Genomic DNA, 56,198 nt, shown 5'->3' with positions numbered 1-56,198 from the left:
CCGCCTGTGCGTGGCGGCGCGGCGCGGTTTCCTGCTCGAGCTCGGCGAGGCGTGCGGCGAGCGCGCGTAATTCGCGGTTGCGGCGGTCCGATTCGATGACGATGCCGTTGATCCGGCCGCCGAGTTCGTCGAGGCGACCCTGGGTCTCGGCGCGCGCGCCGATCGCCGCGGTCAGCCTAGTCCGCGCGGCGGGCAGTGCGGCGTCGGCGTCCGCATAGGCCTGCGCTTTCGCGGCGAGGAGTTGCGCGGACTGCAGGCCGAGCAGGCGCTGGCGCAAGCCGGTGAGCCGTTCGGCCGCTTCGGCGACGCGCGGTCGAACGGCCGCGAGTTGGCGGTCAAGGTCGCGGATGTCGGTTTCGAGCTGCTCGATGCGCGCCTGGCGCGCGAGCTCGCCGAAGTGGAATTCGTTCGGGCGGCCAAGGTGCCGGGCGCCGCGTCGCTCGCGGTGGTAGCCGTCCCGCGTGATCCATTCGACGTCGCGCGGCAAGTCCCGCGCGGCGTCGACACTGTCGATCCGTCGGATGCGGTTCAGCAGGTCGGCAAGCCAGCGCGGGGCTGGTGCGTCGAAGCGAACGATCTCTGCGAGACTGCGGCTTGCGGGCGGCGGTGCCTGCTCGCGCTCGGGCACGATGAAATGCCGGAAGCGCTCGCGCTCGCCGAGCGCCCAGGCGCGGTGGCGATCGGACTCGCGCTCGAGCAGCACGACATGGCGATACGGCCGGAGAACGGCTTCGAGCGCGGCCTGCCACGTGACGTCGGTGACTTCGACGATGTCGGCGAGGCCGCGGTGCGTGATGCCTTCCTGGTCGAGCACCGCGCGAAACCGTGCGATTTCGGGATCGGCCGGCGGACCGGAGCGCTTGTGAGCGTTGCGCAGCGCCTGCGTCTTCTCCTCGAAAGCGGCGACGAGTTCGCGCTCGCGCCGGCGCAGGTCGCTCAGCGCCGCTTCGGCCGACTCGTGCTCGCGTTCGAGCGCGACCGCGTCGGCGCCATGTTCGGCGGCGAGCTCCGCGCGCAGCGCGTCTCGTTCGGCGAGGAGTTTCTCCAAGTCACGCACCTCGTCGTGGGCACCCAGATGCGCGGCTTCGATCTCCCCCATCTCGGCGCGGAGCGCGGTGCGTTTCGCCTCGGCGGCGGTCTTCTCGGTCTCGACCTGCGCCAGCCGCTCCCGCGCCGCCCGCCGTTCCGCGTGTTTGGTGCTGCGTTCGGCGCGCTGACGTGCGAGCTCTTCGCGCTCGGCGACGACGGCGCGAGCGAGTTCCGCCGCTTCGAGTCGCGGGACGATCTCGGCGTCGAGCGCGTGCGCCTCGTCCGCGAGCTGCTTCCATTGCAGATGGTTGTCGGCTTCGAGCCGGCGGGCCTCGGCCTGCGCGCGCACGCGATCTAGATCGCACCCGAGGTCGTCGAGCTCGCGTTCGGCGCTTTTCTGTTCTTCGCGCGCGGCATCGTAGTTATCGAGCACCTCCTTGTCGCCGAACACGTCGAAGACGAGTTCCAGCAGCGCTTTGGGCGAGTATTCGCACAGCTTGTCGGTGTCGCCTTGCTCCAGTGCCAACACTTTTGCGATCGCCGGCGTCAGGCCGCCCCAAGCGAGGCGGCTCTGGTAATCGCGCAGCCCGACCCAGTCGTCGCCGTGTTCGAGCACCTCGATCGGCTGGTCGCCGTCGACGATCGTGTAGTCACGCGTCCATTCGCCGCCGGCGCGCCGGATGCGGCAGGCGAGGGTGACTTCATCGTTGAGGCACGGGAAGAACGGGCGGCGGCCGCTCGCGCCGGGCTTGTTCGCGACGACGGCGCGGATCCACGCGAAGCTGCGCTCGGCGCGGCGCACGTAGCGGCGGAAGTCGCGCTTGCCCGAGCAGCGCAGCGCGAAGAGCGTGCGCAGCGCGTCGAGCAGCGTCGTCTTGCCTGATCCGTTCGGCCCGACGATCGTGATGATCTGCGCATCGAGCGGCAGCGAGAAGCGGCGCCAATAGTCCCAGTGGACCAATTCGAGTTGCTTGATGTGGAACATCAGGACGGGTCCTCGTCGCTGGCTTCATCGGGCAACGCGTCGGCTTGCTCGAACGCGTTCGTGTCGGGCACCGCATGCCCGACGCGCGACAGCACGTCGGCGAGCGTGCCGTGGATGATCCGGTCGGCGAGCACGCGGTAATCGAGCGCGACATCGAGCAGCGGGCCTTCGAACACGACGCCGTTTCGCCGCTCGATGAAACCGAGGCGCGCGAGCTTGCCGAGCATGAAATTCCTGACCTTCGTCTTGCCCCCGAGCAGCGGTCCGAAGTCGGCGATCAGCGAGGCTTCGGACAGCCCGGCCGATACCGAATCGCCGCGGGCGACCGGCTTTTCCGCGCCGAACATGTCGCCCTGGCCGTCGTCGGCGACCTCCCGCCGCGTCACCTGGCGTTCGCGCTTCGGGAGCACGATCAGCGCCCAGACGACCACGAGCAGTGCGATTTCGTCGCGCGTCAGACCGGCATTGCTCGCCGCGTACTCGCGCTTCGCGCCGAACACCGGTTCGAGCATCTCCGGTGCGAGCGCTGCCGCAACGTGGCCGGCATAAGGGTTGTCCTGCAATTGCAGGCCGACGGCGGCGAGCCGCTGGTCGAGTTCGACGCGGAAGCTTTCATCGATGAGCGCGCGGCGCACCATCCGGTCGTTTCGCGGCAGCCATCGGTTCGCCAGCAGGCGGGCAGTGAGGGATTGAAGTTCGTGTTCCATCAGGCATCCAGGAGAGGCAATGCTGCGGCCGGGGCATTCGCTTGCGGTGTGCGGGGGGTGACGTGGCCGTCCGAAATCGCGGCGATTCCGTCTTCCTCGAGCGGCACGAGCCGGTCGCCGAACGTGACGTCGACCGCCAGACGCATGAAATCGCCGACCGGGCCGGTCGCGGGTATGGCGGTCTCGCCGTCGGCGAGCAGCGCGAGGAGTGACAGGCGGTAGGCGGCCGGCGCGAAGCCCCCGCCGGCAACGATAGCCCCGAGGGGCGCCGCATCGGCAAGGTCGTCCAGGCGACGAGTGAAATGCTCGAGAAGGGCGAGGTCGTCCTGCTCGGGCACGAGGCCGGCGTCCGGCGCGTCGGGCGGGGGGAGCGCGACGTCGATCTCGCGCTCGCGGACTTCGTCGCACAGGACCGTTTCCGCGCGGTCGATGAGTTCGTGGCCGCCGGCGAGCAAGGTCAATTCAGGCACGATGGACAGCGCGCTGTCGGCAAGGCTCGCGAGACGGGCGGCGTCGAGCCGGCGCAGCCAGGCCGAGACGTCCGACGACGAAATACCGGAGGCGCCGAGGGTCACGCGCTGGGCTTCGATCTTGTTCAGTGCGCGTTGAAAACCGGCATCGGCGCGCGCGAGCCGTGATTGTGCGAGGCCGATGCGCTGCGCGACGCGGGCGATGTCGAACGACACGTCCGGGTCGGCGAGAAGGCCGTTGAGGATTTCAGTGCCGCGGGCGAGCCAGCGCTCGTTCGCGGCGAGGCGTCGGCGTGACGCCAGAATCCTGAACTCGGAACCCGACGCGATCGCTTCCTCGAAATGCCAGGTAAGGTCGTTGAGCTTGGAGAGCAGGTGCCCGAGCGCTTCCGGGGTCACGCTGCCGACCGCTTGCAGGCCGGCAAGCTGGGCGGTCAGGAAGCCGAGTTCGGTGTCTTCGTCCGCAGAAAAACGCAGCAGCATCGCGATTGCCGCGACGGCATTGCGGCCGAGATCCGACAGGTGATAGAGGCCGTCGTCGGCGAATTCGAGCAGCGCGTTGTCGCGCAGCCGCTTGAGGACGGTTTCGAGCTTGACCGTGTCGAGGTAGGTGAAGCGCCCGCGCAGCGCGTCCGGGGACCAGCGCGGCGCATCAGCCTCCTGGCCGATTTCGCGCAACACGAGCAGGCGCATCAGGACTTCGGCTTCGGAGCCGCGGAACAACGTGATGAAGGCAGCGATCAGCGGTGCAGCGGCGGCGAGCGGTGCGAGTTCGGGCACGTCGTCCGCGGCGACGCCGGGAGCCAGGAAGTCGGCGAAGTCGATCATCGATGGAAAAGGGCGTTGCGAAGGCCGGAATCAGGAGTGCGGTGGTTGGAAGCGAGCCGTCGGCGTCGGGGCGGAAGAGGTGAAGCGATGTGGCTGGACCCACCGTGAGCCATGGGGTCGGGGCACATCCTTGGGCGCGGCGGGACTAGCGCGATCTGCGAGCGTTTACGCCGCGTCTGCACTCGGCACCGGACCGGAACTCCCGATGACGTTCGCCCCGGGGCGAAGCGAGGTCGGAGCCCGTCCGTTCGGCGGACGCGTTTCGCGCGCTTCGATTGCCGAACGTTCGGCAACGCTATCTCTCGAAGCCGAGGTCGGGAACGCGCGTCACGAGCGACTGCGTGTTACCCGCGCATGTCCGGCAATGGAGCGCAGCGTTCCCGGTCGAGGAAACGCTGCGCGCCCCGATCTCACACCCCTTGCTTCAAGCTCGCCCCGATGAAGTCGTCCAGGTCGCCGTCGAGCACCGCTTGGGTATTGCCGACTTCGTAATTCGTGCGCAGGTCCTTGATCCGAGACTGGTCGAGGACGTAGGAACGAATCTGATGTCCCCAGCCGATGTCGCTCTTGGAGTCCTCGAGCTTCTGCTGTTCGGCTTGACGCTTCCGCAGTTCGAGTTCGTACAATCGGGCCTTCAGCATCGACATCGCCTCGGCCCTGTTCTTGTGCTGCGAGCGGTCGTTCTGGCATTGCACGACGACGCCGGTCGGCTCGTGCGTGATGCGCACCGCAGAGTCGGTCTTGTTGATGTGCTGGCCGCCGGCGCCGGACGCGCGGTAGGTGTCGACGCGCAGGTCCGCCGGGTTGATGTCGATTTCGATCGAGTCATCGACTTCCGGATACACGAACACCGACGAGAAGCTCGTGTGGCGCCGCGCGTTCGAGTCGAACGGGCTCTTGCGCACGAGCCGGTGGATGCCGGTTTCGGTGCGCAGGAAACCGTAGGCGTAGTCGCCGCTCACCTTGATCGTCGCACCCTTGATGCCGGCCACTTCGCCTTCCGACTCTTCCATCACCTCGACGTTGAAGCCTTTGCGCTCGCAGTAGCGCAGGTACATGCGTTCGAGCATGCCTGCCCAGTCCTGCGCTTCGGTACCGCCGGCGCCTGCCTGGATCTCGATGAAGCAGGCGTTCGGATCCATCGGATTCGAGAACATCCGGCGGAATTCGAGTGTGTGCACCTTCTCTTCGAGCGGTGCGAGATCGGTCTCGACCGCGCCGAGCGTGTCTTCGTCGTCCTCGGCTTGCGCAAGATCGAAGAGGTCCTTCAGGTCGATCGACATCTGCTCGATGTCGCGCAGGTTATGCACGACGTCTTCGAGCTGGCGCTTTTCCTTGCCGAGTTCCTGCGCCTTCTCCGCGTTGTTCCAGACTGCGGGGTCTTCGAGGGCGCGCGTTACTTCTTCGAGCTTCGACGATTTCTCGTCGTAGTCAAAGATACCTCCGGAGTTCGCGACCGCGAGCGCGCAGGTCGTCGAGTTGCTGGGCGATGGCGTTGAGGCGTTCGGCTTCCATTCGGCACTCCGGAAAATCGGGAAAGCCGGAGAGTATACCCGGGCGGTGCAGCGACGCGGGACAGAATCTCGGGTGTGCGGACCGGCATCGCCGCGGCGCTTCGCAGCGCGCCCGCTTTGGCTGCGACTCGGGCGGAAACTGCAGCGAGCAACGCGATGGCGCGCGCACCGGGTGACGGTACGAAATGGAAAGGAACGGAAAGGAACGGGAAGGAACGGGAAGGGCGCTCGTGCTGCATTGCGATCCGAACGAGCGCCGAGATTCTCACTGCACAAATGAAAACGGCGACCGCTGGGCGGCCGCCGTGGTTTCGCAAGTGAGCCGGGACGCCGGCTGTCAGAAGCGGTAGCCGACGCCGACCATGTAGACCCAGGGGTCGATGTCGATGTCGACCTTGACCCTGCCGAGGTCGGAATGGCGCGCGGTCGCCTCGCTGTCGATATCCATCCGCCACACTGCGGCGTTCAGGATGATCTTGTCGGTCAGCATGTAGTCGAGACCGGCCTGGAGTGCGAGGCCCCACGAGCTTTTACGATTGAGGTGAGAGAAACCCGCGGCCTTGCGTGCGCTCGTCAGTTCTTCATTGAAGAAGGTCGTGTAGTTGATCCCGGCGCCGACGTAGGGCTGCCACTTCGACGAGGAATCCATCGGGAAGTATTGCAGCGAGAGTGTCGGCGGCAGTTGCTCGATCGTCGCGAGCTTGCCGTTGAGGTCGCCCAGGCCTTTCAGACCGACCTCGTGCTTGAACGGCGTCGCGGCGAGGAGTTCGATGCCGACGTGATCGCGGATCATGTACGACAGGGTCAGGCCGAGTTGCGTGTCGCTGTCCACGGTGACTTTGCCTCCGGGGATCTTGCCTGTCGCCGTGGAGGAAACGCTGGAATCCCCGACGGTGGGATCGACCATGATCGCGCCGGCACGCACGATGATGTCGCCTTGTTTGTAGGCCTGGGCGAGGGGGCTTGCCAGGGTCAGGGCCAGCATCGAGGAAAAGAGAACAGAACGATTCACGGCTTGCTCCTTTTGTAAGAATGCTTTGTTGCCGTGAAGTTTACCCATTTTTTTAACGTGGTTATATGCAGTGCACCAAAATATTCCTTTTGGCTGTATTGATAAATTTAATCGAAGTGGGATTTACGCGATGACGTGCGCGTTTTTTACGCCGGGACTCAGACGGGTTCGAAATGCTCGAGCATCAATTGCAGGCTCGTCACCCCGTTGTATTCGTTGGGCGCAAGCCGATAGGCGGCGCGGATGTTCGCGCCTGCGCCCTCTGTGCAATTGAAGCGGATCGCATCGAAGCGCGCGCCGTTCTTCGCGAGTTGCAGCTTGAGGTGCTTGTCCTTCAGCAGTCGCTGGTTTTCGACGCGGAACTGGTCGTCGAACACCGGGGCCGCGAAGCCCTGGCCCCAGATGTCCTGTTCGATCAGCCGTGCCGAGTCGAGGGTCATGTATCCGGTTTCGAGCTCGCCGTCGGTTTCGAGGGTACGCGTGAGATCGGCGGGGTTGACGAGCGATTGCACGGTTTCCTCGAACACCGACTGGAAGCGGGCGTACTCGGTCTCGCGGATCGTGAGCCCGGCGGCCATCGCGTGGCCGCCGAAACGCAAGATCAGGTCCGGGTGCTGCTTCGAGACAAGATCGAGCGCGTCGCGCAGGTGCAGGCTCGGAATCGAGCGTCCCGATCCCTTAAGCTCTCCGTCTGCACCGCGGGCGAATGCAACGACGGGCCGATGCAGCTTTTCCTTGATGCGCCCCGCGACGATGCCGATGACGCCCTGATGCCACTCGGGTTCGAAGAGGCTGACGGACGCGGTTTGTCCGGGGTCGAAACCGGCCAGGCGCATCAGCGCGTCTTCCTGCATGCCCTGTTCGATGCTGCGTCGCTCGCGGTTCAACTTGTCGAGTTCTTGCGCAATGTTCAATGCGCGGCCCATGTCGTCGGTGATCAGGCACTCGATGCCGAGGCTCATGTCCGACAGTCGGCCCGCGGCATTCAGACGCGGGCCGAGCGCGAAGCCGAGGTCGAACGTGCTGGCGCGCTCGGGCTCGCGTCCGGCTGCGGCGAACAGCGCACGAATCCCGGCATTCGTCCGCCCAGCCCGCATCCGCGCGAGCCCCTGGGCGACGAGGATGCGATTGTTGTGGTCGAGCTTGACGACGTCGGCGACGGTGCCGAGTGCGACGAGGTCGAGCAGTTCGGCGAGGTTCGGTTCCTGGCGCCCGGCGAATGCGCCGCGCTCGCGCAGCTCGGCCCGCAGCGCGAGCATCGTGTAGAACATCACGCCGACTCCGGCCAGCGATTTACTCGGGAAGTCGCAACCAGGCTGGTTCGGATTGACGATGACGTCGGCGTCAGGCAGCGCGTCGCCCGGCAGGTGATGATCGGTGATCAGCGTCGCCATGCCGTAGCTGCGCGCGGCGGCCACGCCTTCGACACTGGCGATGCCATTGTCGACGGTGATCAGCACGTCCGGCTCCATGCGCGCGGCAAGCTCGACGATCGCCGGCGTCAGGCCGTAGCCATATTCGAAGCGATTCGGCACGAGATAGCCGACGTCGGCACCGAAGGCGCGCAGGGCTCGCACGCCAACTGCGCATGCCGTCGCGCCGTCACAGTCGTAGTCGGCGACAATCACCATCCGGGCGCCGGCTTCGATCGCGTCGGCGAGGAGCTGGGCCGCCTCGTGGGTGCCGCGCAGTGCTGCGGGCGGGAGCAGGGCCTTGAGTGCGTAGTCGAGTTCGGCACGTCGCGTGACGCCGCGCGCCGCATAGATACGGGCGAGGAGAGGGTGTGTGCCGTCCTCGATCAGGCGCTGGACGGAGCGGGGCGGAGCGCTGCGGGCTTGGATGCGGGTCATCGTTCAGGGCGGAGTGCGGTGCTGTCGGAAGCGGGCGCGACGGCTGTGGCGAGGGACGCGAGGAGTGCTTCGAACGCGTGAGGCTTGCGCCAGAACTTCCAGCGGTCGCCGGAATGGGCTTGGAGTTCGAGGGTGTTGCGGTCGCCGGGAGCAGTGAGGGTCAAGCTCTGCAGGCGTCCGGCGCGAAGCGCCGTGGCGAGAGGCGCGAACCAGTCGTGTTCGATGCTCGCAAGGTTCGCACGCCATGCGTCGAGGTCGAGTTGGCGTGCAGCGGGGAGCAGGGTGTCGAGCACGACGATGGTATCCTGCTGCAGCGCGGAAGCGACGTCGGGCGGCATCGGTTCGACTGCGCCGGCCCGTGCGAGCCCGCGTGCGAGCGGTTCGAGCGATTGCACCACCGGCGGCGCCGCGATCGCGCGCCGATTCAGCGCGCCTGCGCCCCAGAACCACAGACTGTTGAGCGGGCGGCGGCCGGCCGCTTCCCGCGCCTGGTTGATCGGGTGGTTGTGCAGCAGCACCTGGGCTTCGTTCATCGTGCGCCGCCACAGGCGCGCGTCGTCGCCTTCCGGAAGGTAGTGACGAATCGGACGGCCGATGACGTCGTGCAGCGGGAACAGCTTGACCGAAGTCGGTTTTGCGAGGCGCAGATACCAGCGGGTCGACGTGCAGGCCTCGAAGCGGCCGAGATCCTGGAAGACGTCGTTGAGCGTTTCGATCAGCGCGTCGACTTCGGCGCCGGACAGTTCGTCGGCAGGGAAATCGTGCAGCAGCAGGTGTTCGCGCGCAAACGAAAGATTGACCGGGTCGGCGCACAGCCATCCGCCGTCCACGCTGCCTTCTTCAACCGCACCCGAACTTTCGCCGAGGCGCCGGAGCGCGGCCAGCGGAAGCGGAGCCTCCTCGTCGGCGCCCGGTGCGAGGCCGAGTATCCGGGCGAGCTGCCGTTCGAGCGGTTCGAAGTCGCGGACCCGTCGCTGTCCGAGGCCGAGCAGCCGCGCCAGTGCGGGAAGTTCCAGACCTTCAGCGGGGTTTGTCAGCGAAGCGCCGGGCCAGAGCAGGCCGGGAATGACGAGATGAATCTGCATGGGGCTACCGGGCGAAGAGCGTGGCGAGTCTAGCACAGCGGGTACCGGCAAACCTCGCGCGAGGCCCGTCGGGCGAGGTACCTGCGGCCGGTCCGGCATCCGGGCGGAAGCCACGCCCGAATGCCGTTGCCCGATCAGGCGGGCAACCGGATGCGTTTCGAGCCGGGCTTGGCGACGCACCGCTCGCGTGAGCGCTTGTCGAGGCTCGGCACGAGCGGCGTTGCCGCTTTCGTCATCGAATCGATGACGCCTGCCGTTCGTTAGAGCTTCTTCGCCCAGGCCACGCAATAGCCGTTCGGCGACACCTCGGTGTCACCCGGGAAAATCGTGCAGCCTCCCGGAGCGTCCCCCGTCTTGCCCGGCACGAACAGGTTGCAGTTCGCACAGCGATTGTCGCCTTCGGGCGTGTCCCGGTACTTCATCGAGGCCCGCATTCCGTCGTTCCTGGCGGCGACGGCCACGACGGGAATCATGGCAAGGGTCAGGCCGGCGGCCTTGAGCAGCGTGCGGCGGGAAGAATTCATGAGTCGGTCTCCAATAAAGGGCCCCGAAGCGGGGTATCAAAGAATACCAGGTGCATATTTAGAAGGGTATAAAATGTCGATGACATGTTTCGACGTGCCGCGGCAATCGACTTTCTCCACTCGCTGTGGCGCCAGCCGAGGCCGGTGAACGGCACGGCCCGTCACAGTTATTTTTCGCAAGTCGACGGGGCGCGCGGTCGCTTCACCGGTCGGCTTCCGGCAGAATGGCGCCTTTTCGCCGCCGCCCTCCCGATGCGATACGAATTCCTGGTCGGTCTGCGCTACACCCGCTCGCGCAAGCGTGCGCAGGGGCGCAATCGCTTCATTTCCTTCATTTCGCTGGTGTCGATGCTCGGCACCGGCCTCGGCGTCGCCGCGCTGATCGTCGTGTTGTCCGTGATGAACGGCTTCCAGGAGGAGTTGCGCACGCGGATTCTCGGCGTCGCATCCCATGTGCAGATCTCGGGTTTCGACGGCGAACTCGACGCCTGGCAGCAGGTTGCCGACCAGGCGGCGCATCATCCCGACGTTCTTGCCGCGGCGCCGTATGTCCAGGAGCAAGGGATGCTGTCGTTCGACCAGGCCGTGCGCGGCACACTCGTGCGCGGCGTGCTGCCGGCCGCCGAGGACCGCGTTGCCGACTTCGCCCGGCACATGCGCTCGGGCAGCCTCGACGCGCTGCAGCCGGGGCGCTTCGGGATCATCCTCGGACGCGACCTCGCGTTCGCGCTGCAGGTGCAACTCGGCGACAAGGTCACGCTGATCGCGCCGCAGGGACTCGTGACGCCGGCGGCGGTGCTTCCGCGGGTCAAGCAGTTCGAGGTCGTCGGCATCTTCGAGGCGGGGATGTTCGAGTACGACTCGGGACTCGCGCTGATTCATCTTCAGGATGCGCAGGCGCTCTATCGCATGGGCGAGCGCGTCAGCGGCGTGCGGCTGAAGCTCGACGATCTCTTCGCGGCGCCGCGTGTCGCACGCGAACTTCCCGGTTACATCGACGAAAACGTGGTGGTCACCGACTGGACCCGCAGCCACGCGAATTTCTTCCGCGCGGTCGCGCTCGAGAAAACGATGATGACCGTGATCCTGTTTCTGATCGTTGCGGTCGCCGCGTTCAACATCGTGTCGACGCTGGTGATGGCGGTGCAGGAGAAATATGCGGACATCGCGATCCTGCGCACCCTCGGCGCGAGCCCGCGGTCGATAATGGCGATCTTCGTGCTGCAGGGCGCGATCATCGGGCTCGTCGGACTCGCGGCGGGGGTCGCCGGAGGTCTGCTGCTCGCGAACAACCTCGATATCGTGATCCCGGCCCTCGAAGGGATCACCGGGGCGACCTTGTGGAACAAGGAGGTCTATTACATCAGCGAGTTGCCGTCGAAAGTGCTGCCCGCCGACGTCGTCACGATCGTGTCGGTTTCGTTCGTGCTGACCCTCGTCGCGACGCTGTATCCGAGTTGGCGCGCGTCTCGCGTGAACCCCGCGGAGGCGCTGCGTTATGAGTGAGCCGATGATCGAAAACGTATTGTCCTGCGATGGGCTGTCGAAGACTTTCCGCGAAGGCGTGGATGCGGTGCGGGTGCTCGACGGAGTGACGCTCGAAATTCCCCGCGGTGACCGCCTCGCGATCGTCGGTGCCTCCGGGTCGGGCAAGAGTACGTTGCTGCATCTGCTCGGCGGACTCGATGTGCCGTCCGCCGGATCGGTGCGGCTGATGGGACGCGATTTTTCCAGAATGTCGGACGCCGAGCGCGGCCGGGGGCGCAACGAGGCGCTCGGCTTCGTGTACCAGTTTCATCATCTGCTGCCCGAATTTTCCGCTGTCGAAAACGTCGCGATGCCGTTGTATATCCGGCGGATGGACCGGGGAGCGGCGGATGAGCGGGCAGTCGCGATGCTTCAGGAAGTCGGACTCGGGCACCGGCTGGATCACACGCCTGGGGAGCTTTCCGGCGGCGAACGTCAGCGCGCGGCGATCGCGCGGGCGCTGGTGACGCAGCCCGCGTGCGTGCTCGCCGACGAGCCGACCGGCAATCTTGATCGCCGCACCGCCGAGGACGTGTTCGATCTGATGCTGAGTCTCAACGAGCGTTTGGCGACGAGCTTCATCATCGTGACGCACGATGAAACGCTTGCGCGCCGCGCCCGGCGAACGCTGCGTCTCGAGGACGGCCGGCTCGCCTGAGCAGCGCCGTTCTCAGCCGCCGCTGTTGCGGCGGTTGCGGCGCCCGTTCCAGGTGCGGATCAACCAGATCCGCCACGCCGCCTTGACTCCGATATAACCGATCATCGACAGGCTTGCGGCGAGCAGGATCAGGCCGAGCGCGAGCGGTTTGCCGAGGCCGGCCATCCAATCCACGACGAGGTGGATCCATTCGTGGAGGCCCAGGTCGCCGAGTTCCGGCGGCGGGGCGAAATGCATTCCTTCGAGCCCCATCGTCCAGCCGCCCATCTTGTAGGCGACGAAGTACAGCGGGACGATTGTCAGCGGATTCGAATACAGCGTCGTGACGAGCGCGAGCGGAAGATTGACGCGGAAGATCAGGCAGCAGATCGCCGCGCCGAGCATCTGCAGCGGTCCGGGGATCAGTCCGCAGAAGAGCCCGACCGCAAAGCCGCCGGCCGCCGAGTGGCGGTTGAGGTGCCATAGCCGTGGGTGCAGCAGCGTGCCCGCGAACGGCCGGAACCAGCGGTTCGCGTAGATCGTGTCGTGATTGGGTAGAAATCGCTTGAGGATCTTGCGCATGGTGCTCCCGGCAGAGGTGCGATTCTACGGGGCCGGCCTCGGCAAACCCAAATTCGCGCGCGCCCTTGTCGCGGTTCCTTGTCGGCAGGCATCATCCGGTTTATGCGAACGTCAATTATCGCCTTCGCGCTCGGCGTGTGGCTGTGCCAGCGGCTGCCTGTCCTGCCGAGTTTCGGCTGGATGCTGTTCGCATCGGTGATTTCAGCCGTGGTCGGCGTCGTTGCGCTGCGCAGGGTTCGCACCGGCCGGCGGATGGCCGTGATCTGCCTGCTCGCGTTCGTCGTCGGCACCTTTTGGGCGGCCGTGCGGGCGCATCTCCGGTTGTCGGACGAGCTGCCGATGCAGCTCGAAGGGCGCGACGTCGTCGTCACCGGTGTCGTCGACGAACTGCCGCAGCGCCTGGACGGGGGCGTGCGGTTCGTGATGCAGGTCGAATCGTCGGCGGAGCCGGTTCCGGAGCGGATCCTCCTGTCGTGGTACGGCGCGCGCGGACGCCGGGGCGAGCAGGCGGACGACGGCGGCGAGCCGCCGGAAGTCCGTCCCGGCGAGCGATGGAAACTCGCGGTGCGCCTGAAGCGGCCGCATGGCTTCGCGAATCCGGACGGATTCGATTACGAGGCCTGGCTGCTCGAGCGCGGCGTACGCGCGACCGGATCCGTGCGCGGGAAGCGGGACAACGTCCTTCTCGATCCGCTCGTGCACGGCCCGATGGTTTTCGTCCATCGCCTGCGGGAATCGATCCGCGAGCGATTTCTCGCGACCCTCTCGGATGCGGAGTACGCCGGCGTCCTCGTTGCGCTCGCGATCGGGGATCAGAACGGAATTCCGCAGGCGCAGTGGACGGTGTTTCGCAAGACGGGTATCGCGCACCTGGTCAGCATCTCGGGGCTTCACGTCTCGCTTGCCGGCTTGATGGTCGGCGGCCTCGTCGGCTGGGGCTGGCGACGCGTGCCCCCGTTGGCGTTGCGATGCCCCGCGCGGAAGGCGGCTGCGATCGTGGGGCTCGTGGTTGCGGCAGGCTACGCGCTGCTCGCGGGCCTCGGGATTCCGACGCAGCGCTCGCTGGTGATGCTGACGGTGGTCGTAGTGGCAATGGTGCTCGGGCGCGAGACTGCCGGCAGTCGGGTGATCGCGGTCGCGTTGCTGTGCGTGCTGGTCGTCGATCCCTGGGCGGTACTGTCGGCCGGGTTCTGGTTGTCGTTCGGCGCGGTCGCGGTAATCCTCTACCTGCTCTCGGGCCGACTGCAGCGGGCTTCGGGCTGGCGCGCGGCGGCCATCACGCAGCTCGGCATCACCGTTGCGACGATTCCAGCCTTGCTGGTGCTGTTCAACGCGTTCTCGCTGGTGTCGCCGGTCGCGAATGCGTTCGCGATTCCACTCGTCAGCTTCGTCGTCACGCCGCTCGCGCTACTCGCGATCGTGCTGCCTCATGCGTGGATCCTCGAGCTCGCGCACTGGCTCACCGGGGGGATGATGCGCGCGCTCGAATGTCTCGCCGCGTTGCCGTTCGCGATGTGGCAACACGCCGCGCCGCCCGCGCTGCTCGCCGCTGCCGGCGTGATCGGAGTCGCCTGGCTGATGTTGCCGCGTGGAACGCCCGCGCGTTACGCCGGTGCGCTGGCGGTGGTGCCGATGCTGACCTGGTCGCCGCCGCGACCTGCCGAAGGCGAGTTCCGGATGACGGTGCTGGACGTCGGACACGGTCTCGCGGTGCACCTGCAGACCGCCGAGCATGATCTCGTGTATGACGCGGGACCGGCGTACGGACCGGGCGCCGACGCGGGTACCCGCGTGATCATCCCTTATCTCGCCGCCAGCGGTGTCGGGCGGATCGACCGGCTCGTCGTCTCGCACGACGACCTCGATCACACCGGCGGCATGGATGCGCTGTTCGATGGTGTGCCGGTGCTCGCGCTGGTCTCGAATCTGCCCGCCCAGCGGGTGCGGTCGCAGAGTGCGGCCGCGCTGCCCTGTCGCGCCGGGGAACGATGGCGCTGGGACGGGGTGGACTTCGAAGTGCTCCATCCGGCGCAGGAACACCCGTCCGGCCCTGACAATGACGCGTCGTGCGTACTGAGGATCGCTGGGGCGGCGGGTGCCGCGCTACTTGCGGGTGACATCGAGCGGGCTGCCGAGCGCAGTCTCGTCGCGCGCGCGGGGCCGAAGCTTGCGAGCGACGTCATCGTCGTCCCGCATCACGGCAGCCGCTCGTCCTCGAGCCCAGCGTTCGGCGACGCGGTCGGCGCGGAAGTCGCGGTCTTTTCGATCGGCTATCTGAATCCGTTTCGACATCCGCACCCGGCGGTGTGGGCACGATGGGCCGCGTCGGGGGCGCACAACTGGCGCACCGACAGCCAGGGAGCGGTGCGAATCGAGGTTACGGCTGACGGCGTGCGCACGAGCGCGCAGCGCATGCTCGACGCGCGTTACTGGCACGGGCGCTGAACTCCAGCGTTGTGCGGCGCGGCGGCGTTCGGTCGCGGTGTCACGGTGCGCGGAGCCGCCGCCGCGGGGCTTCATTCGGTCCGATTGCGACGGCGCGCGGGGCAGACCGTCGGCATTCGCGCTGCTACACTCGGGCTCCCCCGTTCGCTATCGGAGTGCCATGAGCCTGCTCGACACCCTCCGCCGCCTGTTTCCTGCGCCGCCGGCGCCCCGGCCGCCTCAGGGACTGCGCGAGAAGTCGGTCCAGTGCGTCGGGCCGCACGGACTGCACCGCATGGCGTACACGGAATGGGGGCATGCGGCTAATCGCAAAGTGCTCGTCTGCGCCCACGGCCTGACGCGCAATGGACGGGATTTCGACTTTCTCGCGCGGGCGCTGGCCGATGACTATCGCGTCGTCTGTCCCGACGTCGTCGGTCGCGGGCGCAGCGACTGGCTCGGCGTGAAGACCGATTACAGCTTCCCGCTGTACGTCTCCGACATGGTCACGCTGCTCGCGCGCCTTGATGCCGACACGGTGCATTGGGTCGGCACGTCGATGGGCGGCATCATCGGTATGCTGCTCGCTGCGCTGCCGCACACACCGGTTTCGCGGCTGGTGCTCAACGACGTCGGCCCGCTCATCACCGCGGTTTCACTGCAGCGGATCGGGGAGTACGTCGGCCGGGCGCCGAAATTCCCGACGATGGAGGCCGCGGAAGCGTGGATCCGCGAGGCGAGCGCGCCGTTCGGAGCGCTGAGCGACGCGCAGTGGCGACATCTGACGCAGTATTCCGTGCGGCCCGTCGAGGGCGGCTTCGCGATGGTCTACGACCCCGGTATCGGCGACATTTTCCGCACCACGCCGATCGTCACCGATGTCGATCTCTGGGACGCGTACAAGGCGATCCGCTGTCCGACGCTGGTGATCCGCGGGGCGGAGTCCGATCTCCTCGAGACGAAGACGGTCGAGATGATGGCGACGACCGGGCCGCGGGCTCGCACCGTCGAAATTCCCGGTGTCGGTCATGCACCGGTGCTGATGGATGACGCGCAGATCGCGGTCGTGCGGGACTTCCTCGACGAGCGCTGATGTGGAGCGGGCCATGGAAGCCTTGATGGCTACGGTTTCGGCGTCGGACTGGTTCGCGCTCTGCTGGTTTTTGCTCGCGTGGGCGGGATACGGCTGGTTCTCAGAGCACAGCCGCTGGGCGCGGGAGGGTCTGATGGGGGTCAGTCATCTCTATCGACTCGAATGGGCGCGGCAACTCGTGCAGCGCGAGTTGCGGATGACCGACGCGGCGCTCGTCGGCAACCTGATGCAGAGCGTCTCGTTCTACGCCAGCACGACGATCTACATCATCGCGGGCCTGCTGGCGGTGCTGGGGGCGCTCGATCAGGTGATCCGCTTCGCGGCCGATCTGCCCTTCGCGCGCGAGTCGTCGCGGGCCTTGTCGGAAGTGAAGCTCCTCGTGCTGCTGACGGTGTTCGTCGTCGCGTATTTCAAGTTCACGTGGTCGCTGCGGCAGTTCAACCTGCTGTCGATCCTGATCGGAGCGAGTCCGTGGGTCCGTCCGGGCCAGAGCGACGAGGCGATCGTCAAGCGGCTCGCGACCGCGAATTCGCTTGCCGGCGACGAATTCAACCGGGGCATTCGTGCGTACTACTTCGGCATCGCGGCGGTCGCCTGGTTCATCCAGCCGTGGCTGTTCATCGTGGTCACGACGGTCGTCGTGGTCGTGCTGTATCGCCGCGACTTTTCGTCGTCGATCCTGACTTCGCTCGCGACGGGCGCCCGCGACGGGAACTGAGGCGCGTCAACGCATTGGCGCCGGCGAACGCGCCCTTCGTCTCTACTTGCCGGAGCTTTGCGGGTCGAAGCGGATCGACGCCGAGTTGATGCAGTAGCGCAGGCCGGTCGGCTGCGGACCGTCCTCGAAGACGTGCCCGAGATGCGCGCCGCATTGGTGGCACAGCACCTCGGTGCGATGCATGAAGTGACTGTTGTCCTCGGTGGTTTCGACGTTTTCCGGCGCGGCCGTGGCCGAGAAGCTCGGCCAGCCGCAGCCCGCGTCGAATTTGTCCTCCGAAGCGAACAGCTCGGCGCCGCACGCGACGCAGCGGTATTCGCCTTTTTCCCAGTGGTCCCAGTACTCGCCGGTGAAGGCGCGTTCGGTGCCTTTTTCGCGCGTCACTTGGTACTGGGTGGGTGTCAGTTGCGCGCGCCAGTCGGCGTCGGATTTCTCGATCTTGCGGTTCATCGGCGGCTCCTCGCTTCGACCGTGGCGGCCTGCGTCAGTGCAGGTGCCGGGGCGCCGGCTCGCCGTGCTCGCCTTCGGGCATTTCGGCGTGCACGACCTCGCCCTCGGGGGAGGGATAGAGCGGGGCGCCGCAGTCGTCGCAGTATTCGAGCGGAAAACGGTGCTCGAGGTTCACGATGTCGGTGACGCCGCAGTCGCGCAGCACCGCCTCGATTTCGGCCGGACTGTCGGACGTCTCGTCCTCGGCGCCGAGCAGCGGCCAGACGACGCCGTGTACGACTTCGTCCTTCTCGCGCAGCGTAAGCCCGACCCGGTATTCCTCGAGTTCGCGCTCGTGAAACGGGGCGATGACCGCGCGCAGATTCGCGGCAGGGGTTTCGAGCTCCGCGCCGAGGAACGCGACCGACGCGCGGATCGAGTAGGGCCGGCTGTCCTTGTCGGCCTGGCGGCTCGCGGCAAAGTAGGCTTCCGGCAGCACGACTTCCATTGCGCAGCCCGGCAGCAGCGGCGCGAGGCACGCGCCGCCCTGTTTGCGCCACTGCGTCAGCGCCTGGTCGCGCGAGCCGTCCGCCTGCTGCCAGCGGAACAGCGGCTCGCCTTTCGGCGCGACGATCGCGGCCAGCAGGTAGCGGGTGTCGGACAGGAACTGCGCGGTTTCGGGCAGATCGCTTGCCGGGATGCGCTGGTCGCGCCCGGCAATTGCGGCCCGCCCGAGGTCGGTGGCGAAACCCGCCGTCGCGCAGTAACCCTGCGGCAACTGGTCCGGGCTGAAGAGGAAATCGGCGAGCGCGAGCTTGACACCGTCCGCGAGGACGTGCGCCTGCAGATGCACGCGCAGGTTCGCGAGCACTGCCGGCGAAATCGTCGTCGTCGGAATGCGGTAACGCGACCATGCGAGCACCGGCGCGGCGATCAGCAGCACGTCGTGTTCGGACGAGACGCGCGGTGCGCTCTCGGCGCGGGATTCGATGAAATCGGCGAGTTCGTCGTAGCCGCGCGGTTCGGCGCTGTAGAGATGGTCGAGTGCGGCGTTCAGGGTGTCTTCATCGCCGTCTTCGAGGACGCGGTCGATCGCGGTGCTGATGTGCTGGTCCCAGTAACGATCTTCGGCACGGCTGCCGGACTCGGCGAGGCCGGTCGCGAGCCAGATCAACTGTTCGGCCTCGCGGCCGAGGCCACCGCGGCGCTTTTGGCGGGTTCTCTTCATCGGGATTCCTGGTGAGATGCCGCAGACGGATGCGGATTCAATAGCCCGGGCGGTTAAGCCGCACGGCCTGGAGGATGGTAGCCGATATTTCCTCGATCGACTTCGTGGTGGAATCGAGCCACTGGATGTTCTCGCGCCGCATCAGCTTCTGCGCCGCCTCGATCTCGAAGCGGCAGTTTTCGATCGACGCGTAATGGCTGTTCGCCCGGCGCTCCTGGCGGATTTGGGACAGCCGTTCGGGGGCAATCGTCAGGCCGAAAAGCTTGTTACGGTGTCGATGCAATTCGCCCGGGAGCTTGTTGCGCTCGAAATCTTCCGGGATCAAAGGATAGTTCGCCGCCTTCACGCCGAACTGCATCGCGAGGTACAGGCTCGTCGGCGTCTTGCCCGAGCGGGAGACGCCCACCAGGATGACGTCCGCGTCGGCGAGTTCGCCGTCCAGCGACACGCCGTCGTCGTGCGACATCGCGAAATTGATCGCTTCGATGCGCGCCTTGTAATCGCTGCTTTCGGCGATGCCGTGGAAACGGCCGACCATGTGGGTGGAGCGCTCGCCGAGCTCGGCTTCGAGCGGGAGGATGAAATGTTCGAACAGGTCGACGAACAGCGCGTCGACGCCCCGCAGGTTGCTCTGCGGATCCGGATTGACGAGTGTGCTGAAGACGATCGGGCGCACACCGTCGTTCGCCGCGGCCTCGCGGATCTGGCGCGCGCACTCGATCGCCTTGTCGAGATCGTCGACGAACGGGATGCGCACCTGGCGGTAGCGGCCGCCCGGGAACTGCGCGAGCAGGCTGTGGCCGAGCGTTTCGGCGGTGATGGCGGTCCCGTCGGAGATGAAAAAGACGGTGCGAATCGGAGTTTCGCTCATGGTGACGGCCAAAAAAGTCGTATTGGGGAAAACGTGCCGTGCGGCAGAGCAGCATTTCTCGTTAAAATCGCATTTTGCTTTCTCCCCAACAAAATCGGAAGGCCATTCATGATTCGGTACGTCATTCCCTTCACCGAGCTGCGCATGACTGACGTGGAGCAGGTCGGTGGCAAGAACGCCTCGCTCGGCGAGATGATCAGCCAGTTGCCCGCGAGCGTACGGGTTCCCGGTGGTTTTGCGACCACTGCGGAGGCGTTCCGCGAGTTTCTGGCCCACCAGGGATTGGCGGAGCGGATCCGTGCGGCCCTCGACGCGCTCGACGTGGATGACGTGGACACGCTGGCGAAGACCGGCGCACGCATCCGCCAGTGGGTCATCGACACGCCCTTTCCCGCGAAGCTCGAAGAAGAGATCCACGCCGCCTACAATGCGCTGACCGCCGAAGGCGAGGGCAGTTTCGCGGTGCGCTCGTCGGCGACGGCCGAGGATCTGCCCGATGCGTCGTTCGCCGGGCAGCAGGAAACCTTCCTGAACATCCACGGCTACGAGAACATCCTGCACGCGATGAAGGAAGTGTTCGCGTCGCTCTACAACGACCGCGCGATCGCGTACCGGGTGCACAAGGGCTTCACGCACGCCGAAGTCGCGCTGTCGGCCGGCGTGCAGCGCATGGTCCGCTCGGACACCGGCGCCTCCGGCGTGATGTTCACGATCGACACCGAGTCCGGCTTCAAGGACGTCGTGTTCATCACTGCCTCCTACGGACTCGGCGAGACCGTGGTGCAGGGCGCGGTGAATCCGGATGAGTTCTACGTCCACAAGCCGACGCTTGCGCAGGGCAAGCCGGCGGTGATCCGCCGCAATCTCGGGTCGAAGCTGATCAAGATGGTGTTCGCCGACAAGAAGGAGGCCGGCAAGTCGGTGCGCACGGTCGACGTGCCCGACGCCGAGCGCGTGAAGTTCTCGCTGACGAACGAAGACGTGCTCGAGCTCGCGCGTTACGCAGTCGTCATCGAAAAGCATTATGGCCGCCCGATGGACATCGAGTGGGGCAAGGACGGCGAGGACGGCAAGCTGTACATCCTGCAGGCGCGCCCGGAGACGGTGAAGAGCCAGTCGAACGGTCTCGTGATGGAGAAGTACCGCCTCAAGCAGTACGGCAAGTCGCTGACGCACGGCCGCGCGATCGGCCAGAAGATCGGTGCCGGCACCGTGCGCATCGTCAAGGATGCTTCCGAGATGAGCCGCGTGCAGGCCGGCGACATCCTCGTTACCGACATGACCGACCCGAACTGGGAGCCGGTGATGAAGCGCGCGTCGGCGATCGTCACGAACCGCGGCGGGCGTACCTGCCACGCGGCGATCATCGCGCGCGAGCTCGGCATTCCGGCGATCGTCGGCTGCGGCAACGCGACCGAAGTGCTCGAAGAGGGCGATTCGGTGACCGTGTCCTGCGCCGAAGGCGACACGGGCTACGTCTATCGCGGCCGCCTCGAGTTCGAGGTCGTCTCGACCGACATGGGCAATCTGCCGGAGATTCCGGTCAAGATCATGATGAACGTCGGCAATCCGGAGCTCGCGTTCGAGTTCGCGCAGATTCCGAATGGCGGCGTCGGCCTCGCGCGCCTCGAGTTCGTGATCAACAACATGATCGGCATCCACCCGAAGGCGATCCTCGAGCTCGGGCAGGTGCCTGCGAGCCTGCGCGACGAGATCCTGCGCCGCTCGCGCGGCTACACGACGCCGAAGCAGTTCTTCATCGAGAAGCTCGTCGAGGGCGTCGCGACGATCGCCGCGGCGTTCTATCCGAAGCCCGTCATCGTGCGGATGTCCGACTTCAAGTCGAACGAGTACCGCAAGCTCCTCGGCGGCGAGATCTACGAGCCCGAGGAAGAGAACCCGATGCTCGGCTTCCGCGGCGCCTCGCGCTACATCGCGCATAGCTTCCGCGACTGCTTCGAGCTCGAATGCATCGCGATGAAGAAGGTCCGCAACGAGCTCGGCCTGACGAACGTGCAGATCATGGTGCCGTTCGTGCGCAACGTCGAAGAGGCCAAGGGCGTCGTCGACCTGCTCGGCGAGCACGGCCTCAAGCGCGGCACGAACGATCTCAAGCTGATCATGATGTGCGAGATTCCGTCGAACGCGTTGCTCGCCGACCAGTTCCTCGAGCATTTCGACGGCTTCTCGATCGGCTCGAACGACCTCACGCAGCTCACGCTGGGCCTCGACCGCGACTCCGGCCTCGTCGCCCATGCGTTCGACGAGCGCGACCCGGCGGTCAAGCAGCTGTTGTCGATGGCGATCCAGTCGGCGAACCGGCTCGGCAAATATGTCGGTATCTGCGGACAAGGCCCGTCGGACCACGCGGACTTTGCCGAGTGGCTAATGGACGAGGGCATTCAGACGATCTCGCTGAATCCGGATACCGTCGTCGACACATGGCTGAAACTGGCCGCGCACGCCACGCGCTGACGAGCGACTGCTTGTGCACCAACGGCGACTTCGGTCGCCGTTTTTTTTTTGGTGCGTGCACGGGCGTCGAGACGGGTGAAATGCGGTCCGTTCGCTTTGCCTTGAGGAAAATCAAATACGCCGAATCCGGAACGACGGATATTCGACAAGCAATTCTATTTGGACAATAACAACGTGGCGCAGCTTAACCCCGTGTTGAAGGGTGCGGGACTCCTGTTGACGGCGACGATCCTGTGGGGCGGGATGTTCCCGGTCGCGAAGGACGCGCTGTTCGTGGTCGATGCGTACTATCTGAACCTGCTGCGCTACGGTGTCACGGTGGCAGCGTTCCTCGTCGTGCTGTTGCTCGTCGAAGGGCGCGGTGCCTTGCGTTTCGAGGGCCGGTTCGCTGCCGCATGCGTGTTCGGCGCCATCGGCTTCGCCGGTTTCAGCCTGTTCGCGTTCGTCGGCCTCTCGCACACGCAGGCCGCGCACGGCGCGATCATCATGGCGATGCAGCCGATGATCGGCGCGCTCGTGCGCTGGCTGTGGCAAGGGCACCGCCCGCCACGGATCACGCTCGTCTGCATCGGCGCGGCGTTCCTCGGTGTCTTTCTCGTTGTCACGCGGGGTCAGTTCGGCAATCTCGACTCGGGCGGCGGCTGGGGCGACCTGCTGATCGTGATCGGCGCCGTAAGCTGGGTGATCTACACGTTCGCGGCGAGCCGTTTTCCGGGGTGGTCGCCGCTGCGCTACACGGCGCTCACGTGCCTGACCGGCGAAGTGGCGATCATCCTCGTGACGCTGGCGATGACGGCCTCGGGGCTGTCGGAAGCCCCCTCGCTGGAAAGTCTCGCGCCGGTCGGCCCGCAACTGGTCTATCTGGTCGTCTTCGCGTCGATCGTCGCGGTGCTGGCATGGAACGCCGGCATGCGCGCGCTCGATCCGTTGAGTGGAATGCTGTTCATCAACGTTGTGCCGATCACGGCTTTTGCGATCGGGATCTACCAGGGGCAGCATTTTGTCGGGGCCGAGCTGCTCGGAGCGTCGCTCGTGATTGCGGCCCTGTTCACCAACAACCTGGCGCTGAAATTCCTGTCGCGCAGATGATCCGCAATTTTTCGGCGCCCCATTGAGGACAAGCGATGAGTGCAATTGACGCGGTGACGCGGGAACTGCTGGACAAGACTGAATTCCTGGCGCTGGTGACCGAAGGGAGCGAGGGGCCGCACGTGGTCGGAAACTGGGGGGAATACCTCCGCCGGCTCGGCATCGATGGCGACCGTCTCGTGCTTCCCGCGGGCTACTATCGCAAGACCGAGGAAAACCTGAGCCGGAACGGTCGCGTTCAGGTCCTGGTCGCGTCGAAATCGGTTCAGGGCGGCCATGGACCGGGGCAGGGTTGTATTCTGCGAGGCACTGCCGAGATTCAGACCGAAGGCGAGTTTTCCGATCGCGCGAAAGCGTCTTTTCCGTGGGCCCGTGGCGCGCTTGTCATCAGCGTCGACAGCGTCGAGATGCAGCTTTAGTCGGGTGCAGGAGTTCCGCGCGAGCAGGATGCGCGGTAAAGCTGGTCGAAGGATCCGCGCCGCACCGAACGGCGGCGCGGCGGAACGGGGCGAAAGCCCGTTGGAAAGTCGAGGAATGAAGTCATGAGCTCTTGGAGTTGTCCGCACGATCTCGATAACGTCTGCCAGCGCGTGAGCGGCGCCGTCTGTTCGCCCGGCATGCGCGGATGCGTGCTCGAAGGCAAGGTCCGGTTTGCGCGCCACGAGATGAATCTGCCGCGCAAGCCGGTCAAGGCGGTCAAGGTCGTCGCGACGACCGCGAAGAAGCCGGCGTCACCTGCGCCGAAGCGCCGCTTGCCGTTCTGACGCTTCGGCGACGCTGTTTTGCCCGGCCGGACGCCGGCAAAACGTCGAGGGTCGGAGTTTCCCTGCCCGATTGGTAGTAGCGGTCGCTTGCCGCATTCCGGCATATCCGCACAAGGCGATCGATAGGCTGACGCAGACCCGCGTCGGCACGTTCGATCTGCCCGACAAATTCCATGTGGTGCCGCTCGCGTGGGGCGAGAACGGCTTTCGCGAAGTGTCGCGGCGGCCGGCTCCGCCGCGAGCGCGACCCCGCCGTCGATTCGCCGCCGAGGCGACTCGGCTAGCAGTAATCGCTGCGTGGCCGGGGATACCCCCGGGCCGGGCGGCAACGGTCGGCCGGATCAGAGTGCGGCTGCGACGCGCGTTCCCTGGTCGATCGCGCGCTTCGCGTCGAGCTCCGCGGCGACGTCGGCGCCGCCGATGCGGATGACCGGCATGCCGGCGGCGTGCAGCGGGCCCTCGAGATCGCGCAGCGGATCCTGCCCGGCGCAGATGACGACCGTGTCGACCGCGAGCAGTCGCGGTTCGCCGCCGATGGTCAGGTGCAGGCCGGCGTCGTCGATTCTTTCGTACCGGACCCCGGCCAGCATGTTCACGCCGCGTCGCGCGAGCAGCGTGCGACGGATCCAGCCGGTGGTCTTCGCGAGCCCTTCGCCGACCTTAGTCGGCTTGCGCTGCAGCAGCCACAGCTGCCGCGGGCGTTCTTCCTCGGCGGGCGGGCATAGTCCGCCGCGACGCGCGTAGGTCGCGTCGATCCCCCATTCGCGGCGGTAGTGCTCGACCGGGTCGTCGGCGAGCTCGACGTGCGTGAGAAATTCGCTGACGTCGAAGCCGATGCCGCCAGCACCGATCACGGCGACCTTGCGGCCGACCGCCTTCTTGCCGGTGATCACGTCGATGTAACTCGCGACCTTGGGATGGTCGATGCCGGGGACGTCGGGCGTGCGCGGGGAAATTCCGGTCGCAAGCAGCACGGTGTCGAACGGGCTCACCAGGTCGTCCGCGCGGACTCGCTGGTTCAGACGGACATCCACGCCCGCGTTGTCGAGACGATGGCGGAAGTAACGCAGCGTCTCGGCGAACTCCTCCTTCCCCGGAATGCGACGCGCGAGGTTGAACTGGCCTCCGATTTCGGACGCGCTCTCGAAGAGCGTCACCGCGTGTCCGCGTTCGGCCGCGGTTGCCGCGGCGGCCATGCCGGCCGGGCCGGCGCCGACGACCGCGACGCGCTTCTTCGCGATCGTCGGCGAGATGACGAATTCCGTTTCCCGGCACGCGACGGGATTGACGAGACAGGTGCAGGGCTTGGCTTCGAAGATGTGGTCGAGGCAGGCCTGATTGCACGCGATGCAGGTATTGATTTCATCGCTCCGCGACGCCGCGGCCTTGACGACAAAGTCCGGATCCGCGAGGAACGGTCGGGCCATCGACACCATGTCGGCGTCCCCGCGCGCGAGCACTTCCTCGGCGACTTCGGGCGTGTTGATGCGGTTAGACGTGATCAGCGGAATGCCGACTTCGCCCTTCATCCGGCGCGTGACCCAGCCGAATGCCGCGCGAGGGACCATCGCCGCGATCGTCGGAATCCGTGCTTCGTGCCAGCCAACGCCGGTGTTGATCAGCGTCGCGCCCGCGGCTTCGACCGCTTTCGCGAGGGCGACGATTTCTTCCCACGGCGCGCCGCCGTCGACGAGGTCGAGCATCGACAGGCGGTAGATCACGATGAAGTCGTCGCCGACGCGTTCGCGCACGCGGCGGACGATCTCGATCGGCAGGCGGTGGCGGTTCCCCACGTCGCCGCCCCAGCGGTCGCTGCGATGGTTCGTGTGCGGGACGGTGAATTCGTTGATCAGGTAGCCTTCGGAACCCATGACCTCGACGCCGTCGTAGCCCGCGCTTTTCGCGAGCGCCGCGCAGCGCGCGTAATCCTCGATCGTCCGCTCGATGTCGTCCTCGGTCATTTCACGCGGCGTCACCGGCGAGATCGGGGCCTTCAGCGCTGACGGTGCGACCGAGCCGCGGTGGTACGCGTAGCGGCCGGTGTGGAGGATCTGCATGCAGATCTTCCCGTCCTCCGCGTGCACCGCTTCGGTGATCAAACGGTGATGGGCGAGGTCTTCCTCGCCGGAGAGCACGGATGCGCCCGGGAAGATCGCGCCATCCGCGTTCGGCGCGATCCCGCCGGTGATGATCAATCCCACTCCGCCACGGGCGCGGCGCGCATAGAACGCGGCGAGTTTCGCGAAGCCGTTGCCGGATTCCTCGAGCCCGGTGTGCATCGAGCCCATCAGCACCCGGTTCTTCAGCTTGCAGAAGCCGAGATCGAGGGGGTCGAGGAGGTGCGGATAGGGCGCGGCGGCGCGAGCGGCCGCGTTCGGATCGGATGCCGGGGCGGGGCGGGGCATTACGTGTCTCCTTGGTGGTTTGTGCGGTTTTCGACGTACGGAACCGTATGTATCGTCGCCGATGATAGAACGCGTTCCGGCCGTCGGACAAACGCTCGTCAGCCGGCGGGACGGCTCGTAATGGGTTGCAACGAGGTTGCATGAGCGCGGGGCTTTGGTGTTAGACTCCGCCAGCTTTTTGTTCCGGCGATTTGAATTTGTCCGATAGGACTTCGCCGGAAGCCTGTTTCAATTCCCCCGGATACGGCGTCCTGCGCCGTGTATCCGCAAAGAACATGGAGGACAAGGATGGCTTTCGTCATTCTTTCCGCCGGCACGCTGACGCAGTCGAAAATGCGCACCTTCAGCGTACGCAGCTTCCTCGGGGTTGCGCTCGGTGTCCTGCTGACGACGCTCGCTGCCGGATTCGCGCTGGGCTACGGCGTCACGAGTCGGATCGTGAAGGGCAGCGAGATCGTCGTGGTCGGCACCGTGTCGGTCGACCCGGAACACCCCGAAGGGCGCCTGCTCATCGATCGATTCGGCGAGCTGTCGGGCCGGATGATGCAGCTCGAAGCCGAGGCGGCGAATCTCGCCGCGCGGATTGGCGCGATCAGGGAGTCCGAGGCGCACGCCGAGGAAGACGTCGCCGACGCCACCAAGGCGGGACGGGTCGCGAAGACGCCGGTCGCGATGTCCGCCGGCGGTCCGCTGCTCGCGCCGGTCGGTGCTCCGCAAGCCGTGCGGCCCGGATCCCGGCCAACAGTGCCGGCGTCGGCCGAGCCGTCCCCGGACGGTGCCGAGAGCGAATTGCGGGACCCGTTGTCCGATGGCCTGTCGCAGCTCGAGCGCGATGTCGGCCGGCTGGGCCTGAAGTTCGCGCGCATCGACAAGGCGGCGACCGACTACAAACTCGCGCAGATGTTCTTCCCGGGGCGCGCGCCGGTGGCGGACGTCGACGTCGCATCGACGTTCGGTAATCGCATCGACCCGTTCCGGAAGCGCTCCGCGTTCCACAGCGGCGTCGACTATCCGGCGCCCAGCGGTACCCCGATCACCGCGAGTGCCGGGGGTCGGGTGACGTTCGCGGGTTACCGCGCGGAGTACGGCAAGACCGTCGAGATCGATCATGGGGGCGGGCTTGCGACGCGCTACGCGCACGCGTCCGAACTCCACGTCGCGGTCGGGCAGATCGTGAAGCCGGGGCAGCGGATCGCCGACGTCGGATCGACCGGCCGCTCCACGGGTCCGCATCTGCATTTCGAGGTTTTCAAGGATGGGTTCGTCGTCGACCCCGCTTTTTACCTCGCTCGCTTCTGACTTGCCGCTTCCGATCCGTATGGCCGCCCGTCGCCGTTTCGACCACCGCACGCTGACCCGCGACCCCTACGTCGTCGCCTCGCCGCGCGCGCACCGGCGCAAGCTGCTGTTCGCGAGCACGATCCCGGTGCTGCTGCTCGTTTCGGTTGCCGGTTTCGGCTATCTGCAGGAGCACGCGCCCGCGGCCTTCCTGACCGACGCGCAGCTCGAAGCACGTGAGTTGCGCAGCAGCTTGAACAAGATCCGCCTCGAACTGGACGTCGAGCTGGCGACCCGCAGCGAACTCGAACGCCAGGTGACGAGCCTCAACGAAGTCCTCAGGCAGACGCGCGAAGAGCTGGCGTTCGTCAAGTCGGCAGGAAAGCCGGCGGCAAGCCGCTGAGCTCCCCGAGTCGAGAGGCGTATTTCCTGAAGGTGAGGACATGTTCGGACGCAAGCGAAACAAGGCGATCGAAGTAACGAAGCTCTCGAGCCTCATTTCCGACAATCTGGAGATTGTCGGCGACGTGCTGTTTTCCGGCGGCTTGCGGGTCGACGGAAAGATCGAGGGCAACGTGCTCGGCAAGGTCGGGGAGCGCAGCCTGCTGGTGCTCAGCAACAAGGGATCGATCACCGGGCGCGTGCGCGCTCATGACGCAGTGATCAACGGTCTGATCGCCGGCGATCTCGAAGTCGAGCATTTCCTCGAGCTCCAGGACAACGCCCGCGTTTCGGGCAACATCACCTACCGGCAGTTGCAGATGGATTGCGGTGCGGTCGTCGAAGGGCGGCTCGAAAAAGCCGATGAGGCCACGGCGGAGAAGAAGGTCATCGATTTGCCGGTTGCGACTCCACAGGTGGGGCGGGCGGACTGAGCCCCCTCCCAGAGTTCGCGAAGTCCGTGTCGGCCTTCGCTTTCGGCTCACGTCGGCCAACGCCGAACCGACTCGGCGGAGCCACGTCCCAGGTCGGACCGAGTCGAGGCGACGTCCGCCACCCGCGGCTTCCAGCGTCCATGGCGGCCTCTCGCGCACCCGCGCGCTGAATTCGTCTGTCGCGGCGATGCGATTTATCGCCGGATGGTCGGGAGAGGGAAGCGCAGCGGGCGGAGTTGCGGTCGTCGGGTATAATTTCGGGCTTCCGACGAGCGGACGACGCTCACCTCTCCCTTACCTTCGCACCTGACAAATGGCCGAAATTCTCAAGCTGCGCGGCGCCGCGGCGCTCTCTTCTTCCCGCCAGGAACGGCTGTTCCGCACCGTCTCGGCGGCGCTGCCGAAACTGAGGGCGCTCGCGGCCGAGCACTGGTACTTCGTCGAGCTCACGGCGCCGCTGTCGCAGGACGAGCGGGCCCGGCTCGTCGACCTGCTCGGCGCGGTGCCGGCGTCGTCGCAGGCGCCCGCCGGTGCGCAGCTGCTCGTCGTCCCGCGGCTCGGGACGATTTCCCCGTGGTCGTCGAAGGCGACCGACATCGCGCGCCAATGCGGGTTCGACAAGGTCACCCGGATCGAGCGGGGCGTGGCCTATTCGCTCGACACGAAAGGCGGTCTCGACGACCGCCAGCTTCCGGCCGTGTTGCCGCTGCTGCATGACCGCATGACGGAGTCGGTGCTGCCGGACGCCGACGCGGCCGAAGCACTGTTCCACCACTACGAGCCGAAGCCGCTGACCTCGGTCGACCTGCTCGGCGGCGGCCGTGAAGCGCTCGTCGCGGCGAACGTCGAACTGGGCCTCGCGCTGTCGGACGACGAAATCGACTACCTCGTCGACAACTTCACCCGCATCGCGCGCAATCCGACCGACGTCGAGCTGATGATGTTCGCACAGGCGAACTCGGAGCACTGCCGCCACAAGATCTTCAACGCGGACTGGGTGATCGACGCGCGGACGATGGACAAGACGTTGTTCGGCATGATCCGCGAGACGCACAAGGCGCATCCGGAAGGCACCGTCGTCGCCTATTCGGACAACGCGTCGGTGATCGAGGGCGCGACGATCGATCGCTTCTACGCGGACGCGGACGGTCAATGGCGCTTCCGCGCCGAAGAGACGCACATCCTCGCGAAAGTCGAGACCCATAACCACCCGACGGCGATCTCCCCGTTCCCGGGGGCCGCGACCGGCGCCGGCGGCGAGATCCGCGACGAGGGCGCGACCGGCCGCGGCTCGAAGCCGAAGGCGGGCCTGACGGGGTTCTCGGTGTCGAACCTCAACATCCCCGATTTCGTCCAGCCCTGGGAGAAGCCGTACGGCAAGCCGGACCGCATCGCGTCGGCGCTCGACATCATGATCGAGGGGCCGATCGGCGGCGCCGCGTTCAACAACGAGTTCGGCCGCCCGAACCTCGCCGGCTACTTCCGCACTTTCGAGCAGGAAGTGCAGGGCGAGGTGCGCGGCTATCACAAGCCGATCATGATCGCCGGCGGCCTCGGCAGCATCCAGGCGCAGCAGTCGCACAAGATCCAGTTCGCGCCCGGCACGCTGCTGATCCAGCTCGGCGGACCCGGAATGCTGATCGGACTCGGCGGCGGTGCGGCGTCGAGCATGGCGACCGGCACGAACACGGCCGACCTCGATTTCGCGTCGGTGCAGCGCGGCAACCCCGAGATCCAGCGCCGCTGCCAGGAGGTCATCGACGCGTGCTGGCAGCGTGGCGACGCGAACCCGATCCTGTCGATCCACGACGTCGGTGCGGGCGGTCTGTCGAACGCGATGCCCGAGCTCGCGGAGTCGGCCGGCCTCGGCGCACACTTCGAGCTGCGCGAAGTGCATATCGAGGAGCCGGGCATGAGCCCGCGCGAGATCTGGAGCAACGAGTCGCAGGAGCGCTATGTCCTTGCGATTGCGCCGGAGAGTCTCGACGAGTTTCGCGCGATCTGCGAACGCGAGCGCTGCCCGTTCGCCGTCCTCGGCGAGGCAACGGCTGACGGCCACCTCACCGTCGCCGACCGCCACTTCGGCAACAAGCCGGTCGACATGGAAATGCAGGTACTGCTCGGCAAGCCCCCGAAGATGACGCGCAACGTGTCGCGGCGCGCGGCGCATGTGCCGCCGTTCGACGTCACCGACGTCGACCTGAAAGACGCGTGCCTGCGCGTGCTGCGTCTGCCGACGGTTGCGAGCAAGAGCTTCCTGATCACGATCGGCGACCGCTCGGTCGGCGGCATGACCGCACGCGACCAGATGGTCGGACCGTGGCAGGTTCCGGTCGCCGACGTCGCGGTCACCGCGATGAGCTTCCACGGCTACCAGGGCGAAGCGTTCGCGATGGGCGAGCGTACGCCGCTCGCGTGCCTCGATGCGCCCGCGTCCGGCCGGATGGCGGTCGGCGAAGCGATCACGAATATCGCCGCGGCCGACATTACGGACCTCGGCCGGATCAAACTCTCGGCCAACTGGATGGCCGCGGCCGGCCACCGCGGCGAGGACGCAAAGCTCTACGACACCGTCAGCGCGGTGTCGCAGTTCTGCCAGCAGGCCGGGATTGCGATCCCGGTCGGCAAGGACTCGCTGTCGATGAAGACCGCGTGGCAGGACGCGGGGCAGGACCGCCAGGTCGTTGCGCCCTTGTCGCTGATCGTCACGTCGTTCGCGCCGGTCGAGGACATCCGCCGCACACTGACGCCGCAGCTGCAGTTCCCCGAAGGCGTCGAGACCGAGCTGATGCTGATCGACCTCGGCAACGACCGTAACCGCCTCGGCGGCTCGGCGCTTGCGCAGGTGTTCGGCTCGGTCGGCGAGCAGATCCCCGACGTCGAGGCCACGCAGCTCGCGAAATTCTTCGCGCTGGTCCAGCAGTTCCGCCGCGACGGGCTGCTGCTCGCGTACCACGACCGCAGCGACGGCGGCCTCTTCGCGACGCTGTGCGAAATGGCGTTCGCGTCGAAGTGCGGCCTGTCCGTCGTGCTCGACACGGTCTGTTACGACCAGTACATGAACGACGTCGACGGCCTCGACAAGAAGCCCGACACGATCAAGGGGCGCCTCAACGACCGGCTGTTCGGCGGGCTGTTCGCGGAGGAACTCGGCGCGGTGATCCAGATCCGGCGCGAGGACCGCGCCCGCGTCACGGCGCCGCTGCGCGAGGCTGGGCTCACCTACCACTTCCTCGGCGAGCCGAATGCGAAGGACGAGATCCGCTTCTGGCGCAACGCGAAACTCGTGTTCAATGCGCCGCGCGCCGAGTTGCTCCAGGCCTGGTCCGAGACGAGCTACCGCGTCGCCCGTCTGCGCGACGACGCCGACTGCGCGAAGGAGGAGTTCGACGCGTTGGCGGATACGACGAACCCCGGCCTGAGCATGTCGCTGACGTTCGACACGGCCGAAGACATCGTCGCGCCGATGATCGCGACTGGCAGGCGGCCGAAGATCGCGATTCTGCGCGAGCAGGGGGTCAATTCGCAGGCCGAGATGGCCGCGGCCTTCGAGCGCGCCGGCTTCGTGCCGTACGACGTGCACATGTCGGACCTGCAGGCGGGGCGCCACCAGTTGGCCGAGTTCCACGGTTTCGCGGCCTGCGGCGGGTTCTCGTACGGCGACGTGCTCGGGGCGGGACAGGGCTGGGCGAAGTCGATCCTGTTCAACCCGGCTCTGCGCGAGCAGTTCGAGACTTTTTTCGGCCGCGGCGACACCTTCGCGCTCGGCGTCTGCAACGGCTGCCAGATGATGGGGAACCTCGCGGCGATCATTCCGGGCGCCGAGCACTGGCCGACCTTCCACCGCAACCGCAGCGAGCAGTTCGAAGCGCGCTTCGTGATGGCGGAAGTGCTCGACAGTCCGTCGATCCTGTTCGCCGGGATGGCCGGCAGCCGGATGCCGATCGTCGTCAGCCACGGCGAGGGCAGGGCGGTCTTCCGCGCCGCAGCCGACGCGGCGCGGGCGATTGCGGCGGTCCGCCACATCGACAACCACGGCGCGCCGGCGACGTCGTACCCGTTCAACCCGAACGGGTCGGCGGATGGGCTGACCGGCTTCACGACCGCGGACGGGCGCTTCACGATCATGATGCCGCACCCGGAACGCACGGCCCGCACGGTGCAGATGAGCTGGCATTCCCCGGAAGCCGGGGAGGACTCGCCGTGGATGCGGATGTTCCGCAATGCGCGCCGCTGGCTCGATTGAGTGCTGGGGTTGACGCGCGGCGACCGCCGCGCGCACGATGCGGGCCGTGCGATTTCGGTCCTTGATTGCGATCAAGGGTTTGCGATCCCCGCCCGCTAGAATCGCGACAGCCTATCGACCGAGCCAGCAGTGCGATTTTCGATGTCATCCAGACGCTCGACCCGCAGCATGACCGCCTGGATCGCGATGTTCGCGATCCTGCTCGGTGCGCTCGCGCCGACGCTGAGCCACGCGCTCTCGCAGCCGGGCAATGGCAAACGGATGGTCCAGGTGTGCACCGTCGCCGGCATGAAGATGGTCGCCGTCGACGATGCGGCCGCCAAGGGCAAGAGCGACGACGCCAATCTGTTGGCGGCTGAGCGCTGCTCCTTCTGCGCGACCCACGCCCATTTTCCCGCGCTTCCGTCTTCGCCGGTCCCGCCGTTCGCGCTGAGCGGCGGCTCCGAATCTTTCCCCTCCCTCTTCTTCCACGCGCCGCGTCCGCTTTTCGTCTGGGCGGCGGCGCAACCCCGCGCTCCTCCGCTTCCGCACGTCTGAACGGCAACGGTTCGCGTCCTCCTGCGACGCGACCGCGCCGTTCCGAACTGCAATTCGCGAAATTCCGTCATAACGTTCGGCACGAACCGGACCGCCCGCGCACGCGCTCCCCGCAGGGGACGGCGCTTGCCGTGGTCGTCGTGCCGGATGTTTCGCCAACCTTCGAAACGGATGGAGCACAAATCATGAAAAAGCTCGCTTTGATCGCGCTGTCGTTCGCCGTCCTCGCCGGTCCCGCGTTCGCGCAGGTGAAGATCGACGATCCCTGGGTGCGGGCGACCGTCCCGCAGCAGAAAGTCACCGGCGCGTTCATGCGCATCACTTCGGCGCGGGACGCGCGCCTCGTCTCGGCACGGAGTCCGGTCGCCGGAAAGGTCGAGCTCCACGAGATGGCGATGCAGAACGACGTGATGAAGATGCGGCCCGTCGCCGCGGTCGATCTGCCAGCGGGCACCGCGGTCGAGCTGAAACCGGGCGCGCATCACATCATGCTGTTCGACCTGAAGCAGCCGATGGTCGAGGGAGAAACCGTGCCGTTCGTGCTCGTCGTCGAGGGCAAGGACGGGAAGCGTCAAGCCGTCGAGGTTTCCGCACCGGTGCGGCCGCTCAACGCTGCGCACGGAGCGGGTCATGGGGGTTGAGCGACACGTTCTCGCGCTGCTTTCGGCGGCCTGCGCTGCCGGAAGCGCGATTGCGGCGGACGCGGAAAGCATTCTCGAAGAGGTCACTGTGACTGCGACGCGCGAAGCAGCGCGCCTCGTCGAGACGCCCGCTTCGGTCGGCTCGGTCAAAGGCGCCGACCTCGCGGCGGACAAGCCGTCGCACCCGGCGCAGGTACTGAGCCAGATCCCGGGCGCCGCCGTCGCGGTGACGAATGGCGAAGGGCACACGACCGCGATCCGCCAGCCGTTCACGACCGCGCCGGTCTATCTGTTCCTAGAAGACGGCATCCCGTCGCGTTCGACCGGTTTCTTCAACCACAACGCGCTGTACGAGATCAACGTGCCGCAGGCGGGCGGCATCGAGGTCAATCGCGGGCCGTCGTCGGCGCTGTATGGATCGGATGCGATCGGCGGCGTCGTCAACGTGCTGACACGGACGCCGCCGACGAAGCTGGAAGCACAGGCGTCGGTCGAAATCGGCGAGCACGGCTGGAAGCGGGCGCTCGTCGGCGGCGGGAACGGTTACGAAAACGGCGGCTGGCGGGGTGACCTCAACCTGACGAAGACTGACGGCTGGCGCGACGACACCGGCTATGACCGCAAGAGCGGCACGCTGCGCTGGGATCATTTCGTCGACGACAGTACCTTGCTGAAGACGGTGCTCGGCTTCTCCGAGATCGACCAGGAGACGGGCGCGAACTCGCCGCTGATCCGCGGCGACTACAAGCACGATCCGACGCGGAACTACCTGCCGATCGCATTCCGCAAGGTCAGCGCGCTGCGCCTGTCGACGAGCTACGAGCGCGACATGGGTGACTCGCTGCTGTCGATCACGCCATACGTGCGCGACAACAGCATGGATCTGCTCGCGAGCTTCGCCTTGCGCTTCGACCCGTCGCTCGCGAAGACCGAGAACCGGTCCTACGGGCTGATGGCGAAGTGGCGCCAGGATTTCGTGCCCTTGCGCGCGCGACTGATCGCCGGCGTCGACCTCGACGTCAGTCCCGGCGAACGGCGTGAGAACCGGATCGACGCGACGACCCGCGGGTCGGGCGCGAGCGAGGAGTTCATCGCCTACCGCGTCGGCCCGCGCATCTACGACTACGACGTCGAGTACCGCGGGATCTCGCCCTATCTGCATGGCGAGATTTCGCCGACCGAAAGGCTGCGGCTGACCGCCGGGCTGCGCTACGACGACATGCGCTTCGATTTCGACAACGGAATCGCGGCGGGCGCCGTTCGTACCGATACTGTCGTGACCCGGAACGGCGCATCGATTCGCACTACGAGCTTTTACGGCCAGGCGGCGAATACGACCGTCAGTTTCCGCCGCGCAACGCCGAAGCTCGGCGCGACCTACGCGCTCGGCGCCGAAACGCATCTCTTCGCGTCGTACAACCAGGGTTTTCGCGCGCCGTCGGAGTCGCAATTGTTTCGGCCGTCGCGCGCGAACAGTCACGCGGCGGCCGTCGCGCTCGCGCAGTCGGCGCTGGAACTCGATGCGATCAAGGCCGAGCAGTACGAACTGGGGGTGCGGGGCGTCGCGGCGGGCGTCTCCTACGATCTCGTCGCCTATGAACTGACGAAGCGCGACGACATCGTCAGCCAGCGCGACCCGGTAACGACGCAGACCATCACGACGAACGCCGGCAAGACGCGGCATCGCGGGGTCGAGCTCGGGCTCGGCGCGCCGCTCGTGCGCGGGCTGCGGCTCGATGCCGCGCTGTCGTACGCGAAGCACGAGTTCGTCGATTGGGTCACGGACCGCGCCGACTTCGGCGGCAACGAGCAACCGAGCGCGCCGCGCTTCATGTCGAATGCACGCCTGACCTGGACGCCGACCGATGCGCTCCGCGCTCAAGTCGAGTGGGTGCGGATCGGCTCGTACTGGCTCGACGACGCGAACACGGTGAAATACGGCGGGCACAACCTCTTCAACCTGCGCGGCAATTACGCGCTGACGCCGAAAGTCTCGCTGTTCGGCAGCGTCAATAACCTCACCGACCGGCGCTACGCGGACAGCGCGCAGTTGTCGTCGAACAGCACGCCGGCGTATTCGCCCGGCCTGCCGCGCACGGTGATTGCGGGAGTCGAGGCGAAATGGTGATATCGCGCATCGGTTCGTTTCCTGCTCACTCGTATCCGGGAGATCGCACGGTGAATGAAATGCGGCCGAGCCGCCTCCTGCAGTTCGCCGGTGTCGCACTGCTCGCGCTCGGCGTCGCCGCCGGCGCTGCCGCCCAGGGGCATGTCCATGGGCAGGCGAGCGCGAAGCCGGCGAAACCGGAACTTGGCACCAGCGCCGCATTTGCGCCGGACGGATCGCTGTACGCGGTGACGGAGGGCGGGCAGCACGTGCTGCTGCACCGGAGCACCGACGACGGCGCGACCTGGGGCGAGCCCGTCACCGTCAATGCCGCGCCCGAAGCGATCTCCGCCGACGGCGAAAACCGTCCGAAGCTCGCTTTCGCACGCGACGGCGGCGTGCTCGTGTCATGGACGCGTCCGCTTGCGAAGCCTTATACGGGCGAAATCCGGTTCGCGCGTTCGGACGACGGCCGTCGGTTCGGCGAGCCGATCACGGTGCATCGCGACCGCCAGGAGATCACGCACCGCTTCGAGACGCTCGCGCTCACCGGGAGCGGGCAGGTCCTCGTCGCGTGGATCGACAAGCGGGACCTCGAAGCCGCGCAGGCCGGCGAGCGCGCGTATCGCGGCGCGGCGGTATATGCCGCGTTGTCCGACGACGGCGGGCGGACGTTCCGACCCGAAGTGAAAGTCGCGGATCACTCGTGCGAATGCTGCCGGATCGCGATCGCGAACGACACCGACGGCTTGCCGCTCGTGATGTGGCGGCACGTCTTCGAGCCGAACGAGCGCGACCACGCGATTGCGAAGATCGGGCCGGACGGCGTGGCTGGCGAGGTCTCGCGCGCGACGTTCGACCGCTGGCGCATCGACGCCTGCCCGCATCACGGACCTTCGCTCGCGGTTGCACCGGACGGTACGCGCCACGCGGTGTGGTTCAATGAAAAGGACGGGGAAGGGCGCGTGTTCTACGGCCGGCTCGCGAGCGGGCGCACCGAAGGGCAGCGGGCGATCGGCGGCGACCGAGCGGCGCATGCGGATATCGCCATCAGCGGCCGGCGCATGGCAATCGTCTGGAAGGAATTCGACGGCGAACGCACGCGGTTGCGCGGCGAGCTTTCGGACGATGGCGGCGAACATTTCCGCGCCATCGAACTCGCGTCGACGGACGGGGCTTCCGACCAGCCGCGCGTGCTGCGTCGCGGCGACGCACTGTTCGCGTTCTGGCGCACCGGCGCCGAAGGCATGAAGGGGTACGAACTGAAATGAAGACGATGCGCTTGCTGGCCGTGCTCGGCTGCTTTATTGCGGCACCCCTCGTGCTCGCCGCGGACTTCGCCGTCCTCGATCCCGCCGGTGCGGCGAAGATCGTGAACCCCGCCAGTTACGACCGGCCGACGATCGTCGCGTTGTGGTCGTCCGACTGTGTGCATTGCAAGAAGAATCTCGCGCTGTTCTCGGAAATCGCGCGCGCGTATCCGCAACTGCGCATCGTCACCGTCGCGGTCGAGCCCGCGGCGCCGCAACTCGCCGAGCCGCTCGATCGCCTCGCGGTGCCCGGCGCACGCTACGCGTACGGGGATGCCGCGCCCGAAGCCCTCGCGTATGCGCTCGATCCGAAATGGCGCGGTGAGCTGCCGCGCACGCTGATGTTCGACGGACACGGGGGCAAACACGCGGTTTCCGGCGTCGTCGCCAAATCGGACGCGCTCCGCTCGCTCGGCCTCGCAACGGCCGGGAACTGAGCGGCTTGAGCCCTCGATGACGTACCAATCGACGTGAATCCGCTCAGCGCCGCGGTCCGGCGGCGCACCGCGTGGATCGCCGTCGTCGCGATCCTGCTCGGTGCGCTGCTGCCGTCGATGAGCCACGGCGTCCCGTCTGAGGACGCCGCGCGGACCTTCGTTCGAGTATGCACCGCGGCGGGCATGAAGCTCGTCGCGGTCGACGAATCGGGCGAGGGTCGCGCCGAAGCCGCTTCCCACGGCGAGCGTTGCGCGTTTTGCGCAACGCATTGTCAGCCGGCGATGCAGCGTCGCAGCGTTGCGCCGACCTGGATTCTTTCGGTCGACCTGGCGCCCTTCCCGCATCTTTACAACCGGGCGCCGCGGCCCCGGTTTGTCTGGCTTTCGGCGGTCCCGCGCGGGCCGCCATTAGAGCCCGCCTGCATCGCCGGCGCCGCAGCCCGTTCCTGAACGCGGCGCCGAGAGGAGGGCGGTAATGCGGTATTCGGCGAGGTCGTTTCGACTGCCTCGCGCCGCAGCGCGACCGCCCTCCCGCTGAAATCCCGTTTTGTCGCTTCCTGTCCGGCGCTTCCGCGCACGGGCGCGATCTCGTGCGCCCGTGTCTCGCTGCGCCCGCGGGGGAAGTTGACGAAGCGAATGCCGCGGCGACGTCGGTCGCCGCAGTTTCGAATCGGAATACGAAGATGAAAAACACCTACACCCGCCTGCCGCTCGCCGTCGCGATTTCGATGGCTTTTCCGGCGTTTTCCGCCGACGCCGCAACGCTCGACACCGTCGTCGTCACCGCGACCGCGATCGACGCGCCGCTGACCGTCACGACCGACCCGAAGGCACCGCGCCAGCCGCTGCCCGCGCACGACGGCGCCGACCTGCTGAAGAACATCCCCGGCTTCTCGGTGATCCGCAAGGGCGGCACCGACGGCGATCCGGTTTTCCGCGGCATGTCGGGCTCGCGGCTCGGCATCCTGCTCGACGGCGCGGAAATCCTCGGCGGCTGCGGCGGCCGGATGGATCCGCCGACCGCTTACGTCTATCCCGAGTCGTACGACCGCGTGACGATCCTGAAGGGACCGCAGACGGTGCTGTACGGGCCGGGCAGTTCGGCGGGAATCGTGCTTTTCGAGCGTGACATCCGGCGCATGGAGCATGCCGGCTGGAAGGCCAACGCGAGCGCGACGTTCGGGAGCTGGGGCCGCAACGACCAGGTGCTCGACGTGCGCGGCGGCAATCCCGACTTCTACGCGCAGGCCGCGGCAACGCGATCGGACAGCGACAACTACGAGGACGGCGACGGCAACGAAGTTCACTCGTTCTACACGCGGTGGAACGCGAACGCGGCGATCGGCTGGACGCCGGACGAGAACACCCGACTCGAACTCTCGCTCGGCCGCAGCGACGGCGAGGCCGCATATGCCGACCGCGCGATGGACGGCACGAAGTTCGAGCGCGAGTACGGCGGGCTGAAGTTCGAGCGCCGCGCGTTGTCGCCGCTCGTGCGCAAGGTCGAGGCGCAGGCGTACTACAGCTACATCGACCACGTGATGGACAATTTCAGCCTGCGGCAGAACAGCGGCATGAAGATGCTGAACAACCCCGATCGCCGCACGGTCGGAGGCCGCATCGCCGCGACGCTCGCGCCGACCGACGCACTGCAGTTCGTGGTCGGCGCCGACGCGAAGGACGACGAGCATACGGTGCGCAACGGGGTCAACTACCGCAGCCAGCGTCGCACGGACGACCTGGCGTTCGAGCGCTACGGCTTGTTCGGCGAGGCGACCTTCGCCGTCGACGACGTGAGCCGCGTGATCGGCGGCCTGCGCGTCGATGAGCACGAGGCGAAGGACCAAAGACTCACGCTGGCGCGGCGCACGCCCCCGGGGAATGCACCGAATCCGTTCGCGCGGAAGACACGCGACGAGCGGCTCGAAAGCGGCTTCGTGCGCTACGAGCGTGACTACCTCGACGGCGCCGCGACCTGGTATCTCGGTGCGGGCCACGTCGAGCGCTTTCCGGACTTCTGGGAGCTGATGCGCGGTTACCCGTTCCCGGACGCCGCGAGCGAGGACTTCATGAGCCTGGCGCCGGAAACGACGAACCAGCTCGATTTCGGCACGACCTGGGCCTCGGGAAACTGGAAAGCCTCGGTGTCGGGCTTTTACGGCAAGGTCGACGACTACATCCTGCTCCGCTGGCTGACCCCGAGCACCGCGAACGTGCGCAACGTCGACGCGACGGTTTACGGCTTCGAATCCGATGTCGCGTGGCGCTTCGCGCCGAACTGGATCGCGACCGGGACCCTCGCCTGGGTGCGCGGCGAAAACGACAGCGATGACAAGCCGCTCGCGCAGCAGCCGCCGCTCGAAGCGCGCCTCGGCATCGAATACAACGATCGCGTGTTCTCGTACGGCGCCTTGCTGCGGCTCGTCGCCGAGCAGGACCGCGTCGACGTCGGATCGGGCAGCATCGTCGCGAACGGCATAGATCTCGGCCCGACGCCCGGCTTTGCAGTGCTGTCGCTGAATGCCGGCTGGCGGCCATCGCGCTCGCTGCTGCTGACCGCGGGCGTCGATAACGTGTTCGACCGCACCTACCGCGAGCACCTGTCGAAATCGGGTGCGGCCATCAGCGGCTACGAGGCACCGTCAGGCGAGCCGATCAACGAGCCGGGCCGGACGTTGTGGGTCAAGGCGCAGCTCGCGCTGGAGTGAGCGGCCGCGAAAAAGAGCGCGTCTAGGCGCCTCCGGCGGGGTCGCGGGGGACCTCCGAATTCGGGTTGCATAGCTCGCTGCGCGTCCCGATTTCGCCCCCGGCGCCTTGCCGGGAATGCCCAGGCAAGCTGTCGTTACGGCGCAGAATTCTCCCAGTCTCCGAGGCTATGGAATCGACGCATGAGGATTCGGCTTCGTCTTTGGCATGGAATGAACCGGCGCGATCGTTCAAACCACGTCAGGAGAATCTCAGGATCAGTCGATGCAGGTGCTCACAGGCGGCTGGAAGCCGGTCTTCGGTTGCATTGGAAACGCCCAGGAGGAGCCCCGGATGCTGGACTCCTCCGGGGCTGAACCAGGCTGAAAGTGGAGAAGGCGCCAGACCGAACTCGTGAGCCCCGCGAACGATCGCGCCGTCGTTCGCGCCCTCGGGGAGCCATAACAGTGCGGCAAGGCCGGCTGGCCGCGCGGTCATTCCGCGGGATTCGAGCATCGCGTGCAATGCATTGCTACGGCTCGAATAGACGCGCTTCATGCGCCGAAGATGACGTATGTAATGTCCGTCGCGCATGAACTCGGCCGTTGCCGATTGCACGGCGGGACCGGGCGCGGGAGCCAGGCACATTACCGCTTCGGCAAACCGGGAAACGAGGGGAGTGGGCGCAATGACGAAGCCCAATCGAAGCGCAGGACTGATCGTCTTGCTGAACGAGCCGATATGGACGACGCGTTCGGGGCCGAGTGATGCCAGCGCGGGTGCCGCACGTCGCATCAGCTGGAGCTCACCGAGATAGTCGTCCTCGATGATCCACGCGTCGGAGTGCGTCGCCCATTCGATCAATTGAACTCGTCGGGCGAGTGAAAGGGGCACGCCCGTAGGAGCCTGCTGACCGGGGGTCACCAGCGCGACGGCTGCATCGGCGGCATGTCGGATCCCGAAAGCAACGTCGATGCCGTTTTCGTCGACGGGAATCGGAACCGGAGCGAGCCGTGCGAGTTCGAGTGCTCTACGACTGGGAGGAAATCCCGGGTTTTCTACCCAGGCCGATCGGCCTTCGGCCCTGAGGACCCACAGCGCGACCCCGAGCGCACCGGAGAAACCCCCGGTAATGAAGATCTGCGACGCGCTGCATTTGATGCCCCGCGAAAGTGCCAGATGCGCCGCGATCTCGCGCCGGAGCCCGAGTTCTCCGCGAGGGTCCGGATAGATGCACGGCGCAGCCACTTCGGCACGAGCGGCATGAGCGCGTAATCGGGCGAACAGCGTGACCGGAAAGGAATCCAGCGCGGGTACGCCATTCTGGAAAATGGATGTTCCGGTAGAAAAATCCTGGTATAGCGATGGCAGCGAACCCTCCACCGGAGACGGCTCCGGCACTGCAATCCTGGTCGGAAGATCCGTCACCCGTGTCCCGCCGGAGCGGGAGGCGACAACGAGTTGCTTGTCTGCCAATCGCTCGTAAGCCGCCTGGACGGTGCCCCTCGCGACGCCCAACTGTGCGGCGAGATCGAGCCACGACGGCAGTTTTGCGCCCGGCGCGAGCACTCCACTGTTGATTGCTTCAGTGATGCCGATACGGATCTGCTCGGCCAAAGATGTCCCGGCCGCTCGATCCAGCTTGAGGTCCAGGATTTTTGCCATGCTTCATGGTACATCCAGAATGCGCGTTTCCGGTTCTTCTTTATGAACCGCAACGCTTGCATACTGGCGGTGGACTACAAGGAGATGCCTATGAAGCCCACGCATATTCTGCCGCCCCTGCTCGCCGCCCTCGCGCTGACCCTTGCCGGCGCAGGCGGTGCGTACGGTTCCGGCGATACGGTCAGACCCGATTTCGCCCACCCGCTCCCGGACATTCCGGGCAAGTCGCTGGTTGCCGTGGAAGTAGATTACGCGCCGGGGGGCGCATCGTTGCCTCATCATCATGCACGGTCGGCGTTCATCTATGCATATGTCGTTTCCGGCCGGATCGTGAGCCAGGTGGCAGGACAGCCGGAGCGCATCTACGCTGCGGGGGAGAGTTGGCACGAGTTGCCCGGGGCGCATCACGTCGTCAGTCGGAACGCGAGCGACACCGAACCGGCCCGGTTGCTTGCCGTATTCATCGTCGATACCGACGACAAGAATTTGACTACCCTTGATGAGCAGAAATCTCGAGATGAATGAACGACTGGATTACACGAAAGCCTCGCCTGGCGGGGTGAAAGCCCTCGGCAGTGTCTATAAATACGTCGCGCAATGCGGGCTTGACGAAGTTTTGCTCGAACTGGTCTACCTGCGCATCAGCCAGATCAATGGATGTGCGTTTTGTCTGGACATGCACACCCGGAGCCTCGTCAACCGGGAGGTCGGAACCGAGAAGCTGGCGCTCGTTCAAGCTTGGCAGGAGACGGGCAATCTGTTCAGTGACCGCGAACAGGCGGCGCTTGCCTGGGCCGAAACGGTGACTCGCGTCGCGCAGACCGGCGTCCCGGATGCCGAGTTCGAAGCGGCCCGCCGCGTCTTCGACGAGAAGGAACTGGCCGACCTGACCATGGCCATCGGCCTGATGAATGCCTACAACCGTCTTGCAATCAGCTTCCGTCGCACACCGGAAGGCGTTCTTGCGGCGAAGCGCGTCCCGGGCTAACCGACGATTCGCCGATTACCGAATGGCGGTAATTCCCGCGGTCGTGCCGCTCGGCGCGGCCCGCAGTCAGGCAAGAGCGATGACTGCGCCGTTCTTCGATGCCTACGGGCAGGCGGCGGGGACGGGCTTCCCGCGCCGCTGCGGCCGTAAGCCCGAGTCTCCGGGCGCGTCGCTCACATCCCCTGGTAGATCGGCCCTTCGCCGCCTTGCGGCGTGACCCAGTTGATGTTCTGCGTCGGGTCCTTGATGTCGCAGGTCTTGCAGTGGACGCAGTTCTGCGCGTTGATCTGCAGGCGCGGATTCGTGCCGTCGGCGTCGCGGACGATCTCATAGACGCCGGCCGGGCAATAGCGCTGCTCGGGTGCGTCGTACTTCGCGAGGTTCACCTTGATCGGGATCGACGCATCCTTGAGCTGCAGATGGCAGGGCTCGTCTTCCTCGTGGTTGGTGTTCGACAGGAACACCGACGACAGGCGGTCGAAGGTCAGCACGCCATCGGGCTTCGGATAGGTGATCTTGTAGCACTCGGACGCGGGCTTCAGCGCGGTGTGGTCGGCCGTGTTGTGCAGCGTCCACGGCGCCTTGCCGCGGAAGATCTGCTGGTCGATGCCGAACAGCAAGGAGCCCATCCACAGGCCCTTCTTCATGTACGGCTTGAAGTTGCGCGTCTTGTGCAACTCCTCGTGCAGCCAGCTCGCGCGGAACGCGTCCGGGAACGCCGTCAGTTCGTCGCCGCTGCGACCGGCGGCGAGCGCGGCGAACGCGGCGTCGGCCGCGAGCGAGCCCGACTTGATCGCCGCGTGGCTGCCCTTGATCCGTGCAGCATTGAGGAAGCCGGCGTCGTCGCCGATCAGCGCGCCGCCCGGGAACACGAGCTTCGGTTGGCTCTGCAGGCCGCCCGCCGTCAGCGCACGCGCGCCGTACGCGAGCCGCTTGCCGCCCTCGAGGAATTTGCGGATCTCGGGGTGCGTCTTGTAGCGCTGGAACTCCTCGAACGGTGCGAGGTGCGGATTCGAGTAGTTCAGGCCGACGACGTAGCCGACGGCGACGAGGTTGTCCTCGAGGTGATAGGCGAAGCCTCCGCCGTAGGTGGCGTTGTCCATCGGCCAGCCGGCCGTGTGGACGACGAGGCCCGGCACGTGGCGGTCGGCCGGAACTTCCCACAGCTCCTTCAGGCCGATGCCGTAGGTCTGCGGATCGACGCCGTTGCGGAGGTTGTACTTCGCTTCGAGCTGCTTGCCGAGATGCCCGCGGCAGCCTTCGGCGAACAGCGTGTATTTCGCGTGCAGCTCCATGCCCGGCTGGTAGTTCGGGCCGTGCTCGCCTTCGCGTGTGACGCCCATGTCACCGGTCGCAACGCCTTTCACCGCGCCCTTGTCGTCGTACAGGATCTCGGCGCCGGCGAAGCCCGGATAGACCTCGACGCCGAGCGCTTCGGCCTGCTCGCCGAGCCACTTCGCGACGTTGCCGAGGCGCACGATGTAATTGCCGTGGTTCAGGAAACAGTCCGGCAGCAGGCTGTTCGGCACCTTGCGGCCGCCGGTTTCGTTGAGGAAAATCACGCGGTCTTCGGTGACCGCGGTATTGAGCGGCGCGCCCTGTTCCTTCCAGTCGGGGATCAGTTCGGTGAGCGCGCGCGGGTCCATGACCGCACCGGACAGGATGTGAGCGCCGATCTCGGAAGCTTTCTCGATCAGGCAGACCGCCAGCTCCGTTCCCTTTTCGTTGGCCAGCTGCTTGAGCCGGATCGCCGCGGCAAGGCCGGCCGGGCCGCCGCCGACGATCAGGACATCGAACTCCATTGATTCGCGTTCCATCCCATTCTCCATTTCTGTCCCCGCTTATCGGTTTGTGGTAGGGCGAATGACTCCGCGGCTGCGCAGAACAGGTCGCCGCCACCCATACGGGACCGTATGTTACATTAGCCTTCGAACGCAACCAACAGGGGGACGCTTTTTCATGGACGACGCGCGCAAGCTCCTGCACACGACGCGAATGCCCGTCCGGTGGGGAGACATGGATTTCTACGGGCATGTGAACAACACCGTGTACTTCCGTTTCTTCGAGCAGGCACGGGTCGAATGGATCGAACAGATGGATTTCCCCGTCGGTCCGACCGAGGCCACCGGAGCGGTCATCATCAATGCGAGCTGCACCTTCCTGATACCGGTGAACTATCCCGCGACGGTGATCGTGAAAGTCTACGGCGGCGAGCCCGGCCGCAGCAGCCTGATGACATGGTACGAGCTTTTTGTCGAAGGCGACGACAGGCTTTTCGCCGAGGGCGCCGCGAAGGTGGTCTGGATGGATAACAGCACGAACAAGTCGGCACCGTTGCCCGACCGGCTGCGCGCGCTGTTCTGATTCGACCCCCGCCCCCCCGGGCACTGGAGACAGCCATGACGCCTTGCTCCGATCAGCCGCTTTGGGAGCCGTCCCCCGAGCGCATCGCAGCTTCGAACCTGACAGCATTCCGGCGCCACGTCGAACAACGCCGGGACGTGCGCGTGCCGGATTTCAATGCGCTGCACGACTGGTCGATCTCGAGCCCCGAGCAGTTCTGGGTCAGCCTGTGGGAATTCGGCGGCGTGATAGGCGAGCGGGGCGAGAGAGTTCTCGTCGACGGCGACCGCATGCCGGGCGCGCAGTGGTTCCCGGATGCGCGCCTGAATTTCGCCGAAAACCTGTTGCGCAGCCGGGACGATCGCGATGCGCTGGTCTTCTGGGGCGAGGACGAAGTCAAGAATCGGCTCACGCACGGCGAGCTCTACCGCCAGGTCGCGCGCTTCGCCGCGGCATTGCGCGAAGCGGGCGTCGTCTGCGGCGACCGCGTCGCGGCCTACATGCCGAACATGCCGGAGACGGTCGTCGCGATGCTGGCCGCGGCGAGCATCGGCGCGATCTTCACGTCGGCGTCGCCGGACTTCGGCATGCAGGGCGTGCTCGACCGCTTCGGGCAAACCGCGCCGAAGGTGCTGATTGCGGCAGACGGGTACTTCTACAACGGCCGTGTCATCGAGGGGCTCGACAAGCTCGGCGACATCGTGCGGCAGTTGCCGTCGGTGAGCCGCGTGGTGGTCGTGCCCTACATCCGTGCGGAACACGACCTGCGGGGAATACCGCATGCGCGCCTCTTCGCGGACTTCGTCGCGCCCCATCACGACGTCACCTCGATCGAGTTCGAGCGCTTGCCGTTCGACCAGCCGCTCTACGTCCTGTATTCGTCGGGCACGACCGGCGCGCCGAAATGCATCCTGCACGGCGCGGGTGGCGTCCTCTTGCAGCACCTCAAGGAGCACCTGCTGCACGTCGACGTGAAAGCGGGCGACCGGCTGTTCTATTTCACGACTTGCGGCTGGATGATGTGGAACTGGCTGGTGTCGGGCCTCGCTTCGGGGGCGACGCTGCTGCTGTACGACGGCTCCCCGCTGCTCGCGGACGGGAAAGTGCTGTTCGATTACGCCGACGCCGAAGGGATGACGCATTTCGGCACGTCGGCGAGATTCATCGACGGGATCGCGAAGCTCGGCCTGCAGCCGCGAGAAACGCACAAGCTCGCGAGCCTGCGGGCGATGCTCAGCACCGGTAGTCCGCTGACGCCGGAAAGCTTCGATTACGTGTATCGCGGGATCAAGCCCGACCTGTGGCTCGCGTCGATTTCGGGCGGGACGGACATCGTGTCGTGCTTCGTGCTCGGCTGCCCCGTGCTGCCGGTGTGGCGCGGCGAGATCCAGTGCCGCGGCCTCGGCATGGCGGTCGACGTTTTCGACGACGAGGGTTATCCGGTTAACGGCGAGCGGGGCGAGCTCGTCTGCACGAAGCCGTTTCCGGCCATGCCTCTGGGATTCTGGGGCGATCCGCACGGTGCGAAATACCACGTGGCATATTTCGAGCGCTTCGACAACGTCTGGCATCACGGCGATTTCTGCGAGATCACGCCTAATGGCGGCTTCATCATCTATGGCCGATCCGATGCGACGCTCAATCCGGGCGGGATGCGCATCGGCACCGCCGAGATCTACCGGCAGGTCGAAAAGCTGCCCGAAGTCGTCGAGTCGGTCGTCGTCGGGCAGGACTGGGAAGGCGACGTGCGCCTCGTGCTGTTCGTCAAGCTGCGCGCCGGGCGCGTGCTGGACGACGAGCTCGTCGCGCGCATCCGGCAGGCGATCCGCGACAACACCACGCCGCGCCACGTACCGGCGAAAGTCCTGCAGGTCGCCGACATCCCGCGCACCAAGAGCGGCAAGCTCGTCGAGCTTGCGGTGCGCAGCGTGATCCACGGCCTGCCGGTGAAAAATCTGGATGCGCTCGAAAATCCCGCGGCCCTGGAGCATTTCAGGGACCGCGCCGAACTGAAAAGCTGAGGGAGAAATCGATGCTGATGAACCGTTCGTCGTCCGTCCTGCTGATCATCGATGTCCAAGAGCGGCTCGCGCCGTCGATCCACGAAGGACCGCAAGTGGTCGCGAATTGCGCGTGGCTCGCCCAAGTTGCCGCGCGCGTCGGCGTGCCGGTCGTGGTGACCGAGCATTTTCCGGAGAAGATCGGCTGCACCCTCGAAACGGTAAAGGCCGCCGCGGCCGGCGCCGAGTTCGTGACCAAGGAGTGCTTTTCGGCGGCGGCCGACGGCTGCCTCGAGCCGACTGCGGTCAATGGACGCCGGCAAGTGATCGTCTGCGGCACCGAGGCGCACGTCTGCGTGCAGCAGACAGCGCTCGATCTGCGCTGGGCGGGCAAGGAAGTCTTCGTCGTCGCCGACGCAGCCGGTTCGCGCGACCCGGCCAACCGCGACCTCGCCTTCGCCCGGATGCGCCATCACGGCATCGAAATCGTGTCGCGCGAGATGGTCGCGTTCGAATGGCTGCAGCGCGGCGGGACCGAGCTTTTCCGCGAAGTGAACCGGGATTTCATCCGCTGATTCCCCGGGGAGGGAAGCGCGCCGACAGCGTGAAGGCGTCGGCGGACCGTGCGGCCCGACGGCGCAGGGCTCCTCCGCAGCCTGCGAGATTGCGCGTGCTCAGCGGGCGGCAGTCGGAGTCGGGAGCAGGTCGGCATCGCCAAGCGTCCGCCATTTGCGCCGCGCGGGCGACCAGGTGTCGATATAGGCCGCTGCCTTGTCGCGCGCGCCGTGCACGAGGCAGTGCGCCGGCACGCCAAAACTCTCAGCGACGATCCAGCCGTGCAGGCTGGTGCCGAGATAAGCGTGCGCGCCGGCGAGCAGCGCACAAATGTCGAGCAGGTGAGCCGACTCGAAGATTGCGACCGGCCGGTCGGGACAGGCGGTCGAGCGTGTCACGGTCGTCGTGCCATGGCGCGAGACCGGCGCGGAACAGCACGATTCCGTGCTCGCCGGGTGTCGCGGCCAGCGCTCGCGCGAGCCGGTCGAGCGTCGCATCGTCGCCGCGATCGGCCGCGAGCTGCAGCGCGATCCAGTCCGGCATTCGAGCCGATAACGCGGCGACCTCGCCCGTGCGTGCGCGTGCCGCGATTGCATCGCGGAAGAGGGCCGCGGTCGCAGCGGCCGGATCGGGCACGAGATCGGCGTGGATTCCGGATTGACGAAGCGCATCGGCAGTGGCGCGGTCGCGCACGCTCACCGATGCGGCGGACTTCAGCGCGAGGAACACTTCGGCGCGCTCGGCGGGAGCGAGGGCGTCGAGCGCGACGCCGCCGACGGTATCGAAACGGGCGGTCGAGCCGGACGGGAGCAGGCCGTGATCGACGACGTAGGGAACGAGTCGGTCGCTGCGCAGTGTCCCCGCGGCCCAGTCACGGCGCGCTTTCGGATTCCGGTCATAAGCAGCGATGGCCGTGGCGGCATCGGCGGGCGTCTGCAGCATCACCGCGGCTTCCCACGCCGTCGTCGTCAGCAGCTCGCCGCCGACGTGCACGAGATCCACGGGTTCGTGCCCGAGCACTTCCAGCACCTCCGCGAGCGCCTCGACACGGTGTCCGCCGAACGCGGTCAGGTCACGCGCGGCGAGGCCCGCAAAAACCGGCTCGCGACCGCGATAGCGCGCGACGGCGCAGTGGGCAAGAAGCAAGTCGCCGAAGTTGTGGCGGTCGAACGCCCCGAAGAGGACGAGCCGACGGAACTTCGCGTCGCCGCGTCCGGTCGAGTCGGAACATGCCAAGCTCGACCGGTCGGTCGGAGCCGGTGCATCGCCCGGCCTGGCGCTGCCGGCCGGGGTCGCTTCCGGCGGGCTGCCGTCTTCGGTTATCATCGCGCTTTCCCGCTTCAGCGTTCCCATGACCAAATACGTGTTCGTTACCGGCGGTGTCGTGTCCTCTTTGGGCAAGGGCATCGCGGCAGCCTCGCTCGGGGCCATTCTGGAATCCCGCGGCATCAAGGTTACCCACCTCAAGCTGGATCCTTACATCAACGTCGACCCGGGCACGATGAGCCCGTTTCAGCACGGCGAGGTGTTCGTCACCGAAGATGGCGCCGAGACCGACCTCGATCTCGGCCACTACGAGCGCTTCACCAGCGCGCGGATGAGCAAGCGCAACAACTTCACGACCGGCCAGATCTACGAGTCCGTGATCAAGAAGGAGCGCCGCGGCGAGTATCTGGGCAAGACGGTGCAGGTGATTCCGCACATCACCGACGAGATCAAGCAATACATCAAGCGCGGCGCGGAAGGCGCCGATGTCGCGATCGTCGAGGTCGGCGGCACGGTCGGCGATATCGAGTCGCTGCCCTTCCTCGAAGCGATCCGCCAGATGGGCATCGAGGAAGGCCGCAACAGCACCTGCTTCATCCATCTCACGCTGGTGCCGTACATTCCGACCGCGGGCGAGCTGAAGACGAAGCCGACGCAGCACTCGGTCAAGGAGCTGCGCGAGATCGGCATCCAGCCCGACATCCTGCTGTGCCGTGCAGACCGCTCGGTCCCCGCCGACGAGCGGCGCAAGATCGCGCTGTTCTGCAATGTGATGCCGGAAGCGGTCATCGAGTGCCTCGACTCCGACTCGATCTACAAGATCCCGGGCATGCTGCACGATCAGATGCTCGACGAGATCGTCTGTCACAAGCTGAACATCCTGGCGCGCGCGGCGGACCTGACCGTGTGGGAGAACCTCATCCGCGTGCTCGAAAAGCCGAAGTATGCCGTCGACATCGCGTTCGTCGGCAAGTACGTCGACCTCACTGAGTCGTACAAGTCGCTGATCGAAGCGCTGTCCCATGCGGGCATGCACACCGAGAGCAAGGTCAAGATCCATTACATCGACTCCGAGGATATCGAGCGCGACGGCTGCGCCGTCCTCGAGAAGATGGATGCGATCCTGGTTCCGGGCGGCTTCGGCAAGCGCGGCACCGAAGGCAAGATCGCGGCGATCCGTTACGCGCGCGAGAACAAGGTCCCGTACCTCGGCATCTGTCTTGGCATGCAACTCGCGGTGGTCGAATTCGCGCGCAACGTCGCAGGCATGAAGGACGCGCATTCGACCGAGTTCGAGCGCGATACGCCGTATCCGGTGATCGGCCTGATCACCGAATGGCAGGACCGCAGCGGGAAGGTCGAGAAGCGTAGCGAAGCGTCGGACCTGGGCGGCACGATGCGCCTCGGCGCGCAGGTCTGCCACCTAACCGAAGGTTCGCTCGCGCGTGAAATCTATGGCGCGAGCGACATCGTCGAACGGCATCGCCACCGCTACGAAGTGAACAACACGCTGCTCGCCGAACTCGAAGCGAAGGGCCTGCGGGTGTCCGGTCGGGCGCCGGGCACCGATCTGTGCGAAATGATCGAATTGCCGGATCACCCGTGGTTCGTCGGCTGCCAGTTCCATCCGGAGTTCACGTCGAACCCGCGCAAGGGCCACCCGTTGTTCACCGCCTATGTGAAGGCCGCGCTCGCGCGCAAGCTGCCCGCGGCGGCCTGAAGGAGTCGAGATGAAACTTTGCGGATTCGAGGTTGGGCTCGACAAGCCGTTCTTCCTGATTGCCGGGACCTGCGTGATCGAGTCGCGTGACATGGCGTTCGAGACCGCCGGCGCACTGAAGGAAATCTGCGCCGAGCTCGACATCCCGTTCATCTACAAGTCGTCGTACGACAAGGCGAACCGCAGTTCCGGCAAGTCGTATCGCGGCATGGGCATGGAGAAGGGGCTCGAAATCCTCGGCGACGTGCGTAAGCAGCTCGGCGTGCCGGTGCTGACCGATGTGCACGCGATCGAAGAAGTCGCCGCGGTTGCCGCGGTCGTCGATGTCCTGCAGACGCCGGCGTTCCTGTGCCGGCAGACCGATTTCATCCAGGCCGTCGCCGCGAGCGGCAAGCCGGTGAACATCAAGAAAGGCCAGTTCCTCGCGCCGGGCGACATGAAGAACGTCGTCGACAAGGCGCGCGAAGCCAACGGCGGCGCCGACACCATCATGGTCTGCGAACGCGGGGCGTCGTTCGGCTACAACAACCTCGTCTCCGACATGCGCAGCCTCGCGATCATGCGCGAGACCGGCTGCCCGGTGGTATACGACGCGACGCACTCGGTGCAGCTGCCGGGCGGGCAGGGCACCGCGTCGGGAGGACAGCGCGAGTTCGTCCCGGTGCTCGCGCGCGCGGCCGTCGCGGTCGGTGTCGCCGGTCTCTTCATGGAAACGCACCCGAACCCGGCGAAAGCGCTCTCCGACGGCCCCAATGCATGGCCGCTGCCCCGGATGAAGGCGCTGCTCGCGACGCTGAAGGAAATCGACGCGGTCGTGAAATCGCACGGCTTCCTCGAAACGGCGCGCTGATCGCGCGGCGCGTCCTTGCGCCGCCCCCATTCCGAAGTTTTTCATCCCGTTAGAACGACAGGAAAAATTCATGAGTGCAATCGTTGATGTCATTGCCCGCGAGATCCTCGACTCCCGCGGCAACCCGACCGTCGAGGCGGACGTGCTGCTGGAATCCGGTGTCATGGGGCGTGCTGCGGTGCCGTCGGGCGCGTCGACCGGCTCGCGCGAGGCGATCGAGTTGCGCGACGGCGACGCCGGCCGCTACCTCGGCAAGGGCGTCCTGCAGGCGGTGGAGAACGTCAACACCGAGATTTCCGAGTCGCTGATCGGCCTGGACGCCGAAGAGCAGGCCTTCATCGACCGCACGCTGATCGAACTCGACGGCACCGAGAACAAGTCGCGCCTCGGTGCGAACGCGACGCTCGCGGTTTCGATGGCCGTCGCGAAGGCGGCCGCCGAGGAGGCCGGCCTGCCGCTGTACCGCTATTTCGGCGGTTCTGGCCCGATGGCGATGCCGGTGCCGATGATGAACGTCATCAACGGCGGCGCGCACGCGAACAACAGCCTCGACATCCAGGAATGCATGATCATGCCGGTGTCGATGCCTAACTTCCGCGAAGCGCTGCGCTGCGGCGCCGAGATCTTCCATCACCTGAAGAAGCTCACCGACAAGAAGGGCTACCCGACGACCGTCGGCGACGAAGGGGGCTTCGCGCCGAACGTCGGCAGCACCGAGGAAGCGCTGAACATGATCCAGGACGCGATCGCGGCGGCCGGCTACGAGCCCGGCAGCGACGTGCTGCTCGCGCTCGACTGCGCAGCGTCCGAGTTCTACAAGGACGGCAAGTACGTGCTCGCGGGCGAAGGGCTGACGCTGACGTCCGAAGGCTTCGCGGATTACCTCGCGACGCTCGCCGACCGCTTCCCGATCGTCTCGATCGAGGACGGCATGGCGGAGAACGACTGGGCCGGGTGGAAGACGCTGACCGACAAGCTCGGCCGCCGCCTGCAGCTCGTCGGCGACGATCTGTTCGTGACGAACACGAAGATCCTCGAGCAGGGCATCGACCAGGGCATCGCGAACTCGATCCTGGTCAAGATCAACCAGATCGGCACGCTGTCGGAAACCTTCGCCGCAGTCGAGATGGCTAAACGCGCCGGCTACACCGCGGTGATCTCGCACCGCTCCGGCGAAACCGAGGATTCGACGATCTCGGACATCGCCGTCGGCCTCAATGCGATGCAGATCAAGACCGGCTCGCTGTCGCGTTCGGACCGCATCTCGAAATACAACCAGCTTCTGCGGATCGAGGAAGATCTCGGCGATACGGTCAGCTATCCGGGACGCCGCGCGTTCTACAATCTGCGGGTGCGCTGAACGCACTTGCTGAGGAGACCGGTGTTGTAGGCGGTCATCGCGCAGTAAAAAGGGAGGCCGGCGCTCATCCGCCGGCCTCGTTGCAGTCAGGATCCGATGAATAACGCTGCTCCGCTTGCGACCGTGCCGTCGCCGGCGCGTCCGCAATCCCTCCGAATATGCGTTGGCCCGTGATCGTCCTCGCCGTGCTGGTGATCGTCCTGCAGTACCCGCTATGGCTCGGCAAGGGCGGCTGGCTGCGTGCCTGGGATGTGGACCGCCAACTCCAGGCGCAGCGCGAGCGAAATCAGGAACTCGAACAACGCAACGCGGGCCTCGAAGCGGAAGTGCGCGATCTCAAGTCCGGCAACGAGGCGGTCGAGGAACGCGCGCGCTTCGAGCTCGGCCTGACGAAGCCGAACGAGATTTTCGTACACATCCCCGAGAAGCCCTGAACCGCGGACGCCCGTCGCGCGGAATCGTCACAGCACTTGCGTGATGATGTCGCGCCGGTTGAGCTCGTCCTCGAACGCCACCATCTCCATGCCGAGCGCATCGCGCGCGGATACCATCCCGACCGGTTGCCCGTCCTCGACGACCGGGACATGGCGAAAGCCGCCGTCGTGCATCAGGTGCAGCGCGTGGCCGAGCAGCGTGTCCGGGGTCACAGCGAGCGGGTGATCGGTCATGACCTGGCCGAGTCGCGTCGTGTCGGGATCGAGTCCGGCCGCAAGCACGCGCACCAGCGCGTCGCGCTCGGTGAAGATCCCCACGAGACGCCCGTTGAGGGCGATCATGATCGCTCCGACCTGCGTCGCTGCCATGCGTCGGGAGGCTTCGCGTACGGTGAGCTCCGCGTCGCCGACGAGAATCTTCTGGTCCCTGATCACGTCCCGAATCCTGCGTGCGAGCATGTCTCGTCCTCCTCGTGAATGAAGGTCATCGCGGCCGGTGCGGGACCGCGCTCCGATCGCCGGGGCCGCGCTGCACACGGTCGAGCCAAGGTGGTCAGTTTTCGGCGAGCAGGGTGCGGGCGCCGTCGATTCGCGGCTTGAAATACGGGCTGTCGAGCCGCTCGATTCGCACCTTGCCGCGACTCGATGGAGCATGGACGAACTTGCCGTCGCCCATGTAAATCCCCATGTGCGAATGCTGGCGCGCGCTCGTATTGAAGAATACGAGGTCGCCGGCCCGCAGCGCCGTGACTGGAATCGGCCGTGTCTGCTCGGCGATTTTCGCGGCGTTGTGCGGAAGCTGCCGGCCGCTGATCTGTTCGACGATGTAGCTGACCATGCCGCTGCAATCGAGCCCGGCTTCGGGATTGCGGCCGCCGAAACGATAGCCGGTGTCCAGCAGGCCGAGCGCGAAGATCACCATCTCCTGGGACTGCCGATGGTCGTCGAGCGAGAAGTACTCGCGTGCGGTCGGTCGCGTCTCGGGGTCGGATGTCCGCGTGGATGGCGTGGGCGGCACGCTGCTGCACGCGGCGAGCAACGCAAGGAGCATAGCGATGATGCAGCGATTTCGAATGCGAAGTGGCATCGGTGAGGTCCGGTGACGTTCGCCCGAACCATAGTTGAAGGCTCAGGCGCCGTCCAGGTTGACGCTTGCAGCAACGCGCCTGCCCGCGGCATGCGAACTTTCGCGCGCCACGGCGGCAGCCGGCTGGTTTGTTCCGGTCAGATCGGTTGCTTCAACGGATGGCAGTTCGTATGCGGCGCGAGACCCGGGCGCTCGAGTTGGGCCTGTGAGTCGTCGGCCGAGAAAACCGTGTAGCCGTCGGAGTATTTTTCGCCCGCCGCGGAGGGATCGGCCGCGAGCGCGAAGATTCCGGCACCGGTGCGCAGGCGAACGTGGTTCTGGTGGAACTCGACAGTGAAGCGTTCGCCGTCTGGGCACGCGTAGCGAACGGTCTGTGACGTCTCGCGGGTGTAGGCGGTGGTTGCAAGCATGCCGGCTGCGGCGAAGAGGCCGGCGAGTGCGAGGATACGGGATTTCAGGTTCGCTGCTCCATGAGGAGGGTTGGGGGAAAGACGGACTGTGGTCAATCGGTCAGCTCGACGGTGCCATGGACCGTCACGACAATCTCGGTTTCACCGGCTTCGATCGGCATCGGCGCGGCCTCGGCTCGCATCGCCATCGCTTTCATCGGCCGGATCGGCTGTCCGTCGCCATAGCCGACCGAAAGGTGGCGAATGCGGTAGGCACGTCCGAGGGTATCGGCGATCGTCTTGGCGCGCACCTGGAATGCGCGCAGCGCGTCGGTGGCGACCTGGTCGGCGACGTTCTTCCGGGTCTCGGGGGCCGGTTGCATCTGCAGTCCCGAGAGCGCGAGGTTCGCCTGGAGTTTTCCGAGAAGCTCCGCGAGCGCGGGGAGGTTACGGCTCTCGAGTTGAAGTTCGGAGCGCATTCTCCAGGATTCGATCCGCCGTCCGTCCTTGCCATAGACGGGATACGTGCTTGTTCCCGCGGTCTGGACCTTGACGTCACGGTAGCTTCGGATGCGTTCGAGCGCGGACGCGACTGCGCCGTTTACGTGTTCAGAAAGTTTTGCCGGATCGGTGCCGCTCGCCTCGAAGTAGGCGCTCGCGATTGCCATGTCGTTCGGTGCCGGCCGGCTCGCTTCGGCAGACAGTTCGACCGTCGGAACCGCCGGATCGGCGGACGGGTGCGCAACGGCGGAGAGTGGCGCGAAGGCGAGCACGAAGGCAGTCGGCAAGAAGCGCAGGTACCGGCTCGCGGCGCGACACATATCGAAAATCCGTATGGGTAAATCCGGGGCGCAGTGTACAGCCGCATCCGCAATGAGTGTGCTGTCGCGTGTAATTCCTTGTAAAAAAAAGACACGGATACGGCAGGTCGGCGAGCTCATGGCGGTACGTGTTGCGCTCCGCGGGCTGCTCGTTGACCGTCTTCATGCGGTTCGGCAAGCTTTGGTCTTTTTTCGCGGGGGCGAAATGGGCGGTGAACGGTTGGCCGGCGCCTTGTACGTCACGGTTTCCGCGATGTCGTTCGGCGCGATGGCAATCTTCGCCCGCTTTGCATACAGCAGCGGCGCCGACGTCGTTTCGGTGCTGTTTCTCAGATTCGCGATCGCCGCCGCGCTGATG

50 protein-coding genes (2 of these 50 running past the window's edge) are annotated in these 56,198 nt (G+C 66.3%); 30 read left to right on the top strand and 20 right to left on the bottom strand.

What is annotated here, in order from left to right; genetic code table 11:
• The 8 genes from ROZ37_RS15365 to ROZ37_RS15330 form a co-directional block, all read right to left on the bottom strand.
• Positions 1 to 2,014 carry the 5' portion of an AAA family ATPase gene (locus ROZ37_RS15365; protein WP_312660576.1) on the bottom strand. The gene continues 779 nt to the left of window position 1, outside the view, so only the first 2,014 of its 2,793 coding nucleotides appear in the window; it begins with the start codon at positions 2,012 to 2,014; its stop codon lies beyond the left edge, outside the window.
• Positions 2,014 to 2,721: a hypothetical protein gene (locus ROZ37_RS15360; protein ID WP_312660574.1), complete on the bottom strand. Its 708-nt coding sequence runs from the start codon at positions 2,719 to 2,721 to the stop codon at positions 2,014 to 2,016. Before ROZ37_RS15360 ends, ROZ37_RS15365 begins: the two co-directional genes overlap by 1 nt.
• On the bottom strand, positions 2,721 to 4,019 hold the full coding sequence (locus ROZ37_RS15355; protein ID WP_312660572.1) for a hypothetical protein: 1,299 nt from the start codon (positions 4,017 to 4,019) through the stop codon (positions 2,721 to 2,723). The genes ROZ37_RS15360 and ROZ37_RS15355 overlap by 1 nt, the downstream gene beginning before the upstream one ends.
• A gap of 410 nt (positions 4,020 to 4,429) precedes the next feature.
• Positions 4,430 to 5,534 (bottom strand): peptide chain release factor 2 gene (gene prfB, locus ROZ37_RS15350; protein ID WP_312660570.1). Its coding sequence is split into 2 segments (ribosomal slippage): positions 4,430 to 5,452 and positions 5,454 to 5,534, totalling 1,104 coding nucleotides; the frame shifts between segments, so codons are not numbered across the junction.
• A gap of 336 nt (positions 5,535 to 5,870) precedes the next feature.
• The gene (locus ROZ37_RS15345; protein WP_312660568.1) at positions 5,871 to 6,545 is read right to left on the bottom strand and encodes an OmpW family outer membrane protein; all 675 of its coding nucleotides are present in this window, start codon (positions 6,543 to 6,545) and stop codon (positions 5,871 to 5,873) included.
• Between the two features lie 158 nt (positions 6,546 to 6,703).
• Positions 6,704 to 8,395, bottom strand: coding sequence for a single-stranded-DNA-specific exonuclease RecJ (recJ, locus tag ROZ37_RS15340; RefSeq protein WP_312660566.1), 1,692 nt, complete (start codon positions 8,393 to 8,395; stop codon positions 6,704 to 6,706).
• Complete coding sequence (locus ROZ37_RS15335) at positions 8,392 to 9,480, bottom strand: hypothetical protein (RefSeq protein WP_312660564.1); 1,089 nt, start codon at positions 9,478 to 9,480, stop codon at positions 8,392 to 8,394. Before ROZ37_RS15335 ends, recJ begins: the two co-directional genes overlap by 4 nt.
• Positions 9,481 to 9,740: 260 nt before the next feature.
• Positions 9,741 to 10,004: a high-potential iron-sulfur protein gene (locus ROZ37_RS15330; protein ID WP_312660561.1), complete on the bottom strand. Its 264-nt coding sequence runs from the start codon at positions 10,002 to 10,004 to the stop codon at positions 9,741 to 9,743.
• A 252-nt stretch (positions 10,005 to 10,256) separates the two neighbouring features.
• On the opposite strand from ROZ37_RS15330, the gene ROZ37_RS15325 reads away from it, so the two are divergent.
• Both ROZ37_RS15325 and lolD read left to right on the top strand, forming a co-directional pair.
• Positions 10,257 to 11,510 (top strand): lipoprotein-releasing ABC transporter permease subunit, encoded by a 1,254-nt coding sequence (locus ROZ37_RS15325; RefSeq protein ID WP_312660559.1) that lies wholly within the window; start codon positions 10,257 to 10,259, stop codon positions 11,508 to 11,510.
• Positions 11,503 to 12,189, top strand: coding sequence for a lipoprotein-releasing ABC transporter ATP-binding protein LolD (lolD, locus tag ROZ37_RS15320; protein WP_312660556.1), 687 nt, complete (start codon positions 11,503 to 11,505; stop codon positions 12,187 to 12,189). The genes ROZ37_RS15325 and lolD overlap by 8 nt, the downstream gene beginning before the upstream one ends.
• 12 nt (positions 12,190 to 12,201) lie before the next feature.
• On the opposite strand, the gene ROZ37_RS15315 is transcribed toward lolD, so the two are convergent.
• Positions 12,202 to 12,750, bottom strand: coding sequence for a DUF2062 domain-containing protein (locus ROZ37_RS15315; protein ID WP_312660553.1), 549 nt, complete (start codon positions 12,748 to 12,750; stop codon positions 12,202 to 12,204).
• Positions 12,751 to 12,852: 102 nt separating this feature from the next.
• Here ROZ37_RS15315 and ROZ37_RS15310 point away from each other — a divergent pair, with 102 nt between their 5' ends.
• The 3 genes from ROZ37_RS15310 to ROZ37_RS15300 all read left to right on the top strand — a co-directional run bounded on the left by ROZ37_RS15310 (position 12,853) and on the right by ROZ37_RS15300 (position 16,985).
• Complete coding sequence (locus ROZ37_RS15310) at positions 12,853 to 15,195, top strand: DNA internalization-related competence protein ComEC/Rec2 (protein ID WP_312660550.1); 2,343 nt, start codon at positions 12,853 to 12,855, stop codon at positions 15,193 to 15,195.
• 160 nt (positions 15,196 to 15,355) lie between these two features.
• Entirely contained in the window at positions 15,356 to 16,267 is a 912-nt protein-coding gene (locus ROZ37_RS15305) for an alpha/beta hydrolase (protein WP_312660548.1), read from the top strand.
• A gap of 25 nt (positions 16,268 to 16,292) precedes the next feature.
• Positions 16,293 to 16,985: a DUF599 domain-containing protein gene (locus ROZ37_RS15300; RefSeq protein ID WP_312660547.1), complete on the top strand. Its 693-nt coding sequence runs from the start codon at positions 16,293 to 16,295 to the stop codon at positions 16,983 to 16,985.
• Between the two features lie 42 nt (positions 16,986 to 17,027).
• Here ROZ37_RS15300 and msrB read toward each other — a convergent pair whose 3' ends face one another.
• Genes msrB through ROZ37_RS15285 form a run of 3 tightly spaced genes read right to left on the bottom strand, consistent with a single transcriptional unit; the run spans position 17,028 to position 19,513 of the window.
• Complete coding sequence (gene msrB / locus ROZ37_RS15295; RefSeq protein ID WP_312660545.1) at positions 17,028 to 17,435, bottom strand: peptide-methionine (R)-S-oxide reductase MsrB; 408 nt, start codon at positions 17,433 to 17,435, stop codon at positions 17,028 to 17,030.
• 34 nt (positions 17,436 to 17,469) lie between these two features.
• A complete protein-coding gene (locus ROZ37_RS15290) occupies positions 17,470 to 18,642 on the bottom strand; it encodes a DUF2863 family protein (protein WP_312660543.1) in 1,173 nt (390 codons plus the stop codon).
• A 37-nt stretch (positions 18,643 to 18,679) separates the two neighbouring features.
• Entirely contained in the window at positions 18,680 to 19,513 is an 834-nt protein-coding gene (locus ROZ37_RS15285) for a pyruvate, water dikinase regulatory protein (protein ID WP_312660541.1), read from the bottom strand.
• Positions 19,514 to 19,621: 108 nt separating this feature from the next.
• On the opposite strand from ROZ37_RS15285, the gene ppsA reads away from it, so the two are divergent.
• The 4 genes from ppsA (at position 19,622) to ROZ37_RS15265 (ending at position 23,841) form a co-directional block, all read left to right on the top strand.
• Complete coding sequence (ppsA, locus tag ROZ37_RS15280; RefSeq protein WP_312660540.1) at positions 19,622 to 21,988, top strand: phosphoenolpyruvate synthase; 2,367 nt, start codon at positions 19,622 to 19,624, stop codon at positions 21,986 to 21,988.
• 174 nt (positions 21,989 to 22,162) lie between these two features.
• Positions 22,163 to 23,077, top strand: a complete 915-nt coding sequence (locus ROZ37_RS15275; RefSeq protein WP_312660539.1) for a DMT family transporter — start codon at positions 22,163 to 22,165, stop codon at positions 23,075 to 23,077.
• Positions 23,078 to 23,112: 35 nt separating this feature from the next.
• A complete protein-coding gene (locus tag ROZ37_RS15270) occupies positions 23,113 to 23,496 on the top strand; it encodes a pyridoxamine 5'-phosphate oxidase family protein (RefSeq protein ID WP_312660537.1) in 384 nt (127 codons plus the stop codon).
• Positions 23,497 to 23,619: 123 nt separating this feature from the next.
• Positions 23,620 to 23,841 (top strand): hypothetical protein, encoded by a 222-nt coding sequence (locus ROZ37_RS15265; protein ID WP_312660536.1) that lies wholly within the window; start codon positions 23,620 to 23,622, stop codon positions 23,839 to 23,841.
• 341 nt (positions 23,842 to 24,182) lie between these two features.
• Here the strand turns inward: ROZ37_RS15265 and ROZ37_RS15260 are convergent, their stop codons facing one another.
• Positions 24,183 to 26,246 (bottom strand): NADPH-dependent 2,4-dienoyl-CoA reductase, encoded by a 2,064-nt coding sequence (locus ROZ37_RS15260; RefSeq protein WP_312660535.1) that lies wholly within the window; start codon positions 26,244 to 26,246, stop codon positions 24,183 to 24,185.
• Positions 26,247 to 26,534: 288 nt separating this feature from the next.
• On the opposite strand from ROZ37_RS15260, the gene ROZ37_RS15255 reads away from it, so the two are divergent.
• The 11 genes from ROZ37_RS15255 (at position 26,535) to ROZ37_RS15205 (ending at position 40,385) form a co-directional block, all read left to right on the top strand.
• Positions 26,535 to 27,545, top strand: coding sequence for a M23 family metallopeptidase (locus tag ROZ37_RS15255; RefSeq protein WP_312660533.1), 1,011 nt, complete (start codon positions 26,535 to 26,537; stop codon positions 27,543 to 27,545).
• Between the two features lie 19 nt (positions 27,546 to 27,564).
• Positions 27,565 to 27,927, top strand: coding sequence for a hypothetical protein (locus ROZ37_RS15250; protein WP_312660531.1), 363 nt, complete (start codon positions 27,565 to 27,567; stop codon positions 27,925 to 27,927).
• A gap of 40 nt (positions 27,928 to 27,967) precedes the next feature.
• Positions 27,968 to 28,399 carry a polymer-forming cytoskeletal protein gene (locus ROZ37_RS15245; protein ID WP_312660529.1) on the top strand — a complete coding sequence of 144 codons (432 nt, stop codon included), beginning with the start codon at positions 27,968 to 27,970 and terminating at the stop codon, positions 28,397 to 28,399.
• 313 nt (positions 28,400 to 28,712) lie between these two features.
• Complete coding sequence (gene purL / locus ROZ37_RS15240) at positions 28,713 to 32,645, top strand: phosphoribosylformylglycinamidine synthase (protein WP_312660528.1); 3,933 nt, start codon at positions 28,713 to 28,715, stop codon at positions 32,643 to 32,645.
• A 141-nt stretch (positions 32,646 to 32,786) separates the two neighbouring features.
• Complete coding sequence (locus tag ROZ37_RS15235) at positions 32,787 to 33,182, top strand: DUF2946 domain-containing protein (RefSeq protein WP_312660526.1); 396 nt, start codon at positions 32,787 to 32,789, stop codon at positions 33,180 to 33,182.
• A 185-nt stretch (positions 33,183 to 33,367) separates the two neighbouring features.
• Entirely contained in the window at positions 33,368 to 33,823 is a 456-nt protein-coding gene (locus ROZ37_RS15230) for a copper chaperone PCu(A)C (RefSeq protein WP_312660525.1), read from the top strand.
• Complete coding sequence (locus tag ROZ37_RS15225) at positions 33,813 to 35,951, top strand: TonB-dependent receptor (protein WP_312660524.1); 2,139 nt, start codon at positions 33,813 to 33,815, stop codon at positions 35,949 to 35,951. Before ROZ37_RS15230 ends, ROZ37_RS15225 begins: the two co-directional genes overlap by 11 nt.
• A gap of 59 nt (positions 35,952 to 36,010) precedes the next feature.
• Entirely contained in the window at positions 36,011 to 37,201 is a 1,191-nt protein-coding gene (locus ROZ37_RS15220) for a sialidase family protein (protein ID WP_312660595.1), read from the top strand.
• The gene (locus ROZ37_RS15215; RefSeq protein WP_312660523.1) at positions 37,198 to 37,677 is read left to right on the top strand and encodes a hypothetical protein; all 480 of its coding nucleotides are present in this window, start codon (positions 37,198 to 37,200) and stop codon (positions 37,675 to 37,677) included. The genes ROZ37_RS15220 and ROZ37_RS15215 overlap by 4 nt, the downstream gene beginning before the upstream one ends.
• 33 nt (positions 37,678 to 37,710) lie before the next feature.
• Positions 37,711 to 38,127 (top strand): DUF2946 family protein, encoded by a 417-nt coding sequence (locus tag ROZ37_RS15210; protein ID WP_312660522.1) that lies wholly within the window; start codon positions 37,711 to 37,713, stop codon positions 38,125 to 38,127.
• 233 nt (positions 38,128 to 38,360) lie between these two features.
• Complete coding sequence (locus tag ROZ37_RS15205; protein WP_312660521.1) at positions 38,361 to 40,385, top strand: TonB-dependent copper receptor; 2,025 nt, start codon at positions 38,361 to 38,363, stop codon at positions 40,383 to 40,385.
• 238 nt (positions 40,386 to 40,623) lie between these two features.
• Here ROZ37_RS15205 and ROZ37_RS15200 read toward each other — a convergent pair whose 3' ends face one another.
• Positions 40,624 to 42,027 (bottom strand): PLP-dependent aminotransferase family protein, encoded by a 1,404-nt coding sequence (locus ROZ37_RS15200; protein WP_312660520.1) that lies wholly within the window; start codon positions 42,025 to 42,027, stop codon positions 40,624 to 40,626.
• Between the two features lie 90 nt (positions 42,028 to 42,117).
• On the opposite strand from ROZ37_RS15200, the gene ROZ37_RS15195 reads away from it, so the two are divergent.
• Both ROZ37_RS15195 and ROZ37_RS15190 read left to right on the top strand, forming a co-directional pair.
• Entirely contained in the window at positions 42,118 to 42,552 is a 435-nt protein-coding gene (locus ROZ37_RS15195) for a cupin domain-containing protein (protein ID WP_312660519.1), read from the top strand.
• Positions 42,545 to 43,015, top strand: coding sequence for a carboxymuconolactone decarboxylase family protein (locus tag ROZ37_RS15190; protein ID WP_312660518.1), 471 nt, complete (start codon positions 42,545 to 42,547; stop codon positions 43,013 to 43,015). Before ROZ37_RS15195 ends, ROZ37_RS15190 begins: the two co-directional genes overlap by 8 nt.
• A gap of 173 nt (positions 43,016 to 43,188) precedes the next feature.
• Here the strand turns inward: ROZ37_RS15190 and ROZ37_RS15185 are convergent, their stop codons facing one another.
• Positions 43,189 to 44,832: an electron transfer flavoprotein-ubiquinone oxidoreductase gene (locus ROZ37_RS15185; RefSeq protein WP_312660517.1), complete on the bottom strand. Its 1,644-nt coding sequence runs from the start codon at positions 44,830 to 44,832 to the stop codon at positions 43,189 to 43,191.
• Positions 44,833 to 44,974: 142 nt separating this feature from the next.
• Here ROZ37_RS15185 and ROZ37_RS15180 point away from each other — a divergent pair, with 142 nt between their 5' ends.
• Genes ROZ37_RS15180 through ROZ37_RS15170 form a run of 3 tightly spaced genes read left to right on the top strand, consistent with a single transcriptional unit; the run spans position 44,975 to position 47,933 of the window.
• Positions 44,975 to 45,379: a thioesterase family protein gene (locus ROZ37_RS15180; RefSeq protein WP_312660515.1), complete on the top strand. Its 405-nt coding sequence runs from the start codon at positions 44,975 to 44,977 to the stop codon at positions 45,377 to 45,379.
• Between the two features lie 35 nt (positions 45,380 to 45,414).
• Positions 45,415 to 47,379, top strand: coding sequence for an acetoacetate--CoA ligase (locus tag ROZ37_RS15175; protein WP_312660514.1), 1,965 nt, complete (start codon positions 45,415 to 45,417; stop codon positions 47,377 to 47,379).
• Between the two features lie 11 nt (positions 47,380 to 47,390).
• A complete protein-coding gene (locus tag ROZ37_RS15170) occupies positions 47,391 to 47,933 on the top strand; it encodes a hydrolase (protein WP_312660513.1) in 543 nt (180 codons plus the stop codon).
• A gap of 244 nt (positions 47,934 to 48,177) precedes the next feature.
• Here the strand turns inward: ROZ37_RS15170 and ROZ37_RS15165 are convergent, their stop codons facing one another.
• On the bottom strand, positions 48,178 to 49,239 hold the full coding sequence (locus tag ROZ37_RS15165) for a hypothetical protein (RefSeq protein ID WP_312660512.1): 1,062 nt from the start codon (positions 49,237 to 49,239) through the stop codon (positions 48,178 to 48,180).
• A gap of 25 nt (positions 49,240 to 49,264) precedes the next feature.
• On the opposite strand from ROZ37_RS15165, the gene ROZ37_RS15160 reads away from it, so the two are divergent.
• From ROZ37_RS15160 to ftsB, 4 genes are all read left to right on the top strand, one after another.
• Positions 49,265 to 50,899, top strand: a complete 1,635-nt coding sequence (locus ROZ37_RS15160; protein WP_312660510.1) for a CTP synthase — start codon at positions 49,265 to 49,267, stop codon at positions 50,897 to 50,899.
• A gap of 10 nt (positions 50,900 to 50,909) precedes the next feature.
• Positions 50,910 to 51,749, top strand: coding sequence for a 3-deoxy-8-phosphooctulonate synthase (gene kdsA, locus ROZ37_RS15155; protein ID WP_312660509.1), 840 nt, complete (start codon positions 50,910 to 50,912; stop codon positions 51,747 to 51,749).
• A gap of 70 nt (positions 51,750 to 51,819) precedes the next feature.
• Entirely contained in the window at positions 51,820 to 53,109 is a 1,290-nt protein-coding gene (gene eno / locus ROZ37_RS15150) for a phosphopyruvate hydratase (RefSeq protein ID WP_312660508.1), read from the top strand.
• Between the two features lie 158 nt (positions 53,110 to 53,267).
• Positions 53,268 to 53,543 carry a cell division protein FtsB gene (ftsB, locus tag ROZ37_RS15145; protein WP_312660507.1) on the top strand — a complete coding sequence of 92 codons (276 nt, stop codon included), beginning with the start codon at positions 53,268 to 53,270 and terminating at the stop codon, positions 53,541 to 53,543.
• A gap of 27 nt (positions 53,544 to 53,570) precedes the next feature.
• Here the strand turns inward: ftsB and ROZ37_RS15140 are convergent, their stop codons facing one another.
• The 4 genes from ROZ37_RS15140 to ROZ37_RS15125 all read right to left on the bottom strand — a co-directional run bounded on the left by ROZ37_RS15140 (position 53,571) and on the right by ROZ37_RS15125 (position 55,960).
• Positions 53,571 to 54,002, bottom strand: coding sequence for a CBS domain-containing protein (locus tag ROZ37_RS15140; protein ID WP_312660506.1), 432 nt, complete (start codon positions 54,000 to 54,002; stop codon positions 53,571 to 53,573).
• Between the two features lie 94 nt (positions 54,003 to 54,096).
• Entirely contained in the window at positions 54,097 to 54,630 is a 534-nt protein-coding gene (locus ROZ37_RS15135; RefSeq protein WP_312660505.1) for a C40 family peptidase, read from the bottom strand.
• A 137-nt stretch (positions 54,631 to 54,767) separates the two neighbouring features.
• Positions 54,768 to 55,040 (bottom strand): MliC family protein, encoded by a 273-nt coding sequence (locus tag ROZ37_RS15130; protein WP_312660502.1) that lies wholly within the window; start codon positions 55,038 to 55,040, stop codon positions 54,768 to 54,770.
• Positions 55,041 to 55,132: 92 nt separating this feature from the next.
• A complete protein-coding gene (locus ROZ37_RS15125; RefSeq protein ID WP_312660501.1) occupies positions 55,133 to 55,960 on the bottom strand; it encodes an SIMPL domain-containing protein in 828 nt (275 codons plus the stop codon).
• 85 nt (positions 55,961 to 56,045) lie between these two features.
• Between ROZ37_RS15125 and ROZ37_RS15120 the strand changes: the two genes are divergently transcribed.
• Positions 56,046 to 56,198: the start of a DMT family transporter gene (locus ROZ37_RS15120; protein WP_312660500.1), read on the top strand. Its footprint extends 753 nt past the window's final position; the window shows 153 of its 906 coding nt (coding positions 1–153); the start codon lies at positions 56,046 to 56,048; its stop codon lies beyond the right edge, outside the window.

Source organism: Aromatoleum sp., assembly GCF_032027225.1.
Lineage (GTDB): Bacteria > Pseudomonadota > Gammaproteobacteria > Burkholderiales > Rhodocyclaceae > Aromatoleum.
This window is presented reverse-complemented; position numbering and strand designations above follow the sequence as displayed.

Bases quoted from the DNA above. Each gene is read 5' to 3' on its own strand.
- ROZ37_RS15360 (WP_312660574.1), bottom strand. From the start codon at position 2,721: ATGGAACACGAACTTCAATCCCTCACTGCCCGCCTGCTGGCGAACCGA.
- ROZ37_RS15355 (WP_312660572.1), bottom strand. From the start codon at position 4,019: ATGATCGACTTCGCCGACTTCCTGGCTCCCGGCGTCGCCGCGGACGAC.
- recJ (WP_312660566.1), bottom strand. From the start codon at position 8,395: ATGACCCGCATCCAAGCCCGCAGCGCTCCGCCCCGCTCCGTCCAGCGC.
- ROZ37_RS15335 (WP_312660564.1), bottom strand. From the start codon at position 9,480: ATGCAGATTCATCTCGTCATTCCCGGCCTGCTCTGGCCCGGCGCTTCG.
- ROZ37_RS15330 (WP_312660561.1), bottom strand. From the start codon at position 10,004: ATGAATTCTTCCCGCCGCACGCTGCTCAAGGCCGCCGGCCTGACCCTT.
- ROZ37_RS15325 (WP_312660559.1), top strand. From the start codon at position 10,257: ATGCGATACGAATTCCTGGTCGGTCTGCGCTACACCCGCTCGCGCAAG.
- lolD (WP_312660556.1), top strand. From the start codon at position 11,503: ATGAGTGAGCCGATGATCGAAAACGTATTGTCCTGCGATGGGCTGTCG.
- ROZ37_RS15315 (WP_312660553.1), bottom strand. From the start codon at position 12,750: ATGCGCAAGATCCTCAAGCGATTTCTACCCAATCACGACACGATCTAC.
- ROZ37_RS15310 (WP_312660550.1), top strand. From the start codon at position 12,853: ATGCGAACGTCAATTATCGCCTTCGCGCTCGGCGTGTGGCTGTGCCAG.
- ROZ37_RS15305 (WP_312660548.1), top strand. From the start codon at position 15,356: ATGAGCCTGCTCGACACCCTCCGCCGCCTGTTTCCTGCGCCGCCGGCG.
- ROZ37_RS15300 (WP_312660547.1), top strand. From the start codon at position 16,293: ATGGCTACGGTTTCGGCGTCGGACTGGTTCGCGCTCTGCTGGTTTTTG.
- msrB (WP_312660545.1), bottom strand. From the start codon at position 17,435: ATGAACCGCAAGATCGAGAAATCCGACGCCGACTGGCGCGCGCAACTG.
- ROZ37_RS15290 (WP_312660543.1), bottom strand. From the start codon at position 18,642: ATGAAGAGAACCCGCCAAAAGCGCCGCGGTGGCCTCGGCCGCGAGGCC.
- ROZ37_RS15285 (WP_312660541.1), bottom strand. From the start codon at position 19,513: ATGAGCGAAACTCCGATTCGCACCGTCTTTTTCATCTCCGACGGGACC.
- ppsA (WP_312660540.1), top strand. From the start codon at position 19,622: ATGATTCGGTACGTCATTCCCTTCACCGAGCTGCGCATGACTGACGTG.
- ROZ37_RS15270 (WP_312660537.1), top strand. From the start codon at position 23,113: ATGAGTGCAATTGACGCGGTGACGCGGGAACTGCTGGACAAGACTGAA.
- ROZ37_RS15265 (WP_312660536.1), top strand. From the start codon at position 23,620: ATGAGCTCTTGGAGTTGTCCGCACGATCTCGATAACGTCTGCCAGCGC.
- ROZ37_RS15260 (WP_312660535.1), bottom strand. From the start codon at position 26,246: ATGCCCCGCCCCGCCCCGGCATCCGATCCGAACGCGGCCGCTCGCGCC.
- ROZ37_RS15255 (WP_312660533.1), top strand. From the start codon at position 26,535: ATGGCTTTCGTCATTCTTTCCGCCGGCACGCTGACGCAGTCGAAAATG.
- ROZ37_RS15250 (WP_312660531.1), top strand. From the start codon at position 27,565: ATGGCCGCCCGTCGCCGTTTCGACCACCGCACGCTGACCCGCGACCCC.
- ROZ37_RS15245 (WP_312660529.1), top strand. From the start codon at position 27,968: ATGTTCGGACGCAAGCGAAACAAGGCGATCGAAGTAACGAAGCTCTCG.
- purL (WP_312660528.1), top strand. From the start codon at position 28,713: ATGGCCGAAATTCTCAAGCTGCGCGGCGCCGCGGCGCTCTCTTCTTCC.
- ROZ37_RS15235 (WP_312660526.1), top strand. From the start codon at position 32,787: ATGTCATCCAGACGCTCGACCCGCAGCATGACCGCCTGGATCGCGATG.
- ROZ37_RS15230 (WP_312660525.1), top strand. From the start codon at position 33,368: ATGAAAAAGCTCGCTTTGATCGCGCTGTCGTTCGCCGTCCTCGCCGGT.
- ROZ37_RS15225 (WP_312660524.1), top strand. From the start codon at position 33,813: ATGGGGGTTGAGCGACACGTTCTCGCGCTGCTTTCGGCGGCCTGCGCT.
- ROZ37_RS15220 (WP_312660595.1), top strand. From the start codon at position 36,011: ATGCGGCCGAGCCGCCTCCTGCAGTTCGCCGGTGTCGCACTGCTCGCG.
- ROZ37_RS15215 (WP_312660523.1), top strand. From the start codon at position 37,198: ATGAAGACGATGCGCTTGCTGGCCGTGCTCGGCTGCTTTATTGCGGCA.
- ROZ37_RS15205 (WP_312660521.1), top strand. From the start codon at position 38,361: ATGAAAAACACCTACACCCGCCTGCCGCTCGCCGTCGCGATTTCGATG.
- ROZ37_RS15200 (WP_312660520.1), bottom strand. From the start codon at position 42,027: ATGGCAAAAATCCTGGACCTCAAGCTGGATCGAGCGGCCGGGACATCT.
- ROZ37_RS15195 (WP_312660519.1), top strand. From the start codon at position 42,118: ATGAAGCCCACGCATATTCTGCCGCCCCTGCTCGCCGCCCTCGCGCTG.
- ROZ37_RS15190 (WP_312660518.1), top strand. From the start codon at position 42,545: ATGAATGAACGACTGGATTACACGAAAGCCTCGCCTGGCGGGGTGAAA.
- ROZ37_RS15185 (WP_312660517.1), bottom strand. From the start codon at position 44,832: ATGGAACGCGAATCAATGGAGTTCGATGTCCTGATCGTCGGCGGCGGC.
- ROZ37_RS15180 (WP_312660515.1), top strand. From the start codon at position 44,975: ATGGACGACGCGCGCAAGCTCCTGCACACGACGCGAATGCCCGTCCGG.
- ROZ37_RS15175 (WP_312660514.1), top strand. From the start codon at position 45,415: ATGACGCCTTGCTCCGATCAGCCGCTTTGGGAGCCGTCCCCCGAGCGC.
- ROZ37_RS15170 (WP_312660513.1), top strand. From the start codon at position 47,391: ATGCTGATGAACCGTTCGTCGTCCGTCCTGCTGATCATCGATGTCCAA.
- ROZ37_RS15165 (WP_312660512.1), bottom strand. From the start codon at position 49,239: ATGATAACCGAAGACGGCAGCCCGCCGGAAGCGACCCCGGCCGGCAGC.
- ROZ37_RS15160 (WP_312660510.1), top strand. From the start codon at position 49,265: ATGACCAAATACGTGTTCGTTACCGGCGGTGTCGTGTCCTCTTTGGGC.
- kdsA (WP_312660509.1), top strand. From the start codon at position 50,910: ATGAAACTTTGCGGATTCGAGGTTGGGCTCGACAAGCCGTTCTTCCTG.
- eno (WP_312660508.1), top strand. From the start codon at position 51,820: ATGAGTGCAATCGTTGATGTCATTGCCCGCGAGATCCTCGACTCCCGC.
- ftsB (WP_312660507.1), top strand. From the start codon at position 53,268: ATGCGTTGGCCCGTGATCGTCCTCGCCGTGCTGGTGATCGTCCTGCAG.
- ROZ37_RS15140 (WP_312660506.1), bottom strand. From the start codon at position 54,002: ATGCTCGCACGCAGGATTCGGGACGTGATCAGGGACCAGAAGATTCTC.
- ROZ37_RS15135 (WP_312660505.1), bottom strand. From the start codon at position 54,630: ATGCCACTTCGCATTCGAAATCGCTGCATCATCGCTATGCTCCTTGCG.
- ROZ37_RS15130 (WP_312660502.1), bottom strand. From the start codon at position 55,040: ATGCTTGCAACCACCGCCTACACCCGCGAGACGTCACAGACCGTTCGC.
- ROZ37_RS15125 (WP_312660501.1), bottom strand. From the start codon at position 55,960: ATGAGCTCGCCGACCTGCCGTATCCGTGTCTTTTTTTTACAAGGAATT.